At 71.9% G+C, this 56199-nt stretch carries 54 protein-coding genes (2 of these 54 running past the window's edge); 27 read left to right on the forward strand and 27 right to left on the reverse strand.

The window, feature by feature from the left end:
• Positions 1–164, reverse strand: the 5' end (the start) of a protein-coding gene (locus tag AB0C62_RS04280; protein WP_362969543.1) for a diacylglycerol kinase family protein. Its footprint begins 805 nt before the window's first position; only the first 164 of its 969 coding nucleotides appear in the window; its start codon is at positions 162–164; the stop codon falls past the left edge of the window.
• A gap of 169 nt (positions 165–333) precedes the next feature.
• Between AB0C62_RS04280 and AB0C62_RS04285 the strand changes: the two genes are divergently transcribed.
• Entirely contained in the window at positions 334–786 is a 453-nt protein-coding gene (locus AB0C62_RS04285; RefSeq protein ID WP_362969544.1) for a hypothetical protein, read from the forward strand.
• 6 nt (positions 787–792) lie between these two features.
• On the opposite strand, the gene AB0C62_RS04290 is transcribed toward AB0C62_RS04285, so the two are convergent.
• The 3 genes from AB0C62_RS04290 to AB0C62_RS04300 all read right to left on the reverse strand — a co-directional run bounded on the left by AB0C62_RS04290 (position 793) and on the right by AB0C62_RS04300 (position 2867).
• Positions 793–1911, reverse strand: coding sequence for an RNA polymerase sigma factor SigF (locus AB0C62_RS04290; RefSeq protein WP_362969545.1), 1119 nt, complete (start codon positions 1909–1911; stop codon positions 793–795).
• Positions 1908–2321, reverse strand: coding sequence for an anti-sigma regulatory factor (locus AB0C62_RS04295; RefSeq protein WP_081221804.1), 414 nt, complete (start codon positions 2319–2321; stop codon positions 1908–1910). The genes AB0C62_RS04290 and AB0C62_RS04295 overlap by 4 nt, the downstream gene beginning before the upstream one ends.
• 285 nt (positions 2322–2606) lie before the next feature.
• Positions 2607–2867: a UBP-type zinc finger domain-containing protein gene (locus AB0C62_RS04300; protein WP_362969546.1), complete on the reverse strand. Its 261-nt coding sequence runs from the start codon at positions 2865–2867 to the stop codon at positions 2607–2609.
• Positions 2868–2928: 61 nt separating this feature from the next.
• Here AB0C62_RS04300 and AB0C62_RS04305 point away from each other — a divergent pair, with 61 nt between their 5' ends.
• Positions 2929–4524, forward strand: coding sequence for a Na+/H+ antiporter (locus AB0C62_RS04305; RefSeq protein ID WP_362969547.1), 1596 nt, complete (start codon positions 2929–2931; stop codon positions 4522–4524).
• On the opposite strand, the gene AB0C62_RS04310 is transcribed toward AB0C62_RS04305, so the two are convergent.
• The 3 genes from AB0C62_RS04310 to AB0C62_RS04320 all read right to left on the reverse strand — a co-directional run bounded on the left by AB0C62_RS04310 (position 4506) and on the right by AB0C62_RS04320 (position 6530).
• The gene (locus AB0C62_RS04310; protein WP_362969715.1) at positions 4506–5435 is read right to left on the reverse strand and encodes a pyridoxal-phosphate dependent enzyme; all 930 of its coding nucleotides are present in this window, start codon (positions 5433–5435) and stop codon (positions 4506–4508) included. The two genes, AB0C62_RS04305 and AB0C62_RS04310, sit on opposite strands and share 19 nt — an antisense overlap.
• Before the next feature lie 135 nt (positions 5436–5570).
• The gene (locus AB0C62_RS04315; protein ID WP_362969548.1) at positions 5571–6161 is read right to left on the reverse strand and encodes an N-acetylmuramoyl-L-alanine amidase; all 591 of its coding nucleotides are present in this window, start codon (positions 6159–6161) and stop codon (positions 5571–5573) included.
• 135 nt (positions 6162–6296) lie between these two features.
• A complete protein-coding gene (locus AB0C62_RS04320; protein ID WP_362969549.1) occupies positions 6297–6530 on the reverse strand; it encodes a hypothetical protein in 234 nt (77 codons plus the stop codon).
• Positions 6531–6740: 210 nt separating this feature from the next.
• Between AB0C62_RS04320 and AB0C62_RS04325 the strand changes: the two genes are divergently transcribed.
• The 3 genes from AB0C62_RS04325 (at position 6741) to AB0C62_RS04335 (ending at position 10283) form a co-directional block, all read left to right on the forward strand.
• Positions 6741–8147, forward strand: a complete 1407-nt coding sequence (locus AB0C62_RS04325; protein ID WP_362969550.1) for a family 2B encapsulin nanocompartment shell protein — start codon at positions 6741–6743, stop codon at positions 8145–8147.
• 220 nt (positions 8148–8367) lie between these two features.
• Entirely contained in the window at positions 8368–9426 is a 1059-nt protein-coding gene (locus tag AB0C62_RS04330; protein WP_362969551.1) for a family 2 encapsulin nanocompartment cargo protein polyprenyl transferase, read from the forward strand.
• A 227-nt stretch (positions 9427–9653) separates the two neighbouring features.
• Entirely contained in the window at positions 9654–10283 is a 630-nt protein-coding gene (locus tag AB0C62_RS04335; RefSeq protein WP_362969552.1) for a GNAT family N-acetyltransferase, read from the forward strand.
• Here the strand turns inward: AB0C62_RS04335 and AB0C62_RS04340 are convergent.
• On the reverse strand, positions 10280–10912 hold the full coding sequence (locus AB0C62_RS04340) for a TetR family transcriptional regulator (protein ID WP_362969553.1): 633 nt from the start codon (positions 10910–10912) through the stop codon (positions 10280–10282). The genes AB0C62_RS04335 and AB0C62_RS04340 overlap by 4 nt on opposite strands.
• A 174-nt stretch (positions 10913–11086) precedes the next feature.
• Between AB0C62_RS04340 and AB0C62_RS04345 the strand changes: the two genes are divergently transcribed.
• The 4 genes from AB0C62_RS04345 (at position 11087) to AB0C62_RS04360 (ending at position 13838) form a co-directional block, all read left to right on the forward strand.
• Positions 11087–11671 (forward strand): dihydrofolate reductase family protein, encoded by a 585-nt coding sequence (locus tag AB0C62_RS04345; protein WP_362969554.1) that lies wholly within the window; start codon positions 11087–11089, stop codon positions 11669–11671.
• Positions 11672–11834: 163 nt separating this feature from the next.
• Complete coding sequence (locus AB0C62_RS04350; protein ID WP_362969555.1) at positions 11835–12248, forward strand: YciI family protein; 414 nt, start codon at positions 11835–11837, stop codon at positions 12246–12248.
• 5 nt (positions 12249–12253) lie between these two features.
• Complete coding sequence (locus AB0C62_RS04355) at positions 12254–13480, forward strand: sigma-70 family RNA polymerase sigma factor (protein ID WP_362969556.1); 1227 nt, start codon at positions 12254–12256, stop codon at positions 13478–13480.
• A 10-nt stretch (positions 13481–13490) separates the two neighbouring features.
• Complete coding sequence (locus tag AB0C62_RS04360; RefSeq protein ID WP_362969557.1) at positions 13491–13838, forward strand: DUF952 domain-containing protein; 348 nt, start codon at positions 13491–13493, stop codon at positions 13836–13838.
• 22 nt (positions 13839–13860) lie between these two features.
• Here AB0C62_RS04360 and AB0C62_RS04365 read toward each other — a convergent pair whose 3' ends face one another.
• Positions 13861–14616 carry a VOC family protein gene (locus tag AB0C62_RS04365; protein WP_362969558.1) on the reverse strand — a complete coding sequence of 252 codons (756 nt, stop codon included), beginning with the start codon at positions 14614–14616 and terminating at the stop codon, positions 13861–13863.
• Between the two features lie 155 nt (positions 14617–14771).
• Here AB0C62_RS04365 and AB0C62_RS04370 point away from each other — a divergent pair, with 155 nt between their 5' ends.
• On the forward strand, positions 14772–15965 hold the full coding sequence (locus AB0C62_RS04370) for an RNA-guided endonuclease TnpB family protein (RefSeq protein ID WP_362969716.1): 1194 nt from the start codon (positions 14772–14774) through the stop codon (positions 15963–15965).
• A gap of 61 nt (positions 15966–16026) precedes the next feature.
• Here AB0C62_RS04370 and AB0C62_RS04375 read toward each other — a convergent pair whose 3' ends face one another.
• The 4 genes from AB0C62_RS04375 to AB0C62_RS04390 all read right to left on the reverse strand — a co-directional run bounded on the left by AB0C62_RS04375 (position 16027) and on the right by AB0C62_RS04390 (position 18332).
• Complete coding sequence (locus AB0C62_RS04375; RefSeq protein WP_362969559.1) at positions 16027–16878, reverse strand: hypothetical protein; 852 nt, start codon at positions 16876–16878, stop codon at positions 16027–16029.
• 117 nt (positions 16879–16995) lie between these two features.
• Positions 16996–17415, reverse strand: a complete 420-nt coding sequence (locus tag AB0C62_RS04380) for a VOC family protein (protein ID WP_362969560.1) — start codon at positions 17413–17415, stop codon at positions 16996–16998.
• A 10-nt stretch (positions 17416–17425) separates the two neighbouring features.
• Positions 17426–17806, reverse strand: a complete 381-nt coding sequence (locus AB0C62_RS04385) for a helix-turn-helix transcriptional regulator (RefSeq protein WP_164372013.1) — start codon at positions 17804–17806, stop codon at positions 17426–17428.
• Positions 17807–17915: 109 nt separating this feature from the next.
• Complete coding sequence (locus AB0C62_RS04390; RefSeq protein WP_362969717.1) at positions 17916–18332, reverse strand: SHOCT domain-containing protein; 417 nt, start codon at positions 18330–18332, stop codon at positions 17916–17918.
• Positions 18333–18541: 209 nt separating this feature from the next.
• On the opposite strand from AB0C62_RS04390, the gene AB0C62_RS04395 reads away from it, so the two are divergent.
• On the forward strand, positions 18542–18739 hold the full coding sequence (locus tag AB0C62_RS04395; RefSeq protein WP_362969561.1) for a hypothetical protein: 198 nt from the start codon (positions 18542–18544) through the stop codon (positions 18737–18739).
• Between the two features lie 143 nt (positions 18740–18882).
• On the opposite strand, the gene sodN is transcribed toward AB0C62_RS04395, so the two are convergent.
• Positions 18883–19278, reverse strand: coding sequence for a superoxide dismutase, Ni (sodN, locus tag AB0C62_RS04400; RefSeq protein WP_081219369.1), 396 nt, complete (start codon positions 19276–19278; stop codon positions 18883–18885).
• 145 nt (positions 19279–19423) lie between these two features.
• On the opposite strand from sodN, the gene sodX reads away from it, so the two are divergent.
• Entirely contained in the window at positions 19424–19855 is a 432-nt protein-coding gene (sodX, locus tag AB0C62_RS04405; RefSeq protein ID WP_362969718.1) for a nickel-type superoxide dismutase maturation protease, read from the forward strand.
• On the opposite strand, the gene AB0C62_RS04410 is transcribed toward sodX, so the two are convergent.
• Complete coding sequence (locus AB0C62_RS04410; protein WP_362969562.1) at positions 19759–20388, reverse strand: CGNR zinc finger domain-containing protein; 630 nt, start codon at positions 20386–20388, stop codon at positions 19759–19761. The genes sodX and AB0C62_RS04410 overlap by 97 nt on opposite strands.
• A gap of 100 nt (positions 20389–20488) precedes the next feature.
• Here AB0C62_RS04410 and AB0C62_RS04415 point away from each other — a divergent pair, with 100 nt between their 5' ends.
• A complete protein-coding gene (locus AB0C62_RS04415) occupies positions 20489–21247 on the forward strand; it encodes a class I SAM-dependent methyltransferase (protein WP_362969563.1) in 759 nt (252 codons plus the stop codon).
• 122 nt (positions 21248–21369) lie between these two features.
• Here AB0C62_RS04415 and AB0C62_RS04420 read toward each other — a convergent pair whose 3' ends face one another.
• The 3 genes from AB0C62_RS04420 to AB0C62_RS04430 are packed head-to-tail and all read right to left on the reverse strand — an operon-like array spanning position 21370 to position 24091.
• Positions 21370–22161: an amino acid ABC transporter ATP-binding protein gene (locus AB0C62_RS04420; protein ID WP_164371986.1), complete on the reverse strand. Its 792-nt coding sequence runs from the start codon at positions 22159–22161 to the stop codon at positions 21370–21372.
• Positions 22158–23096 carry an amino acid ABC transporter permease gene (locus AB0C62_RS04425; protein ID WP_351423743.1) on the reverse strand — a complete coding sequence of 313 codons (939 nt, stop codon included), beginning with the start codon at positions 23094–23096 and terminating at the stop codon, positions 22158–22160. The genes AB0C62_RS04420 and AB0C62_RS04425 overlap by 4 nt, the downstream gene beginning before the upstream one ends.
• Before the next feature lie 38 nt (positions 23097–23134).
• The gene (locus AB0C62_RS04430; RefSeq protein WP_164371987.1) at positions 23135–24091 is read right to left on the reverse strand and encodes an ABC transporter substrate-binding protein; all 957 of its coding nucleotides are present in this window, start codon (positions 24089–24091) and stop codon (positions 23135–23137) included.
• A 538-nt stretch (positions 24092–24629) separates the two neighbouring features.
• Here AB0C62_RS04430 and AB0C62_RS04435 point away from each other — a divergent pair.
• From AB0C62_RS04435 to AB0C62_RS04450, 4 genes are all read left to right on the forward strand, one after another.
• Positions 24630–25853 carry an NADP-dependent malic enzyme gene (locus AB0C62_RS04435; RefSeq protein WP_362969564.1) on the forward strand — a complete coding sequence of 408 codons (1224 nt, stop codon included), beginning with the start codon at positions 24630–24632 and terminating at the stop codon, positions 25851–25853.
• Between the two features lie 207 nt (positions 25854–26060).
• Positions 26061–27026, forward strand: coding sequence for a zinc-binding dehydrogenase (locus AB0C62_RS04440; protein ID WP_362969565.1), 966 nt, complete (start codon positions 26061–26063; stop codon positions 27024–27026).
• A 147-nt stretch (positions 27027–27173) separates the two neighbouring features.
• The gene (locus tag AB0C62_RS04445) at positions 27174–27383 is read left to right on the forward strand and encodes an HTH domain-containing protein (protein WP_081219377.1); all 210 of its coding nucleotides are present in this window, start codon (positions 27174–27176) and stop codon (positions 27381–27383) included.
• Positions 27383–27952: a Clp protease N-terminal domain-containing protein gene (locus AB0C62_RS04450; protein WP_164371990.1), complete on the forward strand. Its 570-nt coding sequence runs from the start codon at positions 27383–27385 to the stop codon at positions 27950–27952. The genes AB0C62_RS04445 and AB0C62_RS04450 overlap by 1 nt, the downstream gene beginning before the upstream one ends.
• A 101-nt stretch (positions 27953–28053) precedes the next feature.
• Here the strand turns inward: AB0C62_RS04450 and AB0C62_RS04455 are convergent, their stop codons facing one another.
• Positions 28054–29136: a helix-turn-helix transcriptional regulator gene (locus AB0C62_RS04455; RefSeq protein WP_362969566.1), complete on the reverse strand. Its 1083-nt coding sequence runs from the start codon at positions 29134–29136 to the stop codon at positions 28054–28056.
• 1 nt (position 29137) lies between these two features.
• A complete protein-coding gene (locus tag AB0C62_RS04460; protein ID WP_362969567.1) occupies positions 29138–30187 on the reverse strand; it encodes a DUF4097 family beta strand repeat-containing protein in 1050 nt (349 codons plus the stop codon).
• A gap of 164 nt (positions 30188–30351) precedes the next feature.
• Here AB0C62_RS04460 and AB0C62_RS04465 point away from each other — a divergent pair, with 164 nt between their 5' ends.
• Positions 30352–31206, forward strand: a complete 855-nt coding sequence (locus AB0C62_RS04465; RefSeq protein WP_327408966.1) for a hypothetical protein — start codon at positions 30352–30354, stop codon at positions 31204–31206.
• A 131-nt stretch (positions 31207–31337) separates the two neighbouring features.
• Here the strand turns inward: AB0C62_RS04465 and AB0C62_RS04470 are convergent, their stop codons facing one another.
• Complete coding sequence (locus AB0C62_RS04470; protein ID WP_007266501.1) at positions 31338–31523, reverse strand: DUF6104 family protein; 186 nt, start codon at positions 31521–31523, stop codon at positions 31338–31340.
• Between the two features lie 161 nt (positions 31524–31684).
• Here AB0C62_RS04470 and AB0C62_RS04475 point away from each other — a divergent pair, with 161 nt between their 5' ends.
• The 8 genes from AB0C62_RS04475 (at position 31685) to fxsT (ending at position 45483) form a co-directional block, all read left to right on the forward strand.
• Positions 31685–32131, forward strand: coding sequence for a CU044_2847 family protein (locus AB0C62_RS04475; protein WP_362969568.1), 447 nt, complete (start codon positions 31685–31687; stop codon positions 32129–32131).
• Positions 32128–34257 (forward strand): trypsin-like peptidase domain-containing protein, encoded by a 2130-nt coding sequence (locus AB0C62_RS04480; protein WP_362969569.1) that lies wholly within the window; start codon positions 32128–32130, stop codon positions 34255–34257. The genes AB0C62_RS04475 and AB0C62_RS04480 overlap by 4 nt, the downstream gene beginning before the upstream one ends.
• Before the next feature lie 157 nt (positions 34258–34414).
• Positions 34415–35443, forward strand: coding sequence for a MoxR family ATPase (locus AB0C62_RS04485; protein ID WP_362969570.1), 1029 nt, complete (start codon positions 34415–34417; stop codon positions 35441–35443).
• A 7-nt stretch (positions 35444–35450) separates the two neighbouring features.
• Positions 35451–38753: an SAV_2336 N-terminal domain-related protein gene (locus tag AB0C62_RS04490; RefSeq protein ID WP_362969571.1), complete on the forward strand. Its 3303-nt coding sequence runs from the start codon at positions 35451–35453 to the stop codon at positions 38751–38753.
• Positions 38754–38812: 59 nt separating this feature from the next.
• Entirely contained in the window at positions 38813–39025 is a 213-nt protein-coding gene (gene fxsA, locus AB0C62_RS04495; protein ID WP_362969572.1) for an FxSxx-COOH cyclophane-containing RiPP peptide, read from the forward strand.
• 365 nt (positions 39026–39390) lie between these two features.
• Positions 39391–40515: an FxsB family cyclophane-forming radical SAM/SPASM peptide maturase gene (locus AB0C62_RS04500; RefSeq protein ID WP_362969719.1), complete on the forward strand. Its 1125-nt coding sequence runs from the start codon at positions 39391–39393 to the stop codon at positions 40513–40515.
• On the forward strand, positions 40515–42275 hold the full coding sequence (locus AB0C62_RS04505; RefSeq protein WP_362969720.1) for an HEXXH motif-containing putative peptide modification protein: 1761 nt from the start codon (positions 40515–40517) through the stop codon (positions 42273–42275). Before AB0C62_RS04500 ends, AB0C62_RS04505 begins: the two co-directional genes overlap by 1 nt.
• A 196-nt stretch (positions 42276–42471) precedes the next feature.
• The gene (fxsT, locus tag AB0C62_RS04510; RefSeq protein ID WP_362969573.1) at positions 42472–45483 is read left to right on the forward strand and encodes an FxSxx-COOH system tetratricopeptide repeat protein; all 3012 of its coding nucleotides are present in this window, start codon (positions 42472–42474) and stop codon (positions 45481–45483) included.
• A 123-nt stretch (positions 45484–45606) separates the two neighbouring features.
• Here fxsT and AB0C62_RS04515 read toward each other — a convergent pair whose 3' ends face one another.
• The 6 genes from AB0C62_RS04515 to AB0C62_RS04540 all read right to left on the reverse strand — a co-directional run bounded on the left by AB0C62_RS04515 (position 45607) and on the right by AB0C62_RS04540 (position 55628).
• A complete protein-coding gene (locus tag AB0C62_RS04515; protein WP_362969574.1) occupies positions 45607–49413 on the reverse strand; it encodes a multifunctional oxoglutarate decarboxylase/oxoglutarate dehydrogenase thiamine pyrophosphate-binding subunit/dihydrolipoyllysine-residue succinyltransferase subunit in 3807 nt (1268 codons plus the stop codon).
• A 281-nt stretch (positions 49414–49694) separates the two neighbouring features.
• Positions 49695–50831 (reverse strand): HAMP domain-containing sensor histidine kinase, encoded by a 1137-nt coding sequence (locus tag AB0C62_RS04520; RefSeq protein ID WP_362969575.1) that lies wholly within the window; start codon positions 50829–50831, stop codon positions 49695–49697.
• A 62-nt stretch (positions 50832–50893) separates the two neighbouring features.
• The gene (locus tag AB0C62_RS04525; protein ID WP_355875922.1) at positions 50894–51631 is read right to left on the reverse strand and encodes a response regulator transcription factor; all 738 of its coding nucleotides are present in this window, start codon (positions 51629–51631) and stop codon (positions 50894–50896) included.
• A gap of 112 nt (positions 51632–51743) precedes the next feature.
• Positions 51744–52421 carry a spermidine synthase gene (locus AB0C62_RS04530; protein ID WP_362969576.1) on the reverse strand — a complete coding sequence of 226 codons (678 nt, stop codon included), beginning with the start codon at positions 52419–52421 and terminating at the stop codon, positions 51744–51746.
• A gap of 108 nt (positions 52422–52529) precedes the next feature.
• Positions 52530–54278 carry a glycoside hydrolase family 3 N-terminal domain-containing protein gene (locus AB0C62_RS04535; protein WP_362969577.1) on the reverse strand — a complete coding sequence of 583 codons (1749 nt, stop codon included), beginning with the start codon at positions 54276–54278 and terminating at the stop codon, positions 52530–52532.
• Positions 54279–54305: 27 nt separating this feature from the next.
• Entirely contained in the window at positions 54306–55628 is a 1323-nt protein-coding gene (locus AB0C62_RS04540) for an MFS transporter (RefSeq protein ID WP_362969578.1), read from the reverse strand.
• A gap of 198 nt (positions 55629–55826) precedes the next feature.
• Here AB0C62_RS04540 and AB0C62_RS04545 point away from each other — a divergent pair, with 198 nt between their 5' ends.
• On the forward strand, positions 55827–56199 hold the 5' portion of the coding sequence (locus tag AB0C62_RS04545; protein WP_362969579.1) for a TetR/AcrR family transcriptional regulator. It continues 287 nt past the right edge of the window; the window shows 373 of its 660 coding nt (coding positions 1–373); it begins with the start codon at positions 55827–55829; its stop codon lies off the right edge, out of view.

Genomic DNA, 56199 nt, shown 5'->3' on the forward strand with positions numbered 1-56199 from the left:
TCGTCGCTGTCGGCGGCCTGCCGGCCGAGGTCCCGGGCGTGCCCGCGGTACTCGGTGGTGACGGCCTCCAGCTTCATCTCGCTGGCCAACGCGTGGATCAGGACATCACGCGTGCGCGCACTTGTGGTGGTTGCTGCCGGATTGACCACGAGAAGTGCACGCATGCGATGCAGCGTACCTACTGGGTGGTACTCGGCCCAGACCGAGGTAGGGGTCCGGTAAGAGACCCGGGCGTGAGCCGGGCCACAGCGCCCGCCCGCCAGGCCTTCCCCGCAGGGGAGCGACCGCCCCCGGGGCACTCGGCGGTTCCGGGCCGACGGCTACTCTTCAGGAGTGAGCCGAGAGCAGAACCCCACCCCCGACGCCCCCCTCGCCGAACGCCGCCCCGGACGGCTGACCGCCGCCGCGGCACTGGCCGCGCTGGAGGGACTCGCCCTCGTGGCGGGCGGCGTCTACATCCTCGTCCTCGGCCTCACGGGCGACCCCGACGACCGGCAGCAGGCCGTCACCGGCGGCGTCACGCTGATCGTGCTGGCGCTGCTGCCGCTGCTGGCCGCGCGCGGACTGCTGCTGCGCCGTGGCTGGAGCCGGGGCCCGGCCGTCATCACCCAGGTCATGGCCCTGCCCGTCGCCTACAACCTGCTGCGGGCCGACAGCGTCGCGATCCCCGCCGGTATCGTCCTCGCGGCCGTCGCGGTGGCCGCCCTGGTGCTGCTGGTGAACCCGGCAACGACGAGGGCCCTCGGTATCCGAGGGCCCGGTGGCGACGTACAGGAAGAGAAGTAGCGGGACTCACTCCTCGACGAGGAGCTTCTCCCGCAGCTGGGCCAGGGTGCGGGCCAGCAGCCGGGAGACGTGCATCTGCGAGATGCCGACCTCCTGCGCGATCTGCGACTGCGTCATGTTGCCGAAGAACCGAAGGAGCAGGATCCGCTTCTCCCGCGGCGGAAGGTCCTCCAGCAGCGGCTTGAGCGACTCCCGGTACTCGACGCCCTCCAGCGCCTCGTCCTCCGCGCCCAGGGTGTCCGCGACGGCGGGCGACTCGTCGTCCGTGTCGGGGACGTCCAGGGACAGCGTGGAGTACGCGTTCGCGGACTCCAGGCCCTCCAGGACCTCCTCCTCCGAGATGGCCAGCTTCTCGGCCAGCTCGTGGACCGTCGGGGAACGGCCGTGCAGCTGGGAGAGCTCCGCGGTGGCCGTGGTCAGGGCCAGCCGCAGCTCCTGGAGGCGGCGCGGGACACGAACCGCCCACCCCTTGTCGCGGAAGTGACGCTTGATCTCGCCGACCACCGTCGGCGTCGCGTACGTCGAGAACTCGACGCCCCGCTCCGGGTCGAAGCGGTCGACCGACTTGATCAGGCCGATCGTCGCGACCTGGGTCAGGTCGTCCAGCGGCTCACCGCGGTTGCGGAAGCGGCGCGCGAGGTGCTCCACGAGCGGCAGATGCATGCGGACCAGCTGGTTGCGCAGCTCCGCGTACTCGGCGCTGGTGTCCTGCATCTTGCGCAGCTCGACGAACATCACCCGGGCCGCGCTGCGGTCCTGCGGGTCGTGCCGGATGTGCTGGGCGCTCGGCCCGTGCTGCGTGCCCTGCACGCTCTGCTCCGCGTCTCGCTCGTGCTCGCTCATAGTCCCGCCCGTCACCATTCCCCGAGCCCGCGGCTCTTCCCCCATGACCTCGGCAGCGCTCGGACCGGGAGAACCTCCCCGGACGGGGGAGACCCCGGACTGCGCGGCGCCCCCGCTGGTCACCTCGCGGGCGCCGCCCTCCGGATGCTGCCGGGCCTGCTCGGGGATGCCGTCGACGCCGTCCGCCGTGTGCCGCGACCCGTCCGGGCCGTCGGCGCGTTCCGCGGGGGGCTCCCGTGTGCCGCGCTCTTCGTCCCGCACCGGCCCGTCCCCGTCCTTCACGCCGGCCCGGGTCCCGCGCCGCGCTGTTTGTAGAGGCTGATCGAAACGGTCTTGTCCTCGGCGACGGTGGACTCGACCTTGCCCGCGAGGGCCGACAGCACGGTCCACGCGAACGTGTCCCGTGACGGAGCGTGACCGTCGGTGGTCGGAGCGGAGACCGTGACCTCCAATGAGTCCTCGATGAGCCGGAAGACACAGCTGAGGACGGAACCGGGAACGGCCTGCTGCAGCAGGATCGCGCAGGCCTCGTCCACCGCGATGCGCAGATCCTCGATCTCGTCGAGGGTGAAGTCCAACCGGGCCGCCAGCCCGGCCGTGGCCGTGCGCAGTACCGACAGGTAGGCACCCGCGGCCGGCAGCCGGACTTCCACGAAGTCCTTCGTCGCGGGCTCGCCTGCGATCTGGGACACCCTCACCTCCATGGTGGTACAAGCTCATTCGAGCTCTCTCGGGGGCCGAGGGTCGCCCCCCGGGGTAACGCGCTACGTCGTGCAGCGGTGACGCTACCGCGCTCCCGTCTTTCCTGTCCTGGGGACCCCGCCCCTTGCTGTCACTCATAGTAAGCCCACGAGCACGGACAGTGGCTAGGGGTCTGCGGGGCCCAAATCGGAAGAGCGCGCGCCGGGTTGACGTACCCAGGCGTCAGACGGTCGAACCGTCCCGGCTTTCGGCCACGCGCCTCCCTGGCACAGGGCTCAGACGAGCACGTGGTCCACGAAGCACCAACGCCAGCTCTCCCCCTGCTCGAAGGTGCGCATGATCGGATGTCCCGTGTCCTTGTGGTGCTCGGTCGCGTGCCGCAGAGGTGAGGAGTCGCAACAGGAGAGGTGCCCGCACTCCAGGCACAGCCGAAGCTGTACCGGGTGCGTGCCCGCGGCCACGCACTCCAGGCACGTGTCGCTCTGGGGCTCGGGTTCCTGCTGCGGCAGCGCGTCGGTGTGCGTGCACTGTTTCATGATTGCCAGGTTACGTCGGGTGTGCGGGATGCCGCGCGAAAACGAGGGCGGGCGGAAGACGATGCACGTATTGCCACTGCTGTTGCTGGTGGCCGGGAGCGCGGCGGTCGCCGGGGCCGCCCGCCGTACGCCGGTCCCGGCTCCCCTGCTGCTCGTCGCGGCGGGCCTGGCCGTCTCGTACATCCCCGGTGTCCCGGCGTACGAACTCGACCCCGACATCGTGCTTCCGCTGCTGCTGCCCCCGCTGCTCTACACGGCCGCGACCGACAGCTCCTACCTGGACCTGAGGGCCCAGTTGAGGCCCGTGGCGCTGCTGTCGGTCGGGTACGTCCTGTTCGCGACGCTCGTCGTCGGCTGGGCGGCCTACCTCCTTGTGCCGAGCCTGCCGCTGACCGCGGCGCTCGTGCTGGGCGCGGTCGTCGCGCCGCCGGACGCGGTGGCCGCGACCGCGGTGGCACGCCGGGTGGGGCTGCCCTCCCGGATCACCACGATCCTGCAGGGCGAGTCCCTGGTGAACGACGCGACCGCGATCACCGCCTACAAGGTGGCGCTCGCCGCGGCCGTCGGCGAGGGCGCGACCTGGGCGGGCGGTATCCGCGAGTTCCTGCTCGCGGCCGTCGGCGGCGTGGTCGTCGGACTCGTCCTGATGATCCCCATCCACTGGCTGCGCACCCACATCAACGAGGCGCTGCTGCAGAACACGCTCTCCCTGCTGATCCCCTTCGCCGCCTACGGCGTCGCCGAGTGGGTGGACGCCTCCGGCGTGCTCGCCGTCGTGGTCGTCGCCCTCTACCTCGGCCACCGTGCCTGGGAGGTGGACTTCGCGACCCGGCTCCAGGAGGAGGCGGTGTGGAAGATGGTCGCGTTCGTCCTGGAGTCCGCCGTGTTCGCGCTCATCGGCCTGCAACTGCCGGTCGTCCTCAAGGGCCTCGGGGCGTACGAGGGAACGAGTGCCGCCTGGTACGCGATCGCCCTCTTCGTCGTCGTCGTCGCGACCCGGTTCGTGTGGGTGTACCCCGCCACCTTCCTGCCCCGCATCCTCTCCTCACGCATCCGCGAACGCGAGGACAACCCCACCTGGAAGGCGCCCTTCGTCATCGGCTGGGCGGGCATGCGGGGCGTCGTCTCGCTCGCCATCGCCTTCTCCATCCCGCTCACGATGCACGGCGGCGAGGCCTTCCCCGGCCGCAACCTGATCCTCTTCCTGACCTTCACGACCGTCATCGGCACCCTCGTCGTCCAAGGGCTCACGCTGCCCCCGCTGATCCGGCTGCTGAAGCTGCCGGGCCGCGACACCCAGGCCGAGACGCTCGCCGAGGCCAACGCCCAGGCACAGGCCTCCCGGGCCGCCGAACAGCGGCTCGACGACCTCCTCACCGACGAGCGCAACGCGCTGCCGCCGCCGCTCGCCGAGCGGCTGCGCTCGGCGCTGGAGCGGCGCCGCAACGCCGTCTGGGAGCGGCTCGGCGCGGTCAACCCGGTCACCGGCGAGACCGCCGACGACACCTACCGCCGGCTCTCCCGCGACATGATCGGCGCCGAGCGCGAGGTGTTCGTCAGGCTGCGCGACCTGCGCTACATCGACGACGAGATGCTGCGGACGCTGCTGCGCCGGCTGGATCTGGAGGAGGCCGCCGCCTATCGCGAGGCGGCCTGAGGCGCGGCCCCGGCGGCGGGGAACGGCGCTCCGGTGATCACCGCCGCGACCGTCGTGCCACGCGGGAACGCGCCCTCCTCGGCCAGGGCGACAAGTCCGTACAGCATCTTGGCGACATAGAGACGTTCGACCGGCAGACCGTGCCGCTGCCCGAAGTCCTCGGCGAAGGCGTCGAGTTCGGGGGTGGTACGGGCGTAGCCGCCGAAGGTGAAACGGTCGTCGAGGGACCAGGTGCCGCGTCGGCCGCCGAACGCGGCGGTCTGGAGCGACTCCGTCTCCGCGCCGAGGAAGCCGCCCTTGAGGACCGGGACGCCGAGGGCGCGCTGGTCCGGGGCCAGGCCGGCGGCCAGGCCCGCGAGGGTGCCGCCGGTGCCGCAGGCGAGCGCGGCCACGTCGACGCCGTGCCCGCGCAGCTCCTCGCCGAGCGCCCGGCAGCCGCGCACCGCCAGGGCGTTGCTGCCGCCCTCCGGGACCACGTACGCGTCCTCGGTTCCCGTGGCGCGCAGGATCTCCGCCAGGGTCTCCGGCTCCGACGTACGGCGGTAGGTCGATCTGTCGACGAAGTGCAGCCGCATGCCGTCGGCGGCGCAGCGGGCGAGCGAGGGGTTCAGGGGGCGGTCGGCCAGCTCGTGGCCGCGGACCACGCCGAGGGTGGGCAGACCGAGGAGCCGGCCGGCCGCGGCGGTGGCCCGCAGATGGTTCGAGTACGCCCCGCCGAAGGTGACCAGGGTGCGGCCGGCCGCCGCCGCGAGGTTCGGTGTCAGCTTGCGCCATTTGTTGCCGACGAGGTCCGGGTGGATCAGGTCGTCCCGCTTCAGCAGCAGCCGCACCCCGCGGCGGGCGAACCGCTCGTCCACCGCCTCCCGCAACGGGGACGGCAGCCGCGGTGCGGTCCCGAGCGCCCCGGGCACCGCGGACCCACCGCGTCGCGAGCCGCCGGAGCGGGACGTCACGGCTGCGGAGGCGGTGGTCTCCGGGGTGTCGGGGCTGGTCACCCGCTCATTGTCGGACACCTGTCCGGAGACGGCCCGACGCGGGGGCCGGGTCTACTTGAGCAGCTCGCGGACGCGGCCGCGCAGGAAGCTCATCGTGAACCCCCTCGGGTCCACCTTGCCCGGCTGCCACTCCAGGTGGCCGATCACCGAGCGCTCGGTCCAGCCGTGATGGCGGCAGAGGGCGGCGGACACCTTGGCGACGGCCGCCAGCTGGGCCTCGGGCCACGGGTCCTTGCCGTCGCCGAGGTTCTCGCACTCGAAGCCGTAGAAGTGGCGGTTGCCGTCGGTGTTCGCCTCGTTGTCGTGCGGGAGGGACTTCTCGGCGATCACCGCGCGCAGGACGTCGTCGTCGCCGAGGCCCGCGTGGTTGACCCGGCCGTACCCGACGAGATGGACGACGCCGTCCTTCGTGATGACGCCGTGGCACAGCGGACCGGGCAGGTCCTCGCGTCCGTCACGGCACAGCCCGACCGTGCGCGCGGCACCCGAGGTCACCGTGTGGTGGATCATCACACCGTGCACCGGACCCCACGGGCCCTTGTGGTTGCGGTTGTGATGTCTCCAGTCGCCCACCTCGACGACGTGGACGCCCTCGTCCCTGATCCGGTCCAGGAAAGTGCCCGCGGACATGGGCGATGCCATGGCCGCCTCCTTCGCGCTGCGCGCCGGCCGCCTCGCGCGGCCGTCTCGTATCGCAGCTTGTATCGCCGACGCGGCCGCCGGACCCACTCGTTCGCACGGCGAGCGAGTCGATCCGGTCAGCGGCGCGGGATCCGGTCAGGAGTGGAGGAAGCCGTCCCCGTGGACGGTGATGTGGTTCTCCAGGGTCTGGAGAGCCTGCTGGGTCGCCTCGGGCGAGCCGGTGCCGTGCCGCTCCGCGTAGTACGCCGCGCCGAGTCTCTTCAGGAGGTCGGCGCCGGCCCGCTGGGCCTGCACGTCGTCCAGCTTCTGCTTGCCCTGCGTGAGGCCGCGCTGCGCCTGTTCCTTCGCGCGGTCCAGAAAGCCTGCCACTGCGATCTCCCGTCGTCGTCCGTCAGTGATCAAACGGATGGCCGGAAGCGGGAGTTCCCCGGCCGACGCGCGGTGAACGCTCGACGGAATCACCCTCTCTGCCCAACTCACGGGTGATCCATTCCCCCTCATTCGTGTAATAGCACCGGCACGCTCCGTGATGGAAGGCTTGCTCCCGAAGATCAGTGCACGACCGGGAGGGCAATTTTCATGTCGGTAGGCGAAGAGGTCCGCGCGGAGCAGAACCGTCCGCAGCAGAGTCTCGGCACATCAGCCGCGCGGAACCTGGCCACCACCACCAAGTCCGCGCCACAGATGCAGGAGATCAGCTCGCGGTGGCTGCTGCGCATGCTTCCGTGGGTGAACGTGCAGGGTGGCACGTACCGCGTGAACCGGCGGCTCAGCTATTCCGTGGGCGACGGCCGCGTGACGTTCGTGAAGACCGGGGACCAGGTCCAGGTCATCCCCGCGGAACTGGGCGAGCTGTCCGTACTGCGGTCGTACGAGGACCAGGAGGTACTGGCCGAGCTCGCGGCCCGCTGTCAACAGCGCGAGTTCGTCCCGGGTGACGTACTGGCCTCGTTCGGCAGCCAGGCCGACGAGGTGTTCCTGCTGGCGCACGGCAAGGTCGAGAAGATCGGCACCGGTCCCTACGGGGACGACGCGGTGCTCGGCGTCCTCGCCGACGGCGCGTACTTCGGGGAGCAGTCCCTGATCGACCCGGAGGCCATCTGGGAGTACACGGCCCGCGCGGTCACCTCGGTCACCGTGCTCACGCTGCCCCGCCAGGACCTCGAACAGGTCGCGGAGCGTTCCGAGTCCCTGCGGGAGCACCTCCAGGAGCTGCGCGCGATCCCGGCGCAGCGCCAGAACAAGTACGGCGAGAAGGAGATCGACCTCGCGGCCGGCCACACCGGCGAGTCGGACATCCCCGGCACCTTCGTGGACTACGAGGGCAGCCCCCGCGAGTACGAACTGAGCATCGCCCAGACCGTCCTGCGTCTGCACACGCGTGTGGCCGACCTCTACAACCAGCCGATGAACCAGACGGAGCAGCAGCTCCGGCTCACCGTCGAGGCGTTGAAGGAGCGCCAGGAGCACGAGCTCATCAACAACCGGGAGTTCGGCCTGCTGAACAACTGCGAGTACGACCAGCGGCTCCAGCCGCACGACGGCGTGCCCAGCCCCGACGACCTGGACGAGCTGCTCAGCCGCCGCCGCGGCACCAAGATGCTCCTCGCGCACCCGCGGGCGATCTCCGCGATCGGCCGCGAGTTCAACAAGCGCGGACTCGTCCCCGAGAGCATCGAGATGGCGGGCAACCGCATCCCGACCTGGCGCGGCATCCCGATCTTCCCGTGCAACAAGATCCCGGTCACGGACGCCCGGACGACCTCGATCATCGCCCTGCGTACGGGCGAGGCCGAGCAGGGTGTGGTCGGGCTCCAGCAGGCGGGCATCCCGGACGAGATCGAGCCGAGCCTGTCGGTGCGCTTCATGGGCATCAACGAACAGGCGGTCATCTCCTACCTGGTGACGGCGTACTACTCGGCCGCGGTGCTCGTGCCGGACGCCCTCGGCATCCTGGAGAACGTCGAGATCGGCCGCTGGCGGTGACGTTCCGCACGGCGGAACCCGGCGTGTGCCCGCCCGCACGGGCGGGCACAGCCGGGGAGCACCCGCCCGGCGGCCGTGACGGCGCCACGATCAGCCCGCTCTCCGAGACGACCGCGGGGGAGACCGCATGACGACGGGGACGAAGCAGGGTCCGGCCGGCATCCCGAACAGGCGGCCTCCGGCCGGGATCCCGGACACGCGAAGCGCCGGCGGGAGGTCCATGGGACGACACGGTGAGCGGCGGGCCGTGCCGGGTCCGTCCGACGGGCAGGAGGCCGCGGACGTCCTGGAGCGTGCCCGGGCGTTGGTCGACCCCGAGCTGCGCAGGGCCATCGACTCGCTGCCCGGGTCGATGCGCAGGGTCGCGCTCTACCACTTCGGCTGGGAGCACGCGGACGGCACTCCCGCCGCGGGCAACGCGGGCAAGGCCATCCGGCCCGCGCTCGTCCTGACCGCGGTCCGCGCACTCGGCGGACAGCAGGCGGCGGCCGTCCGTGCCGCCGCGGCGGTGGAACTGATCCACAACTTCACCCTGCTCCACGACGACGTGATGGACCGCGACACCACCCGCAGACACCGCCCCACCGCGTGGACCGTGTTCGGCGACGCCGACGCGATCCTCGCCGGGGACGCCCTGCAGGCACTGGCCCAACAACTGCTCGCCGAGGACCCGCACCCCGCGTCCGCGGCGGCCGCCGCGCGGCTCGCGGGCTGCGTCGTCGAACTGTGCGCGGGACAGCACACGGACACGGCCATGGAGAAGCTCGGCCCGGACGAGGTCACCCTCGACGAGTGCCTCGCCATGGCCGAGGCGAAGACGGGCGCCCTCATCGGGAGCGCCTGCGCCCTCGGAGGGCTGTACGCCGGGGCGGACGCGGAGGACGTCGACGCGCTCGACGCGTTCGGCCGGGAGGCCGGCCTCGCGTTCCAGCTCATCGACGACGTGATCGGGATCTGGGGGGACCCGAGCCGCACCGGCAAGCCCGCCGGGGCGGACCTCATCGCCCGCAAGAAGTCCCTGCCCGTGGTCGCCGCGCTGGGCTCGGGCACTCCGGCGGCCGGCGAGCTGGCCGAGTTGTACGGAGCGCCCTACCGGGAAGGAGAGTTGGAGCGCACGGTGCTCGCGGTCGAGCGGGCGGGCGGGCGTGACTGGGCGCAGGCCCAGGCGGCGGACCGGATGGCGCGGGCGATGCACGAACTGTCCCGGGCGGTCCCCGATCCGGAGGCGGCGGGGGGCCTCCTCGCCCTCGCCGAGTTCGTGACCCGGCGCAGCAGCTGACCGGCCCCGGCCGGTGGAAGACCCCGGAGCCCCGGACACCGTACGGAACCTGACCGCCGTACGGTGCCGGACTCCGGTGAGCGGGTCCCGCACATCCCCACGGCGTGCGGGGCCCGCGCCTTTTGCCTCCCCCGCACCCCGGGGGAGGTCCGACCGGATCCGCACCCGCGTACTAGGCTCAACCTCCTTAGGATCAAGGGCGGTTGGGGCGAGGGGTGGGGCAGGTCATGGGTGTGGCGATCCGGGTGGCGGACGGTGATGACCGGGAGCTGGTCGTCCGGCTGCTGGACGAGGCGTTCCAGGACGATCCGGTGAGCGGCTGGGTCTTCCCCGACCCGGCGCACCGGCTGGCCACCCATCACAAACTGATGGCCGCGTTCGCCGACGTCGTGCTCGCGGAGGGCCGGGTCGACCTGGCCGAGGACGGTTCGGCGTGCGCGCTGTGGCTGGACGTTCCCGCCGTGGACCACGGCGGTGCGGACGGGGAAGCGCAGGACGAGGACGGCCCCGCGCAGCTGCGCGCCGCCGTCGACCCGGAGAACGAACGCGTCGAGCTGATCGGCCGGCTCACGGCGGAGGTCCACCCCTCCGGGCGTGCGCACGCCTACCTCTGGATGATCGCGGTGTCGCCGGAGCGCCAGGGTGAGGGACTCGGCGGCGCGCTCTTGGAACCGGTCCTCGATCGTTGCGACCGTGAGGGCCTCGCCGCCTACCTGGAGGCGAGCAACGCCCGCAGCCGCGCCCTGTACGAGCGGCTCGGCTTCGTCGTCACGGGCGGCCCGCTCGACCTGCCCGACGGACCGCGCATGTGGCCGATGTGGCGCGAACCGCGTACCGCTCAGCAGCTCACGGGCTAGCCCCTCTCCTCGCTGCCGCCCTCGTTCCGGTCTCCGTCGTGGACCTCGGGGACGATCGTCGTCACGATCCTTTCGAGGAGGGCGTCCGGTACGGCCACGCCGGGCAGGACGCCCTCCAGGACGCCGGGCAGCGTGAGGTGTTCCATGAGCAGGCCGAGCACCGCCAGGTAGAGGACGGCCACCGTCGTGTCGCCGCCGGGCAGCCCGGCGTCCCGGTGGAACTCCATCGCCTGTTCGAGGTCGCCGCGCACCGACGCCGTGTACGAGGCGCGCAGGGCCGGGCGGCGGGTCGCTTCCAGGCGCATCTCGAAGAGGGCGAGGTAGCCCGTACGGTCGCGGGTCGCCCGGCCCAGCAGGTCGCGCATGAACTCCAGGACGAGGGCGCGGTCCCGCGGCGCCTCCAGCAGACCGGCCAGGACCGCGGGGTCCGGGGCCAGCCGTCGGTGGAGGTGACTGTCGAGCTGGTTCAGCAGATCGTCGCGGTCGGTGAAGTAGTTCGACGCGGTACCCACCGGAACCGCCGCCTCCATGTCCACCGCGCGGAACGTCAGTCCCCGCGCACCCTCGCGGGCCAGCACCGCCACCGCCGCGTCGACGAGGGCTGCCCTGCGCTCGGTGTTCCTGGCCATACCGGTTCCTCTCCCTGTGACGCCCCGGCAGCTCGGCGGCCCTGTCGGCCGGGCCTCGCGGAGGCGGACGCGTCAATCCCCTTGAACCACTACAGATGAAGCACTATAACTGAAGTGGTTCGGTGGGAACCGTCCACCACGACGCCACGACGCCGCCTGAGAAACGAGACCCGCTTGCGCAAGCTCTCCTACTTCGTCGCCTGCTCGATCGACGGCTTCATCGGCGATCCCGGCGGCGACGCACACCCCTTCATGTCGTTCGTCGACGAGGAGTTCCTCGCCTTCCTGACGGCGGAATACCCCGAGACCATCGCGTCCCAGGGCCGCCGCGCCCTCGGCATCGACGACCTGGAGAACCGGGCCTTCGACACGGTCGTCCAGGGCCGGGCCAGCTACCAGGTGGCCCTCGACATCGGCGTGACCAGTCCGTACGCGCATCTGCGCCAGTACGTCGCCTCCCGCACCCTCACCGAGTCGCCCGACCCGGCCGTCCGGATCGTCGCGGACGACATCGTCGGCACCGTCCGTGAACTCAAGTCGGAGGAGAGCGAGTTCGGCATCTACCTGTGTGGCGGCTCGCAGCTCGCCGGTGAGCTGATCGCCGAGGTCGACGAGCTGGTCGTCAAGACGTACCCGGTCGTCCTGGGCTCAGGGATGCCGATGTTCGGCTCCGGATTCGACGTCGACGCGTTCACCCTCGACGAGATGCGGCTCTTCAAGAACGGCGTCCTCGTGCGGACCTACCGCAGGAAGCGGTGAATCCGCCGCCGCCCTAGGCTGATGGCAGGGAAGGACCCGCCCCGAAAAAGATTCCGACGTCGTGGACCCCGTCGTGTCGAGAACCGCGGACCGGCTCCGACGTCCCCTGTGAGAGCCGCCCGGCACGGGCGGCCCGAGCCGAGGAAACAGAAGGAGCGGACTCATGAAGTACCTGGTGATGGTGCAGGGAACGCAGGCCGACTACGCGAGCCAGCGGGGCGACGCCTCCGCGCAGCCGCCGCTCTGGAGCGAGGAGGAGATCCAGGCGATGTTCGCGCACATGGGCGCGATCAACGACGACCTCTCCGAATCGGGCGAGCTGGTCGACGTGAACGGCCTGCTCGAACCCGCCAAGGCCCGTCTCGTGGCCCGCGGCGCGGACGGTGAGGTCGTGATCACCGACGGCCCGTACAGCGAGACCAAGGAAGTGATGGCCGGCTACTGGGTCGTCGACTGCGCGAGCCTGGATCGGGTCACCGAGATCGCCGCGCGCGTCACCGCCTGCCCCGTTCCGAAGGGCGCCCCGGAGTACCCGGTGGTCATCCGGCCCATCGGGGACGGCGGCGGGGACGTCTGAGCGGGATGACCGGCACGACCGGGGTCGAGGACCTGCTGCGCCGCCACGCGCCGCAGGTCCTCGGCGCCCTGGTGCGCCGCTACGGGCACTTCGACGCCTCCGAGGACGCCGTCCAGGAGGCCCTGCTCGCGGCCGCCGGCCAGTGGCCCGCCCAGGGTGTGCCGGACAATCCGCGCGGCTGGCTGATCAAGGTGGCCTCGCGGCGGCTCGTCGACGCCCTGCGCGCGGAGCGGGCCCGCAGACTCCGGGAGGACAAGGCGGCGGCGCTCACCCCCCGGGACGCGTTCACCGCACCACCGCCGGGCACCGACCCGGCCCCGTCGGAGGACGACACACTCACCCTCCTGTTCCTGTGCTGCCACCCCGACCTGACCCCGCCGGCGCAGATCGCGCTCACCCTGCGCGCGGTCGGCGGACTCACCACGGCGGAGATCGCGCGGGCCTGGCTCGTGCCCGAGGCGACCATGGCGCAGCGGATCAGCCGCGCCAAGCGGAAGGTGCGGGGCGTACGGTTCACCCGCCCCGAGCGCTGGGAGGAACGGCTCCCCGCCGTCCTCCACACCCTCTACCTCATCTTCAACGAGGGCTACACGGCCACCTCCGGGACCTCCCTGCAACGGGCCGAACTCGCAGGCGAGGCCATCCGGTTGGCGCGCACGGTCCGCCGACTGCTGCCCGATGACGGCGAAGTGGCCGGACTGCTCGCGCTGATGCTGCTCACCGACGCCCGCCGCGCCGCGCGCACCGGCCCGCACGGAGACCTCGTCCCCCTCGACGAACAGGACCGCGACCGCTGGGACAAGGCGGCGATCGAGGAAGGCGTGGCCCTGGTCACGGCGGCACTGGCACGAGGACGGGCGGGCCCGTACCAACTGCGGGCCGCCATCGCCGCCGTCCACGACGAAGCGCCCACGCCGCAGGCGACGGACTGGACCGAGATCCTCGGCCTCTACGACATCCTCGTCCGCCAGGTCCCTGGTCCCGCCGAACAGCTCAACCGCACGGTCGCCGTGGCCATGGTGCACGGCCCGCGCGCGGCCCTCGCCCAACTCGACCGGCTGGAGGGCGCGTCCGCCGCCGGGCACCGGCTCGACGCCGTCCGCGGCCACCTGCTGGAGCGCGCGGGCGACACGGCGGGAGCCCGCGCCGCCTACACATCCGCCGCCGGCCAGACCCTCAGCCTCCCGGAACGCCGCTATCTGGAAGCGCGCGCGGCGCAGCTGAGGCCGTAGCGTTCGTCCCATGTCCGAACCCCTGCTGCACCTGACCGAGCGCTCCCTGTGGGACGCGGCCCGCGCCTCCGGCACCTTCGATCTGTCCACCCGCGGCCGGACCCTCCAGGAGGAGGGCTTCATCCACTGCTCGCTGCGCCACCAACTCCAGCCGGTGGCAACGATGTTGTACGGCTCCTACACCGGCCCCGACGAACTGGTGGTCCTCGTCGTCGACCCCGAACGGCTCACCGTGCCGGTCCGCTTCGAGGCGATGGAACCCGGCGGCGAGGAGTTCCCGCACGTCTACGGGCCGATTCCGGCCGACGCCGTCGTGGACGTGGAAGTCTGGACACCGAACGCGGGGGACCTTCGGTGACGACCCCAGCACCCCGGCTCTCCTAGGGCAGGCTGCCCGTCGCCGGATCCCGGCCGGTCAGGCAGTAGGTGCCGCCGACCGGGTCCCGCATCACCGTCCAGCGGGCGCCCCGGCCGACCACCGTCGCCCCGAGCGTCTCGTGACGGGCCCGCACCGCGTCGACGTCCGAGCAAGCGAGGTCGAGGTGGGCGGCGGCGGGCCGGTCGGCGCCCAGGCGCTGCAGCAGGACGCGCAGCGGCAGCCCGGCGGGCGGCCGCACCAGATGGAACTCGGGGAGCGCGCCCGCCAGGGACTCCCAGCCGGTCAGCCCGGCCCAGAAGGCGGTCTCGGCGACGAACGCGCCCGGCGCCACGTCGAGACACACCTGGTCGAGCCGGCTCGTCGCACCGCCCGGCACCCCGGTCACCGGCGGCCGCACGGACTCGCCCTGCCAGGGCACCGCGCAGAACAACTGCCCTCCGGGAGACCGCAGTACGGCCCAGCCGTCGTGATCGGCGACGACCTCGGCACCCAGCCCGACCGCCCACTCCACCAGCGCCGGCACGTCCTCGACGGACAGGTCGAGATGCGCGCCCCCGGGACCGTCCCCGACGCCCTGCGCCTTCACGCAGGCGTCCGAGACCTCGGGCAGCAGCGTCACGAACTCGCCCACTTCGCCCCGGGGTTCGGAGACCCTCGTCCCGGTCACCGCGGTCCAGAAGTCCAGGGCCGGGCCGAGATCCGCCACGGACCGGTCGACGAAGACATGCGCCCACCGGACGATCGGTCGCGTGGTCATCAGAACTCCTTTGTGGATACCCCCGCCCTCGGGCCGGGCAGGAAGCGGACCTCTTGCTGGGCCGGGCGTGGGTTGGGATTCGCGGTCAGATTGGATCGCAGTGCTCTGACCAGGAGATTAGATTCGTCACCTACGGTGAAGCTAGGTTGTGGCCCGTGGTCACTGTCGAGAAGCGGGCGTTCAAGTACCGCTTCTATCCCACCGATGCGCAGGCAGCCGAGCTGTCGCGCACGTTCGGGTGTGTGCGGAAGGTCTACAACCTGGCGCTGGCCGCTCGGACGCAGGCGTGGACGCGGCAGGAGCGGGTGAACTACCACCAGACCTCGGCGATGTTGACGCTCTGGAAGAAGTCGGAGGAACTGGCCTACCTGAACGAGGTGTCGTCGGTTCCGCTGCAGCAGGCACTGCGGCACCTGCAGGTGGCGTTCACCAACTTCTTCACCCGGCGGGCGAAGTACCCGAGGTTCAAGTCCCGGAAGAGGTCGCGGAAGTCCGCCGAGTACACCACCAGCGCGTTCCGCTTCCGGGACGGCAGGCTGACGCTCGCGAAGATGCGTGAGCCGCTGGACATCGTCTGGTCCAGGGCGCTGCCCGTCGGCGTGTCCCCTTCGACGGTGACGGTCTCTCAGGATTCGGCCGGGCGCTGGTTCGTCTCGATGCTGTGCGAGGATTCGGCCGTCCAGCCCCTGCCCGCTATGGACACGGTCGTCGGGATCGACGTCGGCCTGAACCACCTGCTGACCCTGTCGACCGGCGAGAAGATCACCAACCCGAGGCACGAGCGCCGCGACCGTACCGCTCTGGGTAAGGCACAGCGTCGGCTGGCGAAGAAGGCCAGGGGCGATGGCGCGAACCGGGTCAAAGCCCGCCGCAAGGTCGCGAAGATCCACGCCCGCATCACCGACCGCCGTCGTGACACCCTGCACAAACTGACCACTCGACTCGTGCGTGAGAACCAAACGCTCGTTATCGAGGACCTGAGCGTCCGCAACATGGTCAAAAACCCGAGCCTGGCCCGAGCCATCTCGGACGCGGCATGGGCAGACTTCCGCAGCATGCTGGAGTACAAAGCCCAGTGGTACGGGCGCGAGGTGATCGCCGTCGACCGGTGGTTCCCCTCCTCCAATCTGTGCTCCCGCTGCGGCACCCTCAGGAAGCGGATGCCGTTGCATGTCCGCACCTGGACCTGCGACTGCGGCACGACCCACGACCGGGACGTGAACGCGGCGAAGAACCTACTGGCCGCCGGACTGGCGGTGACAGCCTGTGGAGCTGGTGTAAGACCTCAACGGAGCACTCCGGGCGGGCAGTCGGCGACGAAGCAGGAAACCCATCGGCGCGAGCCGTAGGAATCCCCCTCCATCAGGAAGGGGAGGAAGTCAACGGGGCTGCTCCTCCTGGCCCGCTGCCTTACGACCCTTTGGTTCGTACCGTCTCCTGGTCGATCAGCGCGTGCAACGACGTTTTCATCCGGCAGACGAAGGCGTCCCGCGCCTCGGGGGAGAGGACGTCCAGGGAGAGGTACGGATTGAGGTCCTCCAGCTCGACGAGGAGCAGCTCACCGCCCGGGGCCCGGCAGGCGTCGACGCGCTGGATGCCGTACGTGATGTCGTTCCAGTCGACGAACCGCTGCGCGAACTCCCGGTCCGCGGCGGTGGGTTCGTAGGGCTCCAGGGCCCACCTCCGCTCCGGGTCCGGCGCGTACAGGGCGTACTGGAGGGTGTCGTCGACGAAGTAGAAGGACACCTCGTACCGGAAGTCGATGCGCGGCTGGACGAGGAGGTCGCCGAACGGCAGCCCGGCGAGCCGGTCGCGCTCCACGAACTCCAGGCCGATGGAGTCCGCGCCCTGCTTCGGCTTCACCGCGTAGCTGTCCGCCTGCGGCAGCCGGTCCAGGTCGGCCGCGCGGTCCACCGTGGGGATGACCGGGAACCCGGTGGCGGTCAGCTCCAGCAGGTACCCCTTGCCGGCCATGTCGCCCTTGCCGGACAGCTGGTTGTAGACCCGTACACCGTCCGCGAGCGCCCGCTCCCGGAACGCGTCGTAGGCCGCCTGATGGTGCAGGACGGGCCCGCTGTTGCGGACGACCACGGCGTCGAAGCCGGCCATCAGCGCGGCCGCGTCCAGCGGATGGCACACGGCGATGTCGAAGTCCTCGCGCAGCCGCGCGGTGAGGACGATGTCCTCGTCGCAGTACCGCCGCCCCTTGGCCGGATAGGCCAGGTCGCTGACGTAGAGGACACGGGGGCGCGCGGACGGCACGGGGACTCCTCGGAGGACGCTCGGGCGGCTCGGACCACGGACGCGCCGCGGACACACGCACGTAGTGTCCCTCCCGGGGGGACCCCGGTCTGCCGGCGCCCCGGGCCGACGGCCGGGTCAGGCCTCCCGGCGGCTCTCCGCGAACCGCAGCAGGTTGCCCGCCGGATCGCGGAAGGCGCAGTCCCGCAGGCCGTACGGCTGGTCGGCGGGCTCCTGGAGAACCTCGGCACCCGAGGCGCGGACGCGCTCGAAGAGGGCGTCGCAGTCGGTCGTGGAGAAGATCACCCCGCGCAGCATGCCCTTGGCCAGCAGCTCCGCCATGGCCTGCTTGTCCGCGGGGGAGGCGTCGGGGTCCGCCGCCGGTGGCTCCAGGACGATCTCCACGTCGGGCTGGAGCGGCGAGCCGACCGTGACCCAGCGCATCCCCTCGAACCCGACGTCGCCCCGGACCTCCAGGCCCAGTACGTCACGGTAGAAGGCCAGTGCCTTGTCGTGGTCGTCGACGGAGATGAAGCACTGGGAGAGTTTCAGGTCCATGCCGTCCAACCTAGAGGCGTGTGCCCGGTTCCGCCTCGGGGTTGCGGTGGCGGGCCGGGCGGGTCATCCGACGGGCCACGCAGGACGGGATGGGCGCGCCGTGGTCGTGCGGACGGGCCCGGTAGGCGCTCGGCGTCTCGCCGACCAGCTCCGTGAACCGCGAGCTGAACGAACCGAGCGAGGTGCACCCCACCGCGAAGCACACCTCCGTCACCGTCATGTCGCCGCGTCGCAGCAGCGCCTTCGCCCGCTCGATCCGGCGGGTCATGAGATACGTGTACGGCGTCTCGCCGAAGGCGTCACGGAAGCTGCGCTGGAAGTGGCCCGGGGACATCAGCGCCGTACGCGCGATCGTCGCGATGTCCAGAGGTTCCGCGAACTCGCGGTTCATCCGGTCACGGGCCTTGCGCAGCCGGACCAGGTCCTCCAGCAGTCTGGAATTTCCCACTCGCCCAGAATGCCACGGGCCACCGACAACGGGCCCGGCCGCGCGCAACCGGTCAGGCGTCGGCCAGGACCTTGGCCTTGGCCTGCTCGAACTCCGCGGACGTGAGGTGGCCGCTGCTCTTGAGTTCCGCGAGCTTCGCGAGTTCGTCGGCCTTGCCGGTGGTCCCGGCGGTCTCACGGATGTAGGACTGCACGTCCTCCTGGCTCTTCTGGATGCGCTTCGCCTCGCGCTCGCCCATCCCACGGCCCCGCGCGATCAGGTATACGAAGACGCCGAGGAAGGGCAGAATCACGACGAAGACGCACCAGCCGGACTTGCCCCAGCCGCTCAGATCGTCGTCGCGGAAGATGTCCCCGATGACGCGGAAGAGCAGCATGAACCACAGGATCCAGAGGAAGAACCACATCGTGGTCCAGAAGACGTTCAGCAGGGGATAGTCCGCTGCCAGGTCGAGCGTCGAGCCGTTCATGGTCGAACTCCTGTCGTCGTACGACATCGCCACGCTCGACCACAGTGCGTCGACGGCCCGCACGACCGCCTCACCCCCGACGGGTGAGCTGGGGGATCTGCGGAGCGCCGACGATGGCAGGGGATCGCGGCGGACCCCCGGCCCTGTACTCCGGCGGACCCCGGACCCGAAGGCGGGTCCCGAACCCCGGTCCTGAGGGAAGTGCTCGTATGCGCTACGAATTCCGCGTCGCAGGCATCGTGTCGGACACGCTCGCCTCGGCGTTCTCCGAACTGGACAGCGTGCCCACGGCGGGGCAGACGCTGTTCTTCGGTCCCGTGATCGACGACGCCCATCTGCACGGGCTGCTCGGCCGGTTCCAGGCGCTCGGCCTGCGCGTGATCGAGCTGCGCCGGCTGCCCGCGTGACCGAGACAGCAGAACGCACCCGGACCGCCGGGCCACCGAAATCGGTGGCCCGCGGACCAGGTGCGTGTCGCGAGACGTGCGGCCGGACGAACCGCAGGTCGGCGCGGCCGGGCACGGAGGCCCGGCAACCCGGAGGTCCGGGGTCAGGCCTGCTTCGTCTCCCAGAAGATCTTGTCGATCTGGGCGATGTAGTCCAGGGCCTTCTGACCGGTCGCCGGGTCGGCGGACGCCTTGGCGGCCGAGAGGGCCTTCAGGGTGTCGTTGACCAGCTGGTGCAGCTCCGGGTACTTCTCGAAGTGCGGGGGCTTGAAGTAGTCGCTCCAGAGCACCGACACGTGGTGCTTGGCGAGCTCGGCGCGCTGCTCCTTGATGACGACGGCTCGCGTCTGGAACTGCGGGTCGTCGTTTCCGGCCATCTTTTCCTGGACGGCCTTCACCGACTCCGCCTCGATGCGGGCCTGGGCCGGGTCGTACACGCCGCAGGGCAGGTCGCAGTGCGCGCTGACCTTCACCTTGGGGGCAAACAGGCGGGAGAGCATTGAGCTGTCCTTCCTCGTGATCGTCTTCTCAGGTGGGACATTACTCCGTAGGAGACCTGTTTTCGCGAGTGCCCCCATGGGCTTAGGACAAAAGTCCAGGGTGAGACTGGGACTGGTGGAGGATGGAACCGGGGAGGTGCCGGTGATGCCGGAGCTGTCGCAGGAGACCGAGCGGGGGAGGGCCCTGCTGCCGTTCGGGGCGGCGGAGGTGACGGGCCCGTCCATGGTGCCCACGCTCCAGCACGGGGATCGGCTCGTGGTGCAGTGGGGTGCGCGGGTGGGGCCGGGTGACGTGGTCGTCCTGCGGCATCCCTTCCAGCAGGACCTGCTCGTCGTGAAGCGGATCGCGGAGCGGCGCGAGGGCGGCTGGTGGGTGCTGGGTGACAACGCGTTCGCGGGCGGGGACAGCACCGACTACGGGACCGTTCCCGAGGACCTCGTCCTCGGGAAGGTGCGGTTCCGGTTCCGGCCGCCGGCCGGTCAGCGCTCGCCGTTCGCCGTCGCCCGCTGGGTGCTGGTCGCCGCCAGGCCGGTGCTCTCCACTCGGTCGGCCTCCAGGCGCTTGCGGGCGCGGTAGGCGGCGACGTTGGCGCGGGTCGCGCAGCGGTCCGAGCAGTAGCGCCGGGAGCGGTTGGTCGAGGTGTCCAGGTAGGCGTTGCGGCAGGGTGCGGCCTCGCACAGACCGAGCCGGTTCACGCCGTACTCGGTGAGGTGGAAGGCCAGGCCCATCGACGCGATCGCGGCGTAGCCCGCAGTCGCGTTCGACGGGTGGTCCGCCAGGTGCATGTGCCACAGCGGGCGGCCGTCGTCGTCGCGGTGGTCGTGCCCGGAGATCTGCGGGCTCACCGGGAACTCCAGGAGCAGCGAGTTCAGCAGGTCCACCGCGAGGGTCTCGTCGCCGCCGTCCGCCGCCTCGAAGACCGCGCGCAGCCGGGCCCGTACGGAGCGGAAGCGGGTGACGTCCGCCTCCGCCGCGCGGCGGGCCGCCGACGCGTTGCTCCCGAACAGGTCACGGACGGCCTCGACCGAGGTCAGCGTGTCCTTGCCGCGGGCCGGTTCCTCGCTGTTGACGAGACGGACGGCGTAATCCGCGTAATAGGCCAGTTCCACTTGTAGTCCTTACGGAGGGGCTCTATCGTCGTGACGGCGGTCAGGTAACAGATGATCGTGCTTACAGGGTATTACGTGGTCGAGTGGAGGAGAGGCTTTCATGGCCATCGGCACCGGAACGGACTGGCAGGCCTGGCAGCGGAGCTGGGACCGGCAGCAGGAGTGGTACATGCCGGACCGCGAGGACCGCTTCACGGTGATGCTCGACATGACCGAGGCGCTCGTCGGACCGGCCCCCCGCGTCCTCGACCTGGCCTGCGGCACCGGCACCATCACCGCCCGGCTGCTCGACCGCCTCCCCGGAGCCACCAGCACCGGCGTCGACCTCGACCCCGCGTTGCTCACCATCGCCGAGGGCACCTTCGCCGGCGACGACCGGGCCTCCTTCGTGACGGCCGACCTCAAGGACCCGGCGTGGCGCACCCGGCTGCCGTACGACACGTACGACGCCGTGCTGACCGCCACGGCCCTGCACTGGCTGCACAGCGAACCCCTCGCGGCCCTCTACGGTCAGATCGCGGAACTCGTCCGCGGCGGCGGTGTCTTCATGAACGCCGACCACATGATCGACGAGACCACGCCCCGGATCAACGCCGCCGACCGGGCCCTGCGGCACGCCCGGATGGACCGGGCCAGGGACACCGGCGCCCTCGACTGGGCCGAATGGTGGAAGGTCGCCGCGCAGGACCCCGTCCTCGCCGAACCCACCGCCCGCCGTTTCGAGATCTACGGCGAGCACGCCGACGGCGACACCCCCTCCGCCGACTGGCACGCGCGCGTGCTGCGCGAGAAGGGCTTCGCGGAGGCCCGCCCGGTGTGGCGCTCGCCGTCGGACGCGCTGGTGCTGGCGGTCAAGTAGCCGAGTGGCCCACCGGAGACGCGGAAGGGGCGGTACGGGAATCCCGTACCGCCCCTTTTTTCCTCGGCTGCTCGCGCGCAGGTCCTCCGGTTTCCCGGTCTTCCGGTTTCCCGGTTCTCCGGTCAGAGGACCTTCGACAGGAACGACTTGGTGCGCTCGTGCTGCGGGTCCGTCAGGACGTCGCGCGGGTTGCCGGACTCGACGACCACACCGCCGTCCATGAAGACCAGGCTGTCGCCGACCTCGCGGGCGAAGCCCATCTCGTGCGTGACGACGATCATCGTCATGCCGGACTCGGCGAGGTCGCGCATGACGTCGAGGACGTCACCGACCAGCTCCGGGTCCAGGGCCGAGGTCGGCTCGTCGAAGAGCATCAGCTTCGGGTCCATCGCCAGCGCGCGGGCGATCGCCACACGCTGCTGCTGGCCGCCGGAGAGCTGCGAGGGGTAGCTCTTCGCCTTGTCGGCGAGGCCGACGCGCTCCAGGAGCTGGCCCGCGCGTTCCCGTGCCTGGGACCTGCTGACGCCCTTGACCTGGACCGGTGCCTCCATGACGTTCTCGAGCGCCGTCATGTGCGGGAACAGGTTGAAGCGCTGGAAGACCATGCCGATGTCCCGGCGCTTCAGCGCGACCTCGCTGTCCTTCAGCTCGTAGAGCTTGTCGCCCTTCTGGCGGTAGCCGACCAGCTCGCCGTCGACGTACAGCCGGCCGGCGTTGATCTGCTCCAGGTGGTTGATGCACCGGAGGAACGTGGACTTGCCGGAGCCGGAGGGGCCGATGAGGCAGAACACCTCTCCGGACTTCACCTCCAGGTCGATGCCCTTCAGGACCTCGACAGGGCCGAAGGACTTGTGGACGCCCTCGGACTTGACCATCGCCGTGGCGGAGTCCGCCTTGGTCACGTCGGCGGTCATGCCGCACCTCCCGAGGGACGGCCCACCGACAGCACGTGGGTCTTGATCTTCTGGAACGGCGTGGCCGGGAGGCTACGGCTGCTGCCCCGGGCGTAGTACCGCTCCAGGTAGTACTGGCCGACGCTGAACACCGACGTCAGCAGCAGGTACCAGGCGGCGGCGAGGAACAGCATCTCGGCCGGCGCCCCCGAGGTCTGGCCGATGTCCTGGGCCACACGGAACAGCTCGGAGTACTGGATGACGGCCACCAGCGAGGTCGTCTTCAGCATGTTGATGACCTCGTTGCCCGTGGGGGGCACGATCACACGCATCGCCTGCGGGATGACGATCCGGCGCAGGGTCTTGCTGTGGCTCATGCCCAGGGCGTGCGAGGCCTCGGTCTGGCCCTCGTCGACCGAGAGCAGGCCGGCCCGGCAGATCTCGGCCATGTACGCGGCCTCGTTCAGGCCCAGTCCCAGCAACGCCGTCAGCAACGGCGTCATGAAGCTGGACCAGTAGTCCTTGTAGATCGGACCGAGGTTGATGTACGTGAAGACCAGGCCGAGGTTGAACCAGACCACGAGCTGTACGAGGACCGGCGTACCGCGGAAGAACCAGATGTAGAACCACGCGATGGACGAGGTCACCGGGTTCTTCGACAGCCGCATCACGGCGAGCAGAACGCCGCCGACGACGCCGATCAGCATCGAGAGGACCGTCAGCAGCAGCGTCTTGAGGACGCCGTTGATGACGCGGTGGTCGAAGAAGTAGTCGGGGATCGCTCCCCAGTTGATCTTGCCCTGGGAGAACGCGTAGATCACGGAGACCAGGAGCGCGATCGCGACGACCGCGGAGACGTATCGCCCGTAGTGCCGGACCGGGATCGCCTTGATGGCTTCCGGTCGGGCCGGGGGAGCGTCCTCCGGGCCCGGTGTCTTGTCAGTGTCAACAGTCACGGGAGTTGTTGCCTTTCAGTGCCCGCTCGGTTCCGCGGTCACTTGCCGCCGTTGACCGCGGCCGCCTTGACGGCGCCGGCGTCGACGCCCCACTTCGCGATGATCTTGTCGTACTCGCCGTTCTTGATGATCGCGTCGAGCGCGGCCTGCAGGGCGTCCCGGAGCTGGGTGTTGGACTTGGCGACGGCGATGCCGTACGGAGCGGCCTCGACCTGGTCTCCCACGATCTCGAAGTCCTTGCCGCCGCCGGACGTCTTCACCGCGTACGCGGCGACCGGGAAGTCGGACGAGCCGGCGTCGGCGCCACCGCCGCGCAGCCGGGTCTGGGCCTGCTGGTCGTTGTCGTACGACTCGATGGCGATCTTCTTGCCACCCGTGCACTTCTTCGACTCGGCCTTGGCGAGGTCCTCGGAGACCGTGCCGCGCTGCACCACGAGCTTCTTGCCGCACAGGTCGGACCAGCTCTTGATGTTCTGGGTCTTGCCCTTGGGGGTGTAGATGGAGACACCCGCGGTGAAGTAGTCGACGAAGTCGACGCCCTCGCCGACCTTCTTGCCGGTGTCCGAGTCGATGCCCTCCTGGCGGTCCTTGGAGTCCGTCATCGCGGACATCGCGATGTCGTACCGCTTGGAGCGCAGACCCGTGAGCAGCGTGTCGAAGGTGCCGTTCTGGAAGTCGAACTTCACGCCGAGCTGCTTGCCGAGCGCGTCCGCCAGGTCGGGGTCGATGCCGACGGTCTTGCCCGAGTCGTCCTTGAACTCGACCGGCGCGTAGGCGATGTCCGAGCCGACCTTGATGACGCCCGCGTCGCGGATCGCCTTGGGCAGCTTGCCGGCCAGCGGCGCCGAGCTCGTGCTCGCGGACGAGTCGCTCGAGTCGTTCTTGGTCTGGTCACCGCAGCCGGTGAGGATAAGGGCGCCGGCGACCGCGATCGCACCGACCGCTGCTATCCGGGACTGAGCGGCGGTGGTACGACGGGTGGTGCTTGCGGTCATGAGGGTCCTCCGGCGGATGAGGGAGTAGCCGACAGGTCGACGAGAACACACACCTTCGGGTGTCGCGACCTCGTGTGATGACGGCATCTTGCCATTCGGATTGCGGCATTCAGGGTGCCCGCTATGTCAAAATCGGATAACGGGTGACCCCCGAACCGCTACGGGCCGGTACTACCTGACCGGATCTTGTACGGGAATCTCTTCTTCCGACCGGAAGATCTTCGGCACATCCCGCGACGCGGAGGGCCGCTACTGCGCGCCCCCGGACGAACGAGCGCATGTCCGGAATTGTCAATGGATCACGGCATGAGTCATGTCACCGGCGTGTGATCTTGGCGTTATGGACTCGTCCACGGCACCGTGCGTCGGGTAAGAAGGTTCTTTACACCCCTCATCCGGGGCTCAGGGCGCGTGTGCGGCGCGCCCGTCGCGCAGCCGCCCGTACGCAACCACGGCGGCAGGGCCTGCGCGGTGCCCGCCCACCCCTCAACCAGGAGTGGTCACCCTCAGACAATAAAGACTTAAGGGGTAAAACAAAGTGGCAGCGGAGATCGTCAATCCTCGCAGCGACAGCAGTACGGATCCGGAGGGCGGGGCGGAGCCCCTCGACTCCTTCGACCCGGCTTTCGCGCTGCACCGCGGCGGCAAGATGGCTGTGCAAGCCACCGTGCCGGTCCGCAACAAGGACGACCTGTCCCTGGCTTACACGCCCGGCGTCGCGAAGGTGTGCAGCGCGATCGCCGAGCAGCCGGAACTCGTCCACGACTACACGTGGAAGTCGTCCGTGGTCGCCGTCGTGACCGACGGTACGGCCGTGCTCGGGCTCGGTGACATCGGCCCCGAGGCCTCGCTCCCCGTCATGGAGGGCAAGGCCATCCTCTTCAAGCAGTTCGGCGGTGTCGACGCGGTCCCGATCGCGCTGGCCTGCACCGGTGTCGACGAGATCGTCGAGACCGTGGCCCGGCTCGCGCCGTCGTTCGGCGGGATCAACCTGGAGGACATCTCGGCGCCCCGGTGCTTCGAGATCGAGCGGAGGCTCCAGGAGCGCCTGGACATCCCCGTCTTCCACGACGACCAGCACGGCACCGCGATCGTCACGCTCGCGGCCCTGCGCAACGCCGCCCGGCTGACCGGACGCTCCATCGGATCGCTGCGCGCGGTGATCTCCGGTGCGGGCGCGGCCGGTGTGGCCATCGCCAAGTTCCTGCTGGAGGCGGGCATCGGCGATGTCGCGGTCGCCGACCGCAAGGGCGTCGTGTCGCGCGACCGGGGCGACCTCACGGACGTCAAGCGCGAGCTCGCCGGGATCACCAACAAGGCCAATCTCTCCGGTTCGCTGGAGTCCGCACTCGCGGGCGCGGACGTCTTCATCGGCGTCTCCGGCGGTACGGTGCCCGAGCCGGCGATCGCCTCCATGGCGGACGGCGCCTTCGTGTTCGCGATGGCCAACCCGAACCCCGAGGTGCACCCCGAGATCGCCCACAAGTACGCGGCCGTCGTCGCGACCGGGCGGTCCGACTTCCCGAACCAGATCAACAACGTGCTGGCGTTCCCCGGCATCTTCGCCGGTGCTCTCCAGGTCCGGGCCTCCCGGATCACCGAGGCCATGAAGATCGCCGCCGCCGAGGCGCTGGCCGCGGTCGTCGGTGACGACCTCGCCGCGGACTACGTCATCCCCTCGCCGTTCGACGAGCGGGTGGCGCCGGCGGTGACCGCCGCTGTGGCCGCGGCGGCCCGTGCGGAGGGTGTCGCCCGCCGCTGAGGCACGTGCGTTCGCTGTGACCCCGCCGGGGGTTTCTCCCGGCGGGGTCATTGTTTTCGCCCCCTCCGCCCCTGCGTCCCGTAGCGGGGGCGCTGCCCCCGGACCCCCGCTCCTCAAGCGCCGGAGGGGCTGATTCTCGCCTCCAGGGACGCGTGTCACAACGGGAGGCGGTTCCGCCGGGAGGGAGCGGAGCCTATCGTCGGGGCCATGTTCGCTGCCTATGCCGCCCGAATCGACCGTGACCAGCCGCTGAACGGCCTGGAGTTGGGGGAGCGTCCGGCTCCCGAACAGAGGCCGGGCTGGACCACTGTGAACGTACGGGCCGCCTCCCTCAACCACCACGACCTCTGGTCGCTGCGCGGGGTCGGTCTCGCCGAGGACAAACTCCCGATGATCCTCGGCTGCGACGCCGCCGGAGTCGACCAGGACGGCAACGAGGTCGTCCTGCACTCCGTCATCGGCCAGACCGGCCACGGGGTCGGCCCCGCCGAACCTCGCTCCATCCTCACCGAGCGCTACCAGGGCACCTTCGCCGAGCAGGTCACCGTACCGACCTGGAACGTCCTGCCCAAGCCCCGCGAGCTGTCCTTCGAGCAGGCCGCCTGCCTGCCGACCGCGTGGCTGACTGCGTACCGCATGCTCTTCACCAACGCCGGGGTACGACCCGGCGACTCCGTGCTCGTGCAGGGCGCCGGCGGCGGTGTCGCCACGGCGGCGATCGTGCTCGGCAAGGCCGCCGGCCTGCGGATGTTCGCCACCAGCCGCGACGAGGCCAAGCGGAAGCGGGCGCTCGAACTCGGTGCGGTGGAGGCGCTGGAGTCCGGGGCGCGGCTGCCGCAGCGCGTGGACGCCGTCATCGAGACGGTCGGCGCGGCCACCTGGTCCCACTCGATCAAGTCGCTGCGTCCCGGCGGCACCGTCGTCATCACCGGCGCCACCAGCGGGGACCGGCCCTCGCACGCCGAGCTGACGCGCATCTTCTTCCTCGAACTCAAGGTCGTCGGCTCCACCATGGGCACGAAGGACGAGCTGGAGGACCTCCTGGCGTTCTGCGCCACCACGGGCGTGCGGCCGGTCATCGACGAGGTGCTCCCGCTCGACCGGGCCTGCGAGGGCTTCGAGCGGCTGGAGGCCGGAGACCACTTCGGCAAGATCGTGCTGACGGGGAACTGACCGGGAACGGGCGGTAGGTGCCGCGTACGGCGGGTCCGGGTGTCCGGGCCCGCCGTTTTCCGTTCCCTGTTCCTCGTCCTCGTCTCCGTCTCCGTCTCCGTGTCAATTTTGGTTGACACGACGGCGGTGTCAACGTAAGTTGACGGCATGACCGAAGCAACGGATCTTGCCGAGCGCGCGGGTGATCGCGATCCGCGGGTCGGGCTGCGGGCGGTCTCCGCGCTGCGGAGGCTGCTGGAGCAGTTGGAAGCGGTACAGGTGCGCAGTGCGCGCAATCAGGGCTGGTCGTGGCAGGAGATCGCCGCGGAACTCGGAGTGACCAGGCAGGCCGTGCACAAGAAGTACGGGAGGCAGTGATGTTCGAACGTTTCACGAAGGACGCGCGGGCCGTCGTCACGGGGGCGGTGTCGCACTCCGAGCGGGTGGGGGCCGCGACGGTGGAGGAGGAGCATCTGCTGCTCGCGCTCCTCGACCGCGAGGGCAGCCGGGGGTCGTTCGCCCTCGGATCGCTGAGGTCGGCCGGCCCGCGGGAGTCGCTGGAGCGGGACCTCGCCGAGGCCCGCCGCCGGGGCGGGCTGTCCCGTGCCGACGCGGACGCCCTCTCCGGGCTCGGTATCGACCTCTCGGAGATCGTCGCCCGGATCGAGGAGGCGCACGGGGAGGGGGCGTTGGAGTCGGGGAAGCGGTCCGACCGTGGCAGGCGGACCGGACGTCGGCCCTTCGGGCGTAGCGCGAAGGAGACGCTCACGCGATCCCTGCGGGTCGCCGTCGCCCGGCGGGACCGTCACATCGGCGACGAGCACCTGCTGCTGGCCATCACCCTCCAGGGCGGGGTCGCCGGCGAGGTGCTGGCCGATCACGGAATCACGTACGGCTCGGTCACACGGGTGCTCTACGGAGAGGGCGGCGTGGCCGAGGCGGGCTGAGAGCGGAACGCCCGGCGGGGCTCTGCGCGCAGGGGAGGCGATGCGCGCAGGCCCCGTCGGTCCGGACGGTCGGCCGACCCCGGAGGAACGCCCCGGGGGCGCTACGGTCGCCCGCTCCGCAGCGTCGATCCGATGTGTGCCGCCGCTGCCGACAAGTGGCGCCGGATGTCCCGGAGTTGATCCTCCGTCACGCCGTGGTCGCGGGAGGCGTCGCGGATGTCGTCGCGGAAGCGGTCCAGGAGGCGGTCCAGGTCGCGGGCCGGGTTGCCCGTGGAGCCCTCGTGGGCCCAGGACGGCTCGTACTCCGCGGGGAAGTCCTCCGGGGTGGCGGTGTACTCCGGCTCGGCTGGGGTGCCGGACGGGGTGCGTCCGAAGCCGAACTCCTTGCCGAAGTCCTTCCCCAGGTCCTTGCCGAAGTTCTTTCCGAAGTCGCCGAACTCCTTGGCCAGTTCGGTCAGTCCCTCGCGGACCCCCGTCGGCCAGTCGCCCCGCGCGAAGTGGTCCTGGACCTGGTCCTGGACACGCTTGGCCATGCGCTGCATCTCCTCCTGCGCCTGGGCGCGGGCGTGCTCCTGGGCCTCCTTGGCCTGGCGGCGGGCGCGCTGGGCCTCGTCACGGGCGCGGCGGCTCTCGTCCTTCGCCCGGCGCGCCTGCTCCTTCCACTCCTGCCGGACGCGCCGCATCTCCTCCTTGGCCGCCCGCCAGGACTCCCTGTCCTGGAAGTCGTCGGCGCCGGCGGAGCCGCCCGCCGCGGAGTCGTGCCGCTCGGAGCCGGCCGCGCCCTTGCTGCCGCCACGCCGGGCCTCCGTGGCCGCGGCGCGCATCTCGCGTCGCAGGTCACCGGCCGCGCCCCGCACATCGGCGCGGATCTCCGCCGCGAGCTCCGCGACGGACTCGCGGATCTCCAGTTCGAGGTCGGCCAGCTCACCGCTGCGGTCGGCCAGTTCGGCACGGCCCGCGTCGGTGATCGCGTACACCTTGCGGCCGCCCTCGGAGGTGTGCGTGACGAGTCCCTCGGCCTCCAGCTTGGCGAGCCGGGGATAGACGGTGCCCGCCGAGGGTGCGTACAGCCCCTGGAAACGCTCCTCCAGGAGCCGGATCACCTCGTACCCGTGGCGCGGCGCCTCCTCCAGCAGCTTGAGGAGGTAGAGGCGCAGTCGGCCGTGGGCGAAGACGGGAGCCATCTCAGAGCACCTTCTTGTCGGTCGGGGTGTCGGCCGGGCGGCCTCCGCCGGAACCGTCGCTCGCGGTGGCGTCGTCCGGTCCGGCCGTCTCGGGGCCGTCCGTGCCCTTCGTCAGGTCCGCGGCCTTCGCCGGATCCCCGGCCCCGGTGGTGTCCGTGGACCCGGGGGTGCTCGGGGACGCGGGCGTGCTCGTGGGCCTCGGGGAGTCCGTCGGCTTCGGGGCGTCCTCGAAGGGTTCCTCCTCCGCCGGGGGGCGGCGCAGCAGGGCGATGGAGCCCGAGACGGTCACCGCCTTCAGCCGGCCGTTGCCCGCGCCGAGCCGGCCGGTGATCTTCTTGGCGCCCCACTGGCCGGCGACCCGGAGGTCCTCGAAGGCGCTGGAGACGGTGCCGCTCGCGGTGTTGGCCTCCACCTCCGCGTCCGCCGGATGCGGGAGCCGTATGGCGATCTCGCCCGACACGTTCGACAGCTGGACGTCCGTCGGGGCGCCCGCGGCGTCGAGGTCGACGATCATCGAGCCGCTCACCGACTCGGCCCGCACCGAGGAGCCGGAGCCCTCGACGACGGTCAGGTCGCCGGAGACGGAGTTGAACCGCAGGTCGCCCGTGACGGCCTGGGCCTCCAGGTTCCCGGAGACGGTGGTCACGTGGGTCGGGCCGGCGACGCGGACGAGGGTCGTGTCGCCGCTGACGCCCTTCACCTCCACCCGGCCGTCCACTCCGGAGACCACGGCGGCGGCGCCCACCACGCCCACCTCGACGCGGGTGCCGGCCGGAACGGCCAGCGAGACCACCGCCGAGCGGCGCCAGCCCTTGGTGTCGAACCACTTGAGGAAGCCCTTCCAGGGCAGGTCCTCGTACGCCACGGTGAGGGTGCCGTCCTTGTGGGCCACCTGGAGCGGGGGCCCGTCCAGTTCGGACACTTCCAGGCGGGCGGAACCCTCGTCGGTCCCCACGACGTTCACTGTTCCGTTGACGACGCGCACGTGCAGCGTCGTCACCGGGTCGTCGAAGGAGAGCTTCTTCGGCTCTGCCACGGACCACTCGGACATGGTGCAGACCTCCTCGACCGGGCCGGACCCGCTCGCGGGCCCGAGCTCGACGCGCCATATCGCGTCTAGCGCTATTCACGATATATCGCGGATACGGAAAGTCAAGACACCCGTTCCGGTGCCATCGCTGCGCCGAGGTGGGCAAATCGCCCTAAAGTGGCACCATGTCGACTGCCTCCGGCGCGTCGGGGGACGGCCGCCCGCCGGGTGAGCGCCCGGTCCGCACCGCCGGCGCCCTCCTGTTGTGCCGGGCCCGCCCCGAGGCCGTCGGCCCGGCCGCTCCGCTGTTGCGCGAGCGGATGGTGCTCGCCGGAGCGGGGGCCGGGTGGAGCCTGCTGGTTCCCGAGGGAAAGCCCTGGCAGGACGGCGCGGAACCGGTCGATCGCGTGCTCACCGGCTGGGCCACGGCACTCGCCGTCGGCGCCCCCTGGCCCGTCCTCGCCCTGTGGTGGGACACCGACCGCAGCGGCTTCGTGCTGGCGTCCGGATTCCGCCGGCCCGTGGGCTATGAATGGCTCGCCGACGGCACCCCGGTCGGCGAGGACGAGGCGATGCGCACCTTCGCGGCCCGCCTCGGGCTCGACCCGGTCCTCGACGTACAGGCACTGGAGCCGCTGACGCGACCCGATCCCGAGGCCGACGCCCCGGCCCGCGTGCGGGGCCTGCTCGCCGTCCTCACGCGCGCGGGGCTGCTGCTGCCGGCCGGTCTCACCCCGGGGGAGCCCGCCGACCGGCTCCGTGGCGCGGCCAGGATCCTGCCCGACGCCGAACAGGTCGACTGGGCCGGCTGGCGCGCCGCCGTCGGAGCCGAACTCGACATCGTGGAGCGCGGCGCGCTCGGACCCTGGCTGCGCGGTCCACGCGCCCGTGCGCTCGCCGTCGCCCAGCTGGCGCTCGGCCTCCCGCTCACCGCCTGGGGGCTACGGCACCGCGGCGGCGGCTGGATCGTCGCGGGCTCGGTCCTGACGGCCCGCGGCGCCCTCGGCCTCGCGTACGACCGCCTGCGCACCCACTCCTGACAGCCTCTCCGCGAGGGGCGGCCGGGGGACGGGAGCCGGACCGCACCGGAGCCGGCCCGGCACCGGACTGGTCAGGAACCGGCAGGCGTGGCAGGAGCGGCAGGCCAGGGTCGGCCGAGGGGAGCGCGGGGCTACTCGTCGTCCTCGTCCTCGTCGTCCAGCCGGGCCAGCCACGTCGCCAGCCGCTCCACCGGGACCTCGAAGTCCGGGTTGAGGTCGACGAACGTACGCAACTGCTCGGCGAGCCACTCGAAGGTGACCTCTTCCTCGCCGCGCCGCTTCTCAAGTTCCTCGATGCCGCGGTCGGTGAAGTACATGGATGGTGCTCCGTCGGTGCAGGGGAAGTGGAACGCTGGGACGCGCTGGGAAAAGGATAGGCGGGCCGCTGTGCCCGTGAAGGGCCTCTGTCGTGCGCGGGGACCTGCGGCTAGCCTGCGAGGTCGGCGGTACCACGGGGGCGTGGGGAACGGGGGATGCCATGGGTGACGCAGTGACCCGGATCGCACGGATCGAGATGCCGGACGGGACACCGGTGTGGGCCCGGATCTCGGGCGCCGACGAGCTGGAGGAACAGTCCGGCGAGCTGTCCCTGTCGGACGTCGCCTTCGGAGACCGGGTCGAGGCCCAGGTCGAGAGCCTGCACTCGGTCATCACCAGCGTCGCTCGCTCGCTCGCGGCGCCGCTGCGTGCCGTGCGGCCCGACGAGGTGAGCGTCGAGTTCGGCATCGAGCTGACCGCGAAGGCCGGCAAGGTGGTCGGCCTGCTCGCGGACGGCGAGGCCAAGGCGGGCATCACCGTGACGCTCACGTGGAACGGCGGCCCGCCGGACCTGGACGACACCACGACCCTCCCGCACGCGGGCGCGTCTCCCGGCGCCCCGGCGCACGGCGGCGCCGACGACGCCCCCGGCGGGGTCGGAGCATGAAGGACGGGCACGCCCCGGGCGCACCGGGCGGCCCGGGCAACGGCCAGCGTGCGCTGCACGACCTCGTCATGGCGGCCACCGTACGCATCCATCGCGCGGGCGCCGGGTATGCCCTGGACGAACCCGGCACGTTCCTCGGGAGCGGCTTCTTCATCGCTCCGAACTGGGTTCTGACCTGCGCGCACGTGGTCCGGAGCGGGGAGGGGGGCGAGGTGACGGTGGTGTACGAGACAGGGCCGGGCCGGGGCACGTCCGCCGTCGCCGGAGTGGTGGCGACGGCCCTCCCGGACCATGTCGGCCTCCCCGTGCGCGGCACCTGGCCCTCGCCCGACCTCGCCCTGGTGCGGCTGAGCGAACCCGTGGACCACGACTGCGCGTACGTCACCGAACGCCCGGCGGCCTACTACGAGGAGGCCGTCGTCCTCTACTCCGGCTGGTCCGTGGTCGGCGGGGAGCTGCGCCGGCTGAGCGGCACCTGCACGGTACAGGGCACCCTCGGCGGCTGGTCCGACGACGAGCAGATCCGGCTGGGCGGCGACGTGCTGCCGCCCGGCGTCTCGGGCGGCCCCGTCGTCGATCCCGTACGCGGTGAGGTCGTCGGCGTCCTCAAGTCGCGCGCGGACCGCGGGCTCGGGGGCACCTGCACCGGGGTCGAGCAGTTACGGTCCCTGCCGGTGCCCGCCGAGGAGCCGCGCGCCGAGCACGACGACAGATACCAGGCCGTCTTCCACGCCCACGACCGCTACCACCGGGACCGGCAGCGCCATCCCGACACCGACCGCAGCACCTGGGCCGACGTGCAGAACCAGCTCGGAGCCCGCCCCGGTCGCGCGCTGAGCCCGGAGGAGCGCACCCAACTGCTCGGCCGGCTCGCCGACCTGCCGCCGCCGGTCAGCACCCGCGCCCTCCTCGGCCTGCTCGAATCCCTCCTCGGTGACCAGACCGCCATCCCGCACCCGGCGCCGCGCGGCTGGCGCGACGGCCTCGGCGCGCTGTACGAGAGCTCCCGCCAGGACGCCGCCCTCGACCTCGTCCTCGACTACGCGATGCGGGCCATGTCCGCCGAGCGGCCCTTCGTCACCCCGGGCACCCAGGCCGCCGAGCGGGCCCTGTGGGAGTGGGTGCGGCAGACCGCCGAGGGCCGCCCGGGCCCCGGCTACCGGCGCCGCCTCGGCCAACAGTGGATCGAGCGGCTCCAGTTGCCGCCGCGCGGCCCGTCGGCGGCGGGAGCAGGAGCGGCGCGCGCACCCACGCGGAGCGCCGACCGTGCGCCCCGGCTGTTCGTCCTGCTCGAACTGGAGCAGCTCGGCTGGGAGCCGGGCCGCTGCGACTGGCACGTGGCGGTCGGCCGGCCGACCGGCGAGGTGGTGCGGCTGCGCGACGGCGAACGCACCCCGCTGGAGGACCTGCCGGCCGTCGTCGCACCGGCCCTCGCGGAGGCCTTCCGCCAGTGCGACGAACCCGGGCGGCCCGCCGACCTCCAGGTCGCGCTGCCCCATCTGTTGCTCGGACTCGACGTCGACGCCTGGCAGTTGGGCCCCGACGAGCCGCCGCTCGGCGCGCACCGCCCCGTCGTCGTGCGCTGCGCCGACCGGGAACAACTGCCCGATCCCGGCGACGGGAGCGGCCTCCCGGACGGGAAGGAGGAGCCGCTGCCCGAGGAGGAGCGGCACGAGCGGGAGGCGCGCTGGAAGTGGATCCACACGCACGGCGCCCAGGCCGAGGTCCTCGACTGCGAGGACGGGTTGCGGGTGCCCGTGCCCGCCGCGGAGTCGCTGCGCGGGCTGCCGCACCGGACCGTCCCGGTCCTCTGCCGCTACGGCGACCACCGCTTCGAGGACGACCGGGTGGCGCTCGTGCGGATCGTGCACGGCGGCTACGGGGTGGCACTGTGGCGGCGCTGGCGCGGGCAGGCCGACGCGGTCTGCGGCGAGTTCCACCGCAGAGCCGGCGACACGGTGGCCGGCGCGGGCGGCGCGGACCGGCTCCCCGAGCTGGTGCACGCGCTGCGCGCCGGTCTGCGGGCGGGTAAACCGGAGACCTACTGGGCCGACGGGATCGCCCTCTTCTACGACGATCCCCGCAGGCCCCTGCCCGGCACCGGAGACCTGCTGGAGGCGCCGTGACCGCGCCGGCCGGGTCGTGGTCGCGTGATGCGCCGGGAGAGCCCAAGTGGGCTGCCGTGAGCCCGCCTTGGGACCTTACGAGGCCTCCCGAGGGTCGATACGGTGATGCAGACTCCGACGGCTGCCGTGGTGGACGAGTGACGACGAGGACTGGGCAATGACCGAATCCAGCGAGTGGCTCATCTACCGGGGCGCCGGCGAACCCCACGACGGCCTGGACCGCCTTCCGGCCCCGCCGCCGTGGCGCGACTTCGCGAGCCGGGACACGGCCGGAGCCGGCGCCGACGGCTCCGAGGACCGCAGGCTGGGCGCGCACCGGCACCTGGCCGAACTGCACCGGCCCGGCGCCGAGGAGCTGGAGATGATCAACGCGGCGCTGTACCTGCGCCGCCCGCTGCTCGTCACCGGCAGCCCCGGCGCGGGCAAGAGCACCCTCGCACACTCGGTCGCGTACGAACTCGGTCTGGGCAACGTGCTGCGCTGGCCCATCGTCAGCCGGTCAACGCTCCAGGACGGGCTCTACCACTACGACGCGATCGCCCGGCTCCAGGACGTGCAGATCGCCGCACCCCAGGGCACCGACCCGGCCGCGCCCGGCGCCCCCGGCTCCGTCGAGGGCATCGGCGGCTACATCCGGCTCGGCCCGCTCGGTACCGCGCTGCTGCCGTCCGACACCCCGCGCGTGCTGCTCATCGACGAACTCGACAAGAGCGACATCGACCTGCCCAACGACCTCCTGAACGTCCTGGAGGAGGGCGAGTTCGCGATTCCCGAGCTGGAGCGCGTCGCCGACCGGCTGCCCGGCGGCGAGGCCGAGGTGCTCACCGCCGACGGCAGCAAGGCACGGGTCCGCGACGGACGGGTGCGCTGCCGCGCCTTCCCCTTCGTGGTCCTCACCAGCAACGGCGAGCGCGACTTCCCGGCCCCCCTGATGCGCCGCTGCATCCACCTCGAACTCGGCCGACCGGACCACAAGCGGCTCGCCACCTTCGTGCGCGCCCACCTCGGCGACGAGGCCGCCCGCGCCGGGGACGACCTCATCACCCACTTCCTGGAGCGTTCGCGCAGCGAACTCGTCGCCGCCGACCAGCTCCTGAACGCCATCTACCTCACCGACGCCGCCGCCCCGCCCAGCCGCGACCGGCTCGCCGACCTGCTCATCCAGCGACTCGACCGCCCGAGGTGACGCGCTGATGCCCGGCGGCGACCCGATCGCCGAACTCATCGCCCGGATGCGGCAGATCGGGCTCGATCCCGACGCCGGACAACTGGCCGACGCGCTCTGGCTGGCGCGCTGGTCCCGTCCGACGGACGCGGTGGAGCCCGGGCGGGGGAGCGCGCCGCCGGACGGCGCGGTGACGCCGGGCGACGACCCACTTCCCGCACGGCCCGACCGGCGGGACGCCGATCGGCCGCCGCCCGGCGACGGGACCGGTCCGCCCCGGCCGGACGGCGGCACGGACCGGCGCGTCGCGCTGTACCCGGTCCCGCGCGACGGCGCGCCCCACGGGCCCGTGCGGGGCCGTGCGGCGCAGCTGCCGGTCGGAGTACCGGCCGCGCCCGCGTTCCCCTCCTCGCTCGAACTCCAGCGCGCCTTACGTCCGTTGCAGGGCTACCGGACCGCGGCGCCTCCCCTGCGCACCACCCTCGACGAGACGGCGACCGCCGAACTCAGCGCCCGTGCGGGCGGATTGGTCCTGCCGGTGTTCCGTGGTGTCACCCGAGCGGACGCGGCGCTCCAGCTGGTGATGGACGCCTCCTCGTCGATGCGTGTCTGGGACCGCATGTTCACCGAACTGGAGCAGGTATTCGCCCAGTTGGGCGCCTTCTGGGGAGTCGAGGTCAGCCATCTGCACCAGGGGCCCGACGGTGAGCCCGCCGTCAGCCGCAGCCCCGAACCCGGCGCCGCCCCGCTGCACTCCGCCGACCGGCTCAGCGACCCCACGGGCCGCCGGGTCACCCTCCTCGTCAGCGACTGCGCCGGCCCCCTGTGGCACAGCGGCCGCGCCCACCGGCTGCTCCACCACCTGTCACGGCTCGGCCCCGTCGCGGTGCTCCAGCCGCTGCCGCAGCGCATGTGGAACCGCACCCGCCTGCCGGTGTCCTACGGCCGGCTGACGCGCGGCGAAGCCCTCGCGGGCGCCGCCACGCTGAAGGTCCGGCTGCCCGCGGGAACCCCGCCGGAGGCGCGCGGAGGCGCCCTGCCGGTGCCCGTCCTGCCCCCCGAGCCCACCGCCCTCGGCGCCTGGGCGCGGCTGCTGTCCGGGGCCGGCGCGGGACCCGTCGCCGGCGCGGTCGGATGGGTCCGGCACGACCACGGGCCGGCCCAGGGCCCCCGTGCCGGGCGGCGGCTGTCCGGACTCGAACTGGTCAGCCGGTTCCGGTCCACCGCCTCCAAGGCCGCCGGAAGGCTGGCCGGATACCTCGCGGCGGCCCCCCTCAGCCTCCCCGTGATGCAGCTCGTCCAGCGCACCATGCTGCCCGACTCCGGACCCTCCGAACTGGCGGAGGTCCTGCTCAGCGGACTGGTCACGCGCGCCAAGGCCGAGGACCACGGCGAGGACCGCGCCCAGTGGTACGAGTTCGCGCCCGGCGTCCAGGAGGCCCTGCTGTCACCCCTGGGCCGCGACGAGGCGATGCTCGTCCTCAAGCACTGCTCCGAGTACATCGAGTACCGCTTCGGCAGGGGCGGCCCCAACTTCCCCGCCCTGGCGCTCGCCCAGCTCGGCGACGGCGGCTCCGGACGGCCGTACCCGCCCGGCACCGGATACGCGGGCGAGAACGGCGACAACGCCGGCGCCACCCTGGTACCGCAGCCCTTCGCCGAGGTCGCGGCGCGGGTGCTGGAGCGGTTCATGCCGCTGCCGGAACAGTTCGCGCTGTACGGCGGGCGCGGCCGCGACGACCTGCCCGGCGGGCGGCCCACCCACGCCGCGGTGATCCGGGCCCGCACCCTGGTCGGCCAGTTCGACAGCGACGGCATGGTGCAGGACCTCATCGACGCCGTCCAGTTGCTGCGCGGCGCCACCGAACACGAACGGCCCGCGGGCGCCGACCCGGAACTGTGGGCCGAGTACGCCACCTGCGTGCTGCGGCTGTGGGAGGTACAGGGCGGCGCCGACCTGCTGCGCGAGGCGGAGTCCGCCGCAGAACGGGCCGTCGCGCACCCCCGGGCCCTGCGCGAACGCGCCGCTCTCGCACGGGTCTTGCACGCCGCCGCCACCGACCGCAGGCGGCGCGGCGACCGGCGCGGCGCACTCGACCTGCTGCGCCGCGCCGACCGCGAGTACGCGGTGGCCTGCGCCGCGCCCGGCCTGGAGGACGCCGAGGCCCTGCGGCTCACCCTGGAGCGGGTCCGCGCCCTGGAGGCGCAGTGGCGCCTCGGCGGCGACAGCGCCCTCCTACAGGGCGCGGTCGGCATGCTGGAGGCGTTCGCCGACGCCTGGCCCGACGAGCAGCCCCGCCCGCCCGAACTCCCGCTCGCCCACGGCCGCGTCCTGCTGCGCCTCTCGGGCGCCACGGCCGACCACGAACAGTCCAGGCTCTACGCGGAACAGGGCGCCCACTCCCTGCGCGCCGCCCTCGAACCCGGCCCCACGAGCGCGCCCGGCGTCGCCGCCGAGACCGCACGCGTCCGGATCCTCCTCGACCTCGTCGACGCGCTCCTGCGGTCCGGCGGCCCGCTCGACGACGCCCGTGCCCACGTCGACGAGGCGCTCGGTCTGACCCGCGACCAGGGGCTGCGCGCCGCCCTGCACGTGCGGGCCGGCCGCATCCACGTCGCCCGGTACGCCGAGAGCGGCGACCCCCGTGAACTCCAGGACGCCGCCGACCGGTTCCAGCAGGCGTCCCGCGGAGTACCCCGGGACGCCCCCGCGCACGCCGACGTCCTGGCCGAATGGGGCGAGGCACTGCTGCACCGCGCCGTCCTGGACCGCGGACCCGAGTCGCTGTCCCGGGCCATCCGGGTGCTGCGCGACTGCCGCGCCGAGACCCCGGCGGGCAGCCGCGACCTCGCCCACCGACTGCTGCTGCTCGGCCGCGCCCTGATGCTGCGCTACCGCGCCCGCGGCGACCGGGTCGACCTGCGCGAGGCCGAGCACCTCCTCGGGCTCGCGGCGCTGGAGGAAGGCCCGCCGCTGACCACCGCGCGCTGCTGGCTGGAGCTCGGTCAGGCGCAGTTCGAGGCGTACCAGAGCCTCGGCCGCAAGGCACGCCTCGACGAGGCCGTCGACGCCTTCCGGGCCGCCGCCGAGACGGCGCGCGACGCCGAGGGGGGGGCGGAGACGGAGCGGCAGCGTCAGGAGGCCGTGGAACTGGGGGCGCGGGCGCAGCACTGGCGGGGTATGTCCTACGAGGCGGCGGCACGGCCGCGGGCCGCGCGCGAGGCATACCGGGCCGCCCGCACCGAGTGGTCCAGGCTCCCGGAGGGCACCCTGAGCACGGGCGAGCCGACGGCCCGGCAGACGGCGCAGCGGCTGGCCGAGCTGGAGTGAACGAGCAGGTGCCCGCCGGCGGCCGCCGGCGCGGCGACAGGGAAACCCAGGGGGAAGACATGGGCGTACGGGACGAAGCACGGGACGCGGACGACACGGGGGACCGCCCGCCGGAACCGCGGGGGGCGGCGGAGTTGCCCGACCTGCTGGAACTGGACCTGGCGGAACTGCGGTCCGTCCGGCACCCGGTGCTGGACGAGGTGCTGGCCGATCTGCGGGAACGGGCCGCACAGCCCAGCGAGACCCTGTGGGGGTTCAACAACTCCTTCTGAAGGACGGGACGGACGCGTGGAACGCCGACGCGGCTGCGCAAGACGTCAGTTCCGGTCCGCTCCGGTGACTGAACCGGACAACTTCCGGCGCGCCGCGTTTGTGTCCGGGCCCCGCCCGGGAATGCCGCCCCGTACGGGCAGGGGCCGAGGCGCGGTGCGCGCCGCGGAACCGCGGGGCCGTACGTCATGGGGGTGCCGGAGTGTCGGAAGAGGTGACCTCCGCGATCCCCACGACGTCCACCCCGCACCGGGACACCCCACATCCCGGTCCGCGCGCCACCGCGACCTCCCGCCCGCCGGGTCCCGTCCCGTCACCCGCCCAGGCGGCACACGTCGGTGAACCGCCCTTTCCCTTCCGGCAGTTCATCGTCAAGATGCACGGCCGCTGCAACCTCGCCTGCCGCTACTGCTACCTCTACGAGGGCCCCGACCACGGCTGGCGTGACCGCCCCGCCGCCACCCCGCCCGCCGTCCTGGAACACACCGCCCGGCGGATCGGTGAACACGCCCGCGCCCACGGTTCGACGGCCCTGTCCCTGGTCCTGCACGGCGGCGAACCGCTGCTCGCCGGTGCCGGCACGCTCGCCCGGTTCACCGACCGCGTCCGCCATCTGGTGCCGGACGACTGCGCGGTGCACGCCACCGTGCAGACCAACGCCACCCTGCTCACCGAACGCCGGCTCGCCGTCCTCGCCCGGCACGGCATCCGCGTCGGCATCAGCCTGGACGGCGGCCTGCCCGAGCACAACACGCTGCGCACCGACCGCGCCGGACGACCCTCCTGGCCCGCGGCCACCCGCGGCGCCCGCCTGATCGCCGCACACCACCCGGGGACGTACGCCGGGATCCTCACGGTCGTGGACCCCGCGACGGACCCCGTCGAGCTGTACGAGTCGCTGCTCGCGCTGCGGCCGCCCACCCTCGACCTGCTGCTCCCGCACGGCAACTGGTCTGCCCCACCGCTGCGTTGGGCTGCCGGAGCGACGCCGTACGGGGACTGGCTGTGCGCGGTCTTCGACCGCTGGTGGGGAGCAGGGCGGCGGGAGACGCGCGTCCGGCTCTTCGAGGAGTGCCTCGCGCTGCTCCTCGGGCTGCCCGCCGCCACCGAGTCGCTCGGGCTCGCGCCGTTCGACGCCGTCGTCGTGGAGACCGACGGCTCCATCGAACAGGTCGACTCCCTGAAGTCCTGCTACGCGGGGGCGGCGGAGACCGGACTCGACGTCTTCCGGCACGGCTTCGACGAGGCACTCGGCCACCCCGGGATCGCCGCCCGGCAGGCGGGCGCCGCCGCGCTCGCGGCGGACTGCCGGGCCTGCCCGCTGCTCACCGTCTGCGGCGGCGGGCACTACGCGCACCGCTACCGGGCCGGGCAGGGCTTCGCCAACCCGTCCGTCTACTGCGCCGACCTCCAGCGCTTCATCCGGCACGTCGCGGGGAGACTGGCCGGGGCCGTCGCCGTCCCCGCCGCTTCCGAAGGAGGCGTCCCGTGATCCTGCCGCCGGTCCCGGAGCGGGCCCTGACCGAACTGGGCCGCACCGAAGGCGGTCCCGAGACCCTCGGGCTGCTCGTGCGCGACCAGCACACCCGACGGCTGCTCCTGCTCCGCGCGGTCCTCGACGCCGCGGAGGCCGCCGACCCGAGGGTCCTGCCCGCCGCCGCGCTGGCCCGGTTGCACGCGGACTGGGCCCTGCTGGAGGAGGCGGAACGCCTGGAACGGGCCGCTCGTCGTGCGCGCCGGTCGGCCGGACCGGGTCCCGGAGCGATGCGGCCCTCCCGAGCCGGTGCCGGCGAAGCGGGCCTGTTCGGCGGGGTGTTCGGCCCCGCGGGTGGCGCCGTCCCCGAGCCGATGCCCGAACGGCCGGCCCGGGGTGCGGACGGTCCCGTGTCCGGGCCCTCCGCCGGACGGCCGACCCGGGACGCGGACGCCGTCGTGGCCGAGCGCTTGGCCGGACGGTTCACCGGTGACGAACACCGGCGGGTCACGGCGGACCGCGCCCCGTCGCCACCCCGCCCCCCGCACCGGACCCGCCACGACACCTCCGCCCCCGCTCTCCCCGGCCCACCCCCGACCGGCGTCCGGTCCCTGCTCCTGCACCCCTTCACCGGCCCCTGGGCCCGTGACGCCCTGCGCGGACTCGACACCGTGACCGGCCCGAGCGCCGAGCGCGACCTCCGCGAACCGGCCCGCGCGCTGGCCCACTTCGGGGCGCTCGCCGCCGTGGCCGCCGTCCGCGCCGGGGTGTCCTGCGCCGTGCGCCTGAGCGCGCGTGACGGCGTCCTCACCCTGCCCTCGCTCGGCGCGCTGCGCACCGGCCGTCCCGGGGACACCGAGGTGAGCCTCGTGCACCGGCGGGGACGGCTGACGTTCCGGCGACCCGGCGAGGCCGACGTGGTCGTCCAGGTGCAGAGCGGCGTCGGCGCCTGGTCGGAGGCGGCGGCCTGGACCCCCGCGTACGCGCTGCCGGGGCTGCTGCCGGGCTCCCCGTCCGTGCCGCTCGACGACCTCGACCCCTACCGGACGGCGCGCGGCGGACCCCGGCCGCACACGCTCAGCGGCCCCGTCACCCTCGACGACGCCGACCGCAAGCACTGGCTGCACGCCTGGTCCGGCACGGCGGCGGCGCTCGGGCTCGGCGGCGAGCGGCGCCTCACGGAAGCGGCGGCCCTGCTGCGCTGCCTCGTCCCCCTCTCCCCACCCGCCGGTGCGGTGCCGGGCCGGGCGGGCGGCAGTTGCAGCGGCACCCGCCGTGAGGCCTTCGGTGCCGTCCTGAGCAGCACTCCGGCGACGGCCACCGCCTTCGCCGCCACCCTCGTCCACGAGATCCAGCACACCAAACTCGCGGCGCTCAGCGACATGGTGACGCTCCATCACGCCGGCACCGAGGCACGGCACTTCGCGCCCTGGCGTCCCGACCCGCGCCCGTACGACGGTCTGTTGCAGGGCGCCTACTCGCACCTCGCGCTGGCCGACTTCTTCCAGCGCACGGCGCTCACCACCCCGAACCCAGCCCACCGGGACGCCGCCTGGGCCCGGCACGCCCGCTACCAGGAGCAGGTCGGGGCCGTCCTGCCCGCCCTCGTCGGATCCGGCGATCTCACCCCGCGGGGACGCCAGTTCGTCGACCGCCTGGTCGAGACCTACGAACGCCTCGCCGAGCAGCCGGCGCCGCGCGGCCAGGCGGCGCGCGCCACCGCCTACGTACGGGCCGCCCGCACCCTGTGGACACAGCGGCACACGCCGGGCCGGTGAACACCTTCACGCCACCGGCCGGATCGAGCCATCCTCGCCGAAAGCCGCAGCTTCCCGGACGCGGGCCCCTCCGTGCGCCAAGATCGTCGCTGAACACGTTTGACCAAGGACCGTGGGCAGGCGGCGGGCGGCTGTGTCGGCGCCCTATCGCAGGCCCTCGCGGCGGTTCTAAAATCACGCGCGGGGAGGCCGCTGCATGTCTGGAGCTCGTACGCCGGTCCGGCCAGCCGAGAGGGGGGCCGTGAAGCAGACCGTCACGATCAGCTTCGCCGGGTTCAACCGGGCCTGGGCCGCCTGGATCGGCGACCGCCTGGAGCGGCGCGGCCATCGCGTGGTCTACCAGCGCTGGGACTCCCCGGCAGAGGTCCCGCTCGTCGACCTGCTGCGCGACCTGACCCTCGCCCAGGGCCGGATCCTGATCGTGGTCAGCGAGTGGTACTTCCAGCTCGGCCCGCGCACCCAGGAGGAGTGGAACACCGCGCTGCGCGAGGTCGTCGCCCCCGACCCGTCCCGGTTCGCCGCCGTGTCCGTCACCACCAGCCCGGTCCCCACGGCCACCGCCGTACTCGGCGCGGTCGACCTGAACAACATGGGCGCCGACGAGGCCGAACGCCGCGTCCTCGACCGCCTCGACCTGCCCTTCGACCCGCTGCCGGAAGCAACCGGGAGCGACCGGCACGGTCCCCGCTACCCGGCCGCCATGCCCGAGGTCTGGGGCGGCGTCCCGCGCCGCAACACCCGCTTCACCGGCCGCGAGCCGCTCCTGAACGACGCCTACCACCTGCTCCAGGGCGCCGAGCCCGGCGCCGGCGTCGTCACCCTGCACGGCATGTCCGGCGTCGGCAAGACCCAGCTCGCCGCCGAGTACGTCTACCGCTTCGGCTCCGAGTACGACGTCGTGTGGTGGGTCAACGCCGAGAAGCGCGTCACCTACCGCCGCCGACTGGCCGAACTGGCACCGCAGTTGGGCCTCAGCACCGGTGCCGAGTACGGCGAACGGCTGCGTGCCGTACGCGACTCGCTGCGCCGCGGCGAGCCGTACGGCCGCTGGCTGCTCATCCTGGACGGCGCGGACGAGCCCGACCAGATCTACGACCTCGTGCCCACCGGACCCGGACACGTCCTGATCACCTCGCGCAACCCCGAGTGGAGCGAGCACAACAGCAAGCTCCTGGAGGTGCCGGTCTACGACCGCGACGAGTCCGTCGCCTTCATCCGCCGCCGCGCGCCCCGCCTCACCGAGCCCGAGGCCGACCAGCTCGCCGAGGCGCTGGAGGACCTGCCCCTCCTGCTGGACCAGACGGCCGGCTGGCTCAACGACTCGGACCTGTCCGTCCAGGAGTACATCGCCCTCCTCGACGGCGGCATCGACCAGGACGTCGTCAAGATCTCCGCGGACTTCCCGGTCGCCTTCCAGACCGCCTGGTCGATACTGCTCAACAAACTCCGCGACACCGTCCCGGAGTCCGTCGACCTGCTGCGCCTGTGCACCTTCTTCGCGCCCGGCTTCATCCCCGTGCGCCTCCTGAAGGAGATGCCGCACGACCAGCTCCCGGAACAGATCGCGGGCCTGCTCAACGACCCCCTGCTGTGGAACCGGGCGATCAACCAGCTCCGCCAGTACTCCGTCGTCCGCCTGGAGTCCCACGAGGCGGCCGGCGACGAGACCGCCTCCTCGGGCGAGTCGCTCTACCTGCACCGCATGGTCCACCAGATCGTCCACAAGGACATGCCCGACGAGGACCGCCGTGAGTTCGTCGACGTCGTCCGGCGGGCCCTGGCCGCCGCCGACCCCCGGCGGCCCACCGACACCCGCCTGTGGCCCGGCTACGCGGAGATCGTCCCGCACCTGAAGTTCGCGGACGTCCTGCAGAGCAGGGACCCCGCGGTGCAGTCGCTGGTCTTCAACTGCCTTCGCTACATGTACATCTCGGGCGAGTACCGGGCCGGCACCAAGCTCGGCGAGCGCGCCCTGGCGGCCTGGAAGCCGCTCCTCGGCGAGAACCACCCGCGCGTGTGGGAACTGACGTACCACTACGCCAACCTGCTCCGCGCCGCCGGCGACTACCAGGCCACCGAGGTCCTGGAACGCGCCACCGTCGAGCACCTGTACGAGCAGCGCGGCGAGCAGGACCTCGACCATCTGCGGGCCCTCGGCGGACTCGCCGCCGACCTGAGAGGTCTCGGCCGCTACGACGAGTCCCTGCGGCTCTCCGAGCGGCTGCTGGCGCTGTACCGCGACCTCCTGGGCGACGCGGACTCCCGCACCCTGAACGCGCAGAAGAACCTGGCCGTCTCCTTCCGCCTCCTCGGCCGGTACCAGGAGGCCCACGACGCCGACCTGCGCACCCTGGAGTCCCGGCGCCTGCTGCTGCGCGGGCGGCACCCCTGGACGCTGTACTCGGAGATCTCCTACGCGACGGACCTGCGTCTCCTCGGCCGGTACGCCGAGGCCGAGTCCGCGCAGCGCGCCAGCGTGCGCGAGCACCGCAACGTGATGGGCCGCGACAACCCGCAGACCCTGGACGCCGAGCACAACCTCGCCCTGTGCCAGTACCGCACCGGCGACCGCAGCGCGGCGGGCGCGATGTTCGCCGGTGTGCTGGAGCGCTGCGAGCGGGTCCTCGGCGAGACCGACCCGCAGACCCTCCGGTTCGCCGTCGGCACGAGCTGCTTCTACCGCGAGCACGGCGACATCGACCAGGCCCGGGAGATCGGCGAGGCCGTCCTCGCCCGGTACGAGGTGATGCTGCCCGAGGGGCACCCGTTCATCGTCGGCGCCCGCGCCAACCACGCCCTGATCCTGCGCGGCGTCGGGGAGTGGGACCAGGCCCACGAGGTCGTCGAGCAGGCGCTGGCCGACATGACGGCCGCGGTGGGCGAGCACCACCCCTGGACGCTCGGCTGCGCCCTGAACGCCGCCGCGCTGCGCAACCTCGTCATCGGCCCCGAGCCGGCCGCGGAGCTGAGCCGGCAGACGGTCGCCCGGGCCACCGAGACCCTCGGCCGCACCCACCCGCTCACCCTCTCCGCGCGCGTCGCGCTCGCCGCCGACCTGCGCGGCATGGCGGACCGTCAGGAGGCCGAGAAGGTGGAGCAGGAGGCCCTGTCCGACCTGGACGCCACCCTCGGCGCCCGGCACGTCCACACCATCTCCGCCCGCTCCCGCAACCGGCCCCACTGGGACTTCGAGCCCCAGTCCACCTGAGCCCGGCGCCCCCTGCCCCGTGCGGGAAGCCGTCGGGAGGCGAACGCCGAAGGGCCCGGCCCGAGTCCACGCGGACTCGGGCCGGGCCCTTCGTTCGTACTGCCGTGGCGAGGGAGCCGAGGACTAGGCCTCGAACACCTCACGCACCAGCTGCTCCTGCTCCGCCTGGTGCCGCTTCGCGGAACCGACGGCGGGCGACGAGGAGTGCGGACGCGAGATGCGGCGCAGGCGCTCGCCGTGCGGGACGTCCGCTCCGACCGCGAGGTCGAGGTGGTCGATCAGGTTGAGCGCGATGAACGGCCAGGCACCCTGGTTCGCCGGCTCCTCCTGGGCCCACAGGTACTTCTCGGCGTTCGGGTACTTGGCGATCTCGGCCTGGAGCTCCGCACCCGGCAGCGGGTACAGGCGCTCGATGCGGATGATCGCCGTGTCCGTGGAACCGCGCTTCTTCCGCTCGGCCTCCAGGTCGTAGTACAGCTTGCCGGCGCAGAACACGACCTTGCGCACGGCGGCCGCGTCGACCGTGTCGTCGCCGATGACCGGACGGAACTCGCCCGTCGTGAACTCCTCCGCCTTCGAGGCCGCCGCCTTCAGACGCAGCATCGACTTCGGGGTGAAGACCACCAGCGGCTTGTGGTGCGGGTTGTGCACCTGCCACCGCAGGAGGTGGAAGTAGTTCGACGGGAGCGTCGGCTGCGCGACCGTCATGTTGTTCTGCGCGCACAGCTGGAGGAAGCGCTCGATACGGGCCGAGGAGTGGTCCGGACCCTGTCCCTCGTAGCCGTGCGGGAGCAGCAGGGTGACGCCGGACGTCTGGCCCCACTTCTGCTCGGCGGCCGAGATGTACTCGTCGACGACCGTCTGCGCGCCGTTGACGAAGTCGCCGAACTGCGCCTCCCACATGACCAGCGCGTCCGGGCGGGCCAGCGAGTAGCCGTACTCGAAGCCCATGACCGCGTACTCGGAGAGCAGCGAGTCGTAGACGTTGTAGCGGGCCTGCTCGTCCGAGAGGTACTGGAGCGGGGTGTAGTCCTCGCCGGTGACCCGGTCGATCAGCACCGCGTGGCGCTGGCCGAAGGTGCCGCGGCGCGAGTCCTGGCCGGACAGCCGGACCGGCGTGCCCTCCAGGAGTAGCGAACCGACGGCGAGGGTCTCGCCCATGCCCCAGTCGATCGTGCCGTCCTCGATCATCGCCGCACGCCGCTGGAGCTGCGGGAGCAGCCGCGGGTGCACGGTGACGTTGTCCGGGATGTTGACCTGGGACTCGGCGATCCGCTTCACGACCTCCTGGGAGACCGCGGTGGGCACGGCGACCGGGAACTCGGCCTGGACGTCCGGGACATGTGCCTCGGGCGCCTGGGCGACGGCCTCGCGGACCTCCGTGAAGACCTTCTCCAGCTGGCCCTGGAAGTCCTGCAGCGCCTGCTCGGCCTCTTCGAGGGTGATGTCGCCGCGACCGATGAGGGACTCGGTGTAGAGCTTGCGCACCGAGCGCTTCTTGTCGATCAGGTCGTACATCAGCGGCTGCGTGAACGCCGGGTTGTCGGACTCGTTGTGACCGCGGCGGCGGTAGCAGATGAGGTCGATCACGACGTCCTTGTTGAACGCCTGACGGAACTCGAACGCGAGCCGCGCGACACGGACGACGGCCTCGGGGTCGTCGCCGTTCACGTGGAAGATCGGCGCCTCGATCATGCGGGCCACGTCGGTGGCGTACATGGAGGAGCGCGACGACTCCGGGGCGGCGGTGAAGCCGACCTGGTTGTTGATGACGATGTGGACCGTGCCGCCCGTGCGGTAGCCGCGCAGCTGGGACATGTTGAGCGTCTCGGCGACCACACCCTGGCCGGCGAAGGCCGCGTCACCGTGCAGGGCGACGGGCAGGACCGTGAAGTCCGTGCCGCCCTTGTTGATGATGTCCTGGCGGGCGCGGACGATGCCCTCGATGATCGGGTCGACCGTCTCCAGGTGGGACGGGTTCGCGGCCAGCGAGACCTTGATCTGCTCGCCGTCCAGGCCCGTGAAGGTGCCGTGGGCGCCCAGGTGGTACTTCACGTCGCCGGAGCCGTGCATCGACTTCGGGTCGAGGTTGCCCTCGAACTCGCGGAAGATCTGCGCGTACGACTTGCCGACGATGTTCGCGAGGACGTTCAGCCGGCCACGGTGGGCCATGCCGATGACGACCTCGTCCAGCCGGGACTCCGCGGCGCTGTCGATGACGGCGTCGAGGAGCGGGATGACGGACTCGCCGCCCTCCAGGGAGAACCGCTTCTGGCCGACGTACTTCGTCTGTAGGAAGGTCTCGAAGGCCTCCGCGGCGTTCAGCCGGCGCAGGATGCGCAGCTGCTCCTCGCGCTCCGGCTTGGAGTGCGAGCGCTCGATGCGGTCCTGGATCCACTTGCGCTGCTTCGGGTCCTGGATGTGCATGAACTCGACGCCGGTGGTCCGGCAGTACGAGTCGCGCAGCACGCCGAGGATGTCGCGCAGCTTCATCAGGGACTTGCCGGCGAAGCCGCCGACCGCGAACTCCCGCTCCAGGTCCCACAGGGTGAGGCCGTGCTCGGTGATGTCCAGGTCGGGGTGCTTGCGCTGGCGGTACTCCAGCGGGTCGGTGTCGGCCATGACGTGGCCGCGGACCCGGTAGGAGTGGATCAGCTCGAAGACACGGGCGGCCTTCGTGACGTCGTCGTCGTGGCTGGCGTCGATGTCCTTGAGCCAGCGGACCGGCTCGTAGGGGATGCGCAGCGCCTCGAAGATGTCGTCGTAGAAGCCCTGCTCGCCGAGGAGCAGGTTCGCGACGATCCGCAGGAACTCGCCGGAGGCGGCGCCCTGGATGACCCGGTGGTCGTAGGTCGACGTGAGCGTCATGACCTTCGAGATGCCGAGCTTGTTCAGGGTGTCCTGGGAGGTGCCCTGGAACTCCGCCGGGTAGTCCATGGAGCCGACGCCCATGATGACCGACTGGGCCGGCATCAGACGCGGCACCGAGTGGACGGTGCCGAGGCCGCCGGGGTTGGTCAGCGAGACCGTGACACCGGAGAAGTCGTCCATCGTCAGCTTGCCGTCACGGGCCCGGCGGACGATGTCCTCGTAGGCCTGCCAGAACTCGAAGAAGTTCAGCGTCTCGGCCTTCTTGATGCCGGCGACGACGAGCTGGCGGTCCCCGTTCGGCTTCACCAGGTCGATGGCGAGACCGAAGGTGACGTGCGCGGGCTTGACGAGGGTGGGCTTCCCGTCCTTCTCCGCGAAGTGCCAGTTCATCGACGGCATGGCCTTGATGGCCTGCACCATCGCGTAGCCGATGAGGTGGGTGAAGGAGATCTTCCCGCCCCGGGCCCGCTTCAGGTGGTTGTTGATCACGATGCGGTTGTCGAAGAGCAGCTTCACCGGGACGGCGCGCACGGACGTGGCCGTGGGCACCTCCAGCGAGGCGTTCATGTTCTTCGCGACGGCACCGGCGGGACCGCGCAGGGTCACGTACTCGGGGCCCTCGGGCGCCTCGGTGGCCGGCTCGGCCTTCGGCTGCGCGGCGGCCGGAGCGGCCTTCGCGGGAGCCGGGGCGGCGGCAGCGGGCTTCGGAGCCGCGGGAGCGGCCGCCGGAGCGGGCGCGGCCGGGGCGGCGGGAGCCGCCTGAGGGGGAGCCTGGCGCGCCGCTGGGGGCGCGGGCGCGGCCGGAGCGGCCGGCGCGGGCGTGGTGGTCCCTGCGGCCCCCGCGGCCGCAGTACCCGCCGGAGCCGAGGCGGCGGGCGCCCCGGGCTTGTAATCGGCGAAGAAGTCCCACCAGGCTCGGTCTACGGAGTTCGGGTCCTGGAGGTACTGCTGATAGATCTCGTCGACGAGCCACTCGTTGGGTCCGAAGGCGGCAGCGGGGTTCTTCCCGGCTTGGTCCTCGGTCGAAGTGCTCGAGTTACTGGGGGACTGTGGCGACACGGCGGCAACCGCCCTCTTCCGCTTCACAAGGTGATGGACAGCGGGAATAAAGGCTACGCCTCCCCGGCCGGGTAGGTCAGGCCGGGCCCGTCCAACGTCGTGCAAGTCACATTGGAATCCGTGTTTCGCGCAGGGAAATGGCGGGAAACAAGCGGGGTTCCGCTTCTGGAAGGGTACGCCGACGCCGGGTCGCGGCACGACTCGCGCGGCCATGTGCCTGATCACACGTGTACGCCGACGGCGACGGTGATGGATCTTGCGGCTCCGCTTCGAACTTTACGTCAACTTGGCAGAGAAGGAAGTCCCGGAAGGATGACCCGGATCCGGCAACCCCGCTCGGATTCGGCCACACCGATCCGGCCGCCGTGCAGATCGACCGCCCAGCGGGCGATGGCCAGGCCGAGGCCCGTACCGCCGTCGCTGCCCGGGCCGTGCGGCGCGGGCACGCCGCCGCGGTTGAACCGCTCGAAGACGCGGTGCCACTCCGACTTCGGGATGCCCGGTCCCTCGTCCAGGACCTCCAGTGACAGCGACTCCGGGTGATCGCCCCGTCGCGCCCTGACCGTCACCCGGCCGTGCGCCGGACTGTGCTTGACCGCGTTGTCGATGAGATTCGCCACGACCTGGTGGATCCGCTCCGGGTCCGCGTGCGCGGTCAGCTCCGGAGGGGACACGTCGAGGTGCAGATGGACGTCGGTGCGGGTGTGGCTGCCGGAGCCGGACGCGATGTCCGCGCGCGCCGAGGCGACCATGTTGGCCTCCTTCAGTACGCCCGACAGGTACGGCCACACCTCGAAGCGCCGGCGGCGCAGCGGGACGACGCCGTTGTCCAGGCGGGACAGGTCGAGCAGGGTCTCCACCAGGCGGCCGAGCCGCTCCGTCTGCTTCAGCGCCGTGCGCATCGTCTCGGGGTCGGCGGCGGACACCCCGTCCACGACGTTCTCCAGCACCGCCCGCAGCCCCGCGATGGGGGTGCGCAGCTCGTGCGAGACATTCGCCACGAGTTCCTTGCGCTGGCGGTCCTGGGCCTCCAGCTCGTCCGCCATGAGGTTGATCGTCTGGGCCAGGTCGCCCAGTTCGTCGCGGCGGTCGTCCCGCACCCGGCGCGTGTAGTCGCCGTGCGAGATGGACCGGGCCACCGCGTTCATCTCGTCCAGCGGCGCGGTGAGCGAGTGCGCCACGAACTGCGTGATCAGCAGGGTGGCGATCATCGAGAACACCGTGATGAAGCGGAGCTCCGTCTTGGTGTGCACCGCGATCATGGACAGACCCGTGGTGATCAGCACCGAGATGACGACCAGCGCGCCCAGCTTGGTCTTGATCGAGAAGGGCCGGAGACCGCCCCAGGGGCCCGTGCCCCTGCGCTCCCCTGAGGAGCGCGCGCCGAGCCCGCGCCCCCGCTCGCCGAGCACGCTCATCACATCAGCCCCTCACGAAGGTCCCGGTCATGAAGGCCCCGAGGTTCCGACGGCGGCCCGGCTCAGGGAGTCGGGGTCTCCAGCGCGTAGCCCACGCCGTGCACCGTACGGATCCGCTCGGCACCGATCTTGCGACGCAGCGCCTTGATGTGGCTGTCCACGGTCCGGGTGCCGGACGCGTCGGCCCAGTCCCACACCTCGGCGAGCAGCTGCTCGCGCGAGAGTACGGCACGCGGGGTGTTCGCGAGGCAGACCAGCAGGTCGAACTCGGTGGGAGTGAGGTGCACGTCCTCGCTGCGCACCCGCACCCGGCGCTGTGCGTGGTCGATCTCCAGCTCGCCGAGGCGCAGGATGCCGCTGCGGGGCGTGGACGCGGCGACCACGGCGCGCTCGACCCTGCGGAGCAGGACGTGCACGCGCGCGGCCAGCTCGCGCATCGAGAACGGCTTCGTCATGTAGTCGTCGGCGCCGACGCCGAGCCCGACCAGCATGTCGGTCTCGTCGTCGCGCGCGGTGAGCATCAGCACCGGCACCGGGCGGGCGGCCTGCACGCGACGGCAGACCTCCAGGCCGTCGAAGCCGGGCAGCATGATGTCGAGGATCAGCAGATCGGGCTGCCAGGCCTCGGCCGTGTCCACCGCGGCGGGACCGTCGCCCGCGGTTTGCACGAGGAATCCCTCGGCGCGCAGGCGGGCCGCGATGGCCTCGACGATCGTCGGGTCGTCCTCGACCACCAGCACCCGGCGCTGAGCGCCCGGTGTCGCCGCCGTGCCGTTCTGGGAGGTGTGTGTCTGCTCCATCGCCCGCCCCTGAGTGTGCTTTCCGGAATCCGTGGGGTGATCCCATGACTGCGCTTGACGCTTGAATGATCCGCGTCAGGAAAGCAGAGTACGGGCAGGCACGGGGCCTCGGCTATCCAGGCCTTACCGCGAGATGCACCACGTCGGGAACGCCCCGGGCAACGGGGATCTCTTCGGTACGGACCCGTTGGAATCCGGCATTCCGCAAGGTTCCTTCAAATTCCGGAGAGGGCTGGGCCGACCACACGGCGAGTACGCCGCCCGGCTTCAACGCCCTTGCGCAGCTTGCCAGTCCGGCCTTCCCGTACAGGCCCGCGTTGCCCTCCGTGACCGTCCAGCCGGGTCCGTTGTCGATGTCGAGACACAGCGCGTCGAACGTGTCGGAGATCTCATTGACGTAGTCGACGAGGTCGTCCTCGACGACCTCGGTCCGCGGGTCGGCGAGCGCCGTCGCCGACAGTTCGGCGAGGGGGCCCGCGCGGTGCCAGTCGATGATGGCCGGCTCTCGCTCGACCACCGTGATGCGCCCCCAGCGCCCGTCCGCGGCGGCGTGCGCGAGCGAGAACCCGACGCCGAGGCCGCCGATCAGCACGCTCGGCTCCGGACGTCCGTCCAGGGCGTCGCGGGCGGCGTCCACCAGCAGGCGCTCGGAACGCCCGTCGGAGGTGTCCATCAGGAAACACCCGTTGGCGATGATCTGCAGCAGCGCCCCGTGACGCCGCAGCACGACCTCGCCGTACGGGCCCTGGCGCCGGTCGATGACCACAGGGGTGTCGTACGTGGCAGTCATGGCCGCCATCCTGGCACCGGCGCGGGGGCGGAGGGTGGAATATCCGGGGCCCGGCCCCCCACGGTCCGGGCCCCGGACGTGCGGGGCGGGATCAGGCGCCCCGCGGTCTCATCCGACGTCCAGGCCGTGCCCGTACGCGAACACCGGGTCCTCGGTGTCGTCGGGCACGTCGGGCCGGGACGCCCGTACCGCCTCCATGGAACGCGGCAGTTCGAAGGGCAGCCGGCCCTCGGCGCGCGCCCGTCCGAACGCGACGTCGAGGAGCGCCGCGTCGCTCGCTCCGTAGTCGGCGACCAGTGCGGCGGCCCGCTCCGCGATCTCCGGGAGTACGGCGGGCCGCTCCAGGTTGACGCACACCAGCGTCGGCACCGCGTCCAGCAGCCGCAGGATCTCCTTCAGCTCGTCCTCGGGAAACGCGAGCGAGCCCGCGTGGAAGAAGGACTCGAAGAGCCCGGGCCGCTTCTCGTAGGGGGTGCCGAGGCGCAGGACGGCGAGGTCGGCGTCGAGCGGGTCGGACACGACGTTGCCGTACGCGGCCGCCGTCCGCTCCGAGACTCCCCGCAGATACAGGTTCGGTCGGTCCCCGACCGGCAGCAGGTCCCGGTTGGTCAGGACGGTGAGGGAGCGGCGCTGCGCCTCCTCCCCGAGCGCGGCGAACTCGCGCGCCCCGACCGTCTCCTCGGCCCGGTCCGGGTCGGCGTACGGGTTCTCGAAGAGGCCGAGGACGAACTTCTCGCGCAGCAGCCGCCGGACGGACGCGTCGATCCTGGCCTCGGTGATCCGGCCCGAGCGCACCAGCTCGACGATCACCTCGGGGCACTGTTCGCCGCCGAACTGGTCGCTGCCCGCGTCCAGCGCCTTCGCCGCCCGCTCGGCGACGGTGAGGTGCTCGACGCCCCAGGCGCGGGCCGGGTAGGTCTCGCCGAGGATGTCCGCGTCGGTGAGCAGTCCCCAGTCGGTGCAGATGATGCCGTCGAAGCCGAGGCGTTCACGGAGCAGACCGGTGAGGACGTCCTTGTTGAAGCCGAAGCCGACCTCCTCCCAGTCCGTGCCGACCGGCTGTCCGTAGTACGGCATCATCTGCGAGCAGCCGGCCTCGATCGCGGCCCGGAACGGCGCGAGGTGGTGCTCGCGCATGCCGCCCGGGTAGACCTGCTCCTTGCCGTGCGCGAAGTGCGGGTCCTCGCCGTCCTTCTGCGGGCCGCCGCCGGGGAAGTGCTTGACCATGGCGGCGACGGACTCGGGACCGAGCCGCGGGCCCTGGAGTCCGCGGACGTACGCCCGGACCAGTTCGCCGGTGACGTCGGCCGACGAGCCGAAGGTGCCGGACTGGCGCGACCAGCGCGGCTCGGTCGCCAGGTCGATCTGCGGGTGGAGCGCCACCCGGAAGCCGACCGAGAGGTACTCACGGCGGACCGTGTCGGCGAAGCGCTCGACCAGCGCCGGGTCTCCGATCGCGGCCAGGCCGAGCGGCTCGGGCCAGGCCGAGAAGGCGCCCGAGTTGAAGGAGGCGCCCGGGTTGTCGGTGAAGGCGTGGCGCGGGTCCGTGGAGAGGGTGACCGGGATGCCGAGCCGGGTGCCCGCGGCCAGCTCCTGAACCCGGTTGACCCACTGGGCCATCTCGCGGACGCCGTACTGCCCGATCAGGTTGAAGTGGGTGAGGCCGCGTCCGGCGATCAGCTCGGGCGTGGGGGTGTGTGCGAACGGGCCCTCGGTCGCGAAGGTGCCGTCGGCGTTCATGCCGAGCATCGTGTGGAAGAGCTGGCCGGCCTTCTCCTCCAGCGTCATCCGGGCGAGCAGGTCCTCGACGCGCTCGGCGACGGGGCGGTTCGGGTCGCGGTACAGGGGTGTGGTCATCCTCGACTGCCTTGCTTGCGTGGGTGGTTACTTGACCGAGCGGATGAACTGCACGGCGAGCGCGCCGAGCACGGCACTGACCGCTCCGAAGAGGAACAGCGCGCCGTAGTTGCCGCCGCCGCCGATCGCGAGGAGCGCGGGGGCGACCATGGGGACGAGGGACTGGGGGAGGGCGTTGCCGATGTTCAGGACGCCCATGTCCTTGGCCGACTCCTCGGGGTTCGGCAGGACCGCGGCGGCCAGCGCCATGTCGACGGAGAGATAGAGGCCCTCGCCGAAGCCGAAGACGACCAGGGCGGCGACGTACATGCCGAAGGACTGCGCGGAGGCGATCATCGCGAGGCTCACGGCCATCACGAGCGAGGCGCCGAGGACGTAGGGCTTGCGACGGCCCGAGCGGTCCGAGAGCTGGCCGCCCAGCAGGGAGCCCAGCACGACCGCGCCGACCATCGCGACCGTGCCGACGAGGACCTTGCCGGTGACCTCGTCGTCGTTGTAGCCGAGGCGGTCCATCAGGAAGAAGACCTGGTAGCTGGTCACGCAGGACGCCCCGGTGAAGACCAGGAAGCGGCCCGCGAAGTTCCACGCGAAGTCGGGGTGCAGGCGCGGGTTCACCCAGAAGCTGCGCAGGAACTCCCTGAAGCCGTACGGCGCGAAGGCGCCGGCTCGGGCGGGGCGGTCCTTCATCACGACGGCCAGGCAGCCGACGGCCAGGACGCCGATGACGCCCGGGATCAGGAAGGCCAGCGCCATCGAGTGGCTGAACGCCTGCGCCAGCACCGATCCGACGATGATCGCGCACGGTGTCGTCATGCCGACGATGCCGGAGACGCGGGCCATCTGCCGCTGCGGGATCAGGTCCGGGATACAGGAGGTGAGCGCGGACAGCGCCGCATTGATGCCGAGCTGCGCGAGCGCCCAGCCGAGCATCAGCGTCAGCACGCTGGAGCCGAACGCCACCACCAGCAGGCCGACGAGGCCGACCGTCATACCGCCGAGCAGCCAGGGCCGGCGGCGGCCGAAACGGCTGGTCGTACGGTCCGAGAGGGCCCCGAAGACCGGGTTGCCGAGCATCGCGAGCAGGGCGCCGACCGACAGCACCTGACCGAGCGCGGAGCTGCGGTCGTCCTCCGGGACGATCTGGCTGACCCGCAGCGCGAGGGTGACCATCACCGGGGTGAGGACGGCGAGGTAGGCGCCGAACTGGGCGAAGCCGAGCGTCGCGATCAGTTTCGCGGAGGCGTGCTCCGGCTCGGCGGGAGCGGGCGAGGGGGTCTTCGACGGGCGGGAGTCCTGCGCGGGGAGCTCGGGCGAGCGGGCACCGAGCGAGGCGTCTGGCGTGACGGCCATGGCGACTCTCCATGGGGACGTGGGCGGCTTCCTTGCCGCACCGGCGCCCATAGGGAAACACCGAGTGGGTACTAGGTTTTCCGCGCGTGGCCAGAATCACGCTGCACGCGGCTTGAAAAGAGACCGATGATGACTCGTGTAACCGACGGTCAACGAGGGCCTCGGGGCCGCCGCGACCAGGGGCTTATGGTGGCGGGCATGGTGCAGAACGAGAGCGGGAGACCTGTCAGAGGGCCGGGCCGGGGGACCTATGCCGTCGGCGACGAACGCCGCTCGCGGATCCTCGACGCCGCGGTCGAGCACTTCGCGCAGTGGGGGTTCCACGCGTCCTCGCTGGCCCGCATCGCCAAGGACGTCGGCATCACCCAGGGCGGCCTGCTGCACCACTTCCGCAGCAAGGAGGACCTGCTCGTGCAGGTGCTCGGACGCTGCGAGGAGAACGACAGGGACATGTTCTTCTCCCACGCCTTCGTGTCCGCCGCCGAGTGCTACGCCGCTCTGGTCCGGCTCGCCGAGTACAACGGCACCCGGCTCGGCCGCACCCGGATGTTCAACGTGCTCGCCGCCGAGG

The sequence above is a fragment of the Streptomyces sp. NPDC048643 genome (genome assembly GCF_040650615.1).
Classification (GTDB): domain Bacteria; phylum Actinomycetota; class Actinomycetes; order Streptomycetales; family Streptomycetaceae; genus Streptomyces.

Bases quoted from the DNA above. Each gene is read 5' to 3' on its own strand.
- sodN (WP_081219369.1), bottom strand. From the start codon at position 19,278: ATGCTCTCCCGCCTGTTTGCCCCCAAGGTGAAGGTCAGCGCGCACTGC.
- AB0C62_RS04535 (WP_362969577.1), bottom strand. From the start codon at position 54,278: ATGACCACACCCCTGTACCGCGACCCGAACCGCCCCGTCGCCGAGCGC.
- AB0C62_RS04305 (WP_362969547.1), top strand. From the start codon at position 2,929: ATGCACGTATTGCCACTGCTGTTGCTGGTGGCCGGGAGCGCGGCGGTC.
- AB0C62_RS04455 (WP_362969566.1), bottom strand. From the start codon at position 29,136: ATGGCTCCCGTCTTCGCCCACGGCCGACTGCGCCTCTACCTCCTCAAG.
- fxsA (WP_362969572.1), top strand. From the start codon at position 38,813: ATGGGCGTACGGGACGAAGCACGGGACGCGGACGACACGGGGGACCGC.
- AB0C62_RS04445 (WP_081219377.1), top strand. From the start codon at position 27,174: ATGACCGAAGCAACGGATCTTGCCGAGCGCGCGGGTGATCGCGATCCG.
- AB0C62_RS04315 (WP_362969548.1), bottom strand. From the start codon at position 6,161: ATGGCATCGCCCATGTCCGCGGGCACTTTCCTGGACCGGATCAGGGAC.
- AB0C62_RS04365 (WP_362969558.1), bottom strand. From the start codon at position 14,616: ATGACCACGCGACCGATCGTCCGGTGGGCGCATGTCTTCGTCGACCGG.
- AB0C62_RS04325 (WP_362969550.1), top strand. From the start codon at position 6,741: ATGTCGGTAGGCGAAGAGGTCCGCGCGGAGCAGAACCGTCCGCAGCAG.
- AB0C62_RS04530 (WP_362969576.1), bottom strand. From the start codon at position 52,421: ATGACTGCCACGTACGACACCCCTGTGGTCATCGACCGGCGCCAGGGC.
- AB0C62_RS04440 (WP_362969565.1), top strand. From the start codon at position 26,061: ATGTTCGCTGCCTATGCCGCCCGAATCGACCGTGACCAGCCGCTGAAC.
- AB0C62_RS04540 (WP_362969578.1), bottom strand. From the start codon at position 55,628: ATGGCCGTCACGCCAGACGCCTCGCTCGGTGCCCGCTCGCCCGAGCTC.
- fxsT (WP_362969573.1), top strand. From the start codon at position 42,472: ATGTCTGGAGCTCGTACGCCGGTCCGGCCAGCCGAGAGGGGGGCCGTG.
- AB0C62_RS04415 (WP_362969563.1), top strand. From the start codon at position 20,489: ATGGCCATCGGCACCGGAACGGACTGGCAGGCCTGGCAGCGGAGCTGG.
- AB0C62_RS04520 (WP_362969575.1), bottom strand. From the start codon at position 50,831: ATGAGCGTGCTCGGCGAGCGGGGGCGCGGGCTCGGCGCGCGCTCCTCA.
- AB0C62_RS04480 (WP_362969569.1), top strand. From the start codon at position 32,128: ATGAAGGACGGGCACGCCCCGGGCGCACCGGGCGGCCCGGGCAACGGC.
- AB0C62_RS04340 (WP_362969553.1), bottom strand. From the start codon at position 10,912: ATGGCCAGGAACACCGAGCGCAGGGCAGCCCTCGTCGACGCGGCGGTG.
- AB0C62_RS04465 (WP_327408966.1), top strand. From the start codon at position 30,352: ATGTCGACTGCCTCCGGCGCGTCGGGGGACGGCCGCCCGCCGGGTGAG.
- AB0C62_RS04470 (WP_007266501.1), bottom strand. From the start codon at position 31,523: ATGTACTTCACCGACCGCGGCATCGAGGAACTTGAGAAGCGGCGCGGC.
- AB0C62_RS04300 (WP_362969546.1), bottom strand. From the start codon at position 2,867: ATGAAACAGTGCACGCACACCGACGCGCTGCCGCAGCAGGAACCCGAG.
- AB0C62_RS04390 (WP_362969717.1), bottom strand. From the start codon at position 18,332: ATGAACGGCTCGACGCTCGACCTGGCAGCGGACTATCCCCTGCTGAAC.
- AB0C62_RS04460 (WP_362969567.1), bottom strand. From the start codon at position 30,187: ATGTCCGAGTGGTCCGTGGCAGAGCCGAAGAAGCTCTCCTTCGACGAC.
- AB0C62_RS04430 (WP_164371987.1), bottom strand. From the start codon at position 24,091: ATGACCGCAAGCACCACCCGTCGTACCACCGCCGCTCAGTCCCGGATA.
- AB0C62_RS04475 (WP_362969568.1), top strand. From the start codon at position 31,685: ATGGGTGACGCAGTGACCCGGATCGCACGGATCGAGATGCCGGACGGG.
- AB0C62_RS04420 (WP_164371986.1), bottom strand. From the start codon at position 22,161: ATGACCGCCGACGTGACCAAGGCGGACTCCGCCACGGCGATGGTCAAG.
- AB0C62_RS04395 (WP_362969561.1), top strand. From the start codon at position 18,542: ATGCGCTACGAATTCCGCGTCGCAGGCATCGTGTCGGACACGCTCGCC.
- AB0C62_RS04450 (WP_164371990.1), top strand. From the start codon at position 27,383: ATGTTCGAACGTTTCACGAAGGACGCGCGGGCCGTCGTCACGGGGGCG.
- AB0C62_RS04350 (WP_362969555.1), top strand. From the start codon at position 11,835: ATGAAGTACCTGGTGATGGTGCAGGGAACGCAGGCCGACTACGCGAGC.
- AB0C62_RS04490 (WP_362969571.1), top strand. From the start codon at position 35,451: ATGCCCGGCGGCGACCCGATCGCCGAACTCATCGCCCGGATGCGGCAG.
- AB0C62_RS04385 (WP_164372013.1), bottom strand. From the start codon at position 17,806: ATGAACCGCGAGTTCGCGGAACCTCTGGACATCGCGACGATCGCGCGT.
- sodX (WP_362969718.1), top strand. From the start codon at position 19,424: ATGCCGGAGCTGTCGCAGGAGACCGAGCGGGGGAGGGCCCTGCTGCCG.
- AB0C62_RS04380 (WP_362969560.1), bottom strand. From the start codon at position 17,415: ATGGACCTGAAACTCTCCCAGTGCTTCATCTCCGTCGACGACCACGAC.
- AB0C62_RS04525 (WP_355875922.1), bottom strand. From the start codon at position 51,631: ATGGAGCAGACACACACCTCCCAGAACGGCACGGCGGCGACACCGGGC.
- AB0C62_RS04485 (WP_362969570.1), top strand. From the start codon at position 34,415: ATGACCGAATCCAGCGAGTGGCTCATCTACCGGGGCGCCGGCGAACCC.
- AB0C62_RS04335 (WP_362969552.1), top strand. From the start codon at position 9,654: ATGGGTGTGGCGATCCGGGTGGCGGACGGTGATGACCGGGAGCTGGTC.
- AB0C62_RS04355 (WP_362969556.1), top strand. From the start codon at position 12,254: ATGACCGGCACGACCGGGGTCGAGGACCTGCTGCGCCGCCACGCGCCG.
- AB0C62_RS04330 (WP_362969551.1), top strand. From the start codon at position 8,368: ATGGGACGACACGGTGAGCGGCGGGCCGTGCCGGGTCCGTCCGACGGG.
- AB0C62_RS04360 (WP_362969557.1), top strand. From the start codon at position 13,491: ATGTCCGAACCCCTGCTGCACCTGACCGAGCGCTCCCTGTGGGACGCG.